The organism is Streptomyces sp. CAU 1734, assembly GCF_039888735.1.
Lineage (GTDB): Bacteria > Actinomycetota > Actinomycetes > Streptomycetales > Streptomycetaceae > Streptomyces.
In genome coordinates this window covers 227,312-283,034 of the sequence record NZ_JBDQQP010000002.1, presented here as the reverse complement: position 1 = coordinate 283,034, position 55,723 = coordinate 227,312, and the positions used below count along the sequence as shown (strand labels likewise).

General features: G+C 71.7%; 51 protein-coding genes, 1 other RNA gene and 2 pseudogenes (2 of these 54 cut by a window edge). 19 read left to right on the top strand and 35 right to left on the bottom strand.

Going from position 1 to position 55,723, the window contains the following annotated elements:
* The 3 genes from AAFN69_RS04970 to AAFN69_RS04960 all read right to left on the bottom strand — a co-directional run.
* Nucleotides 1-620, bottom strand: the 5' portion of a protein-coding gene (locus AAFN69_RS04970; protein ID WP_347727032.1) for a hypothetical protein. It extends 205 nt beyond the left edge of the window; 620 of the gene's 825 nt are visible here — the first part of the coding sequence; the start codon lies at nucleotides 618-620; its stop codon lies beyond the left edge, outside the window.
* 211 nt (nucleotides 621-831) lie between these two features.
* A complete protein-coding gene (locus tag AAFN69_RS04965) occupies nucleotides 832-1,746 on the bottom strand; it encodes an N-acetylmuramoyl-L-alanine amidase (protein WP_347727272.1) in 915 nt (304 codons plus the stop codon).
* Between the two features lie 77 nt (nucleotides 1,747-1,823).
* Nucleotides 1,824-2,471 carry a class I SAM-dependent methyltransferase gene (locus AAFN69_RS04960; RefSeq protein ID WP_347727031.1) on the bottom strand — a complete coding sequence of 216 codons (648 nt, stop codon included), beginning with the start codon at nucleotides 2,469-2,471 and terminating at the stop codon, nucleotides 1,824-1,826.
* Nucleotides 2,472-2,949: 478 nt separating this feature from the next.
* On the opposite strand from AAFN69_RS04960, the gene AAFN69_RS04955 reads away from it, so the two are divergent.
* Both AAFN69_RS04955 and AAFN69_RS04950 read left to right on the top strand, forming a co-directional pair.
* Nucleotides 2,950-3,726, top strand: coding sequence for a class I SAM-dependent methyltransferase (locus tag AAFN69_RS04955; RefSeq protein ID WP_347727030.1), 777 nt, complete (start codon nucleotides 2,950-2,952; stop codon nucleotides 3,724-3,726).
* 156 nt (nucleotides 3,727-3,882) lie between these two features.
* Complete coding sequence (locus tag AAFN69_RS04950; protein ID WP_347727029.1) at nucleotides 3,883-5,313, top strand: MFS transporter; 1,431 nt, start codon at nucleotides 3,883-3,885, stop codon at nucleotides 5,311-5,313.
* Nucleotides 5,314-5,518: 205 nt separating this feature from the next.
* Here the strand turns inward: AAFN69_RS04950 and AAFN69_RS04945 are convergent.
* From AAFN69_RS04945 to AAFN69_RS04930, 4 genes and pseudogenes are all read right to left on the bottom strand, one after another.
* A pseudogene (locus AAFN69_RS04945) lies at nucleotides 5,519-5,965 on the bottom strand (response regulator); the annotation flags it as partial.
* 263 nt (nucleotides 5,966-6,228) lie between these two features.
* Nucleotides 6,229-6,735 carry a GNAT family N-acetyltransferase gene (locus AAFN69_RS04940; protein ID WP_347727028.1) on the bottom strand — a complete coding sequence of 169 codons (507 nt, stop codon included), beginning with the start codon at nucleotides 6,733-6,735 and terminating at the stop codon, nucleotides 6,229-6,231.
* A gap of 240 nt (nucleotides 6,736-6,975) precedes the next feature.
* The gene (locus AAFN69_RS04935; RefSeq protein WP_347727027.1) at nucleotides 6,976-7,140 is read right to left on the bottom strand and encodes a hypothetical protein; all 165 of its coding nucleotides are present in this window, start codon (nucleotides 7,138-7,140) and stop codon (nucleotides 6,976-6,978) included.
* Nucleotides 7,141-7,190: 50 nt separating this feature from the next.
* Entirely contained in the window at nucleotides 7,191-8,453 is a 1,263-nt protein-coding gene (locus AAFN69_RS04930; RefSeq protein WP_347727026.1) for a hypothetical protein, read from the bottom strand.
* Between the two features lie 467 nt (nucleotides 8,454-8,920).
* Here AAFN69_RS04930 and AAFN69_RS04925 point away from each other — a divergent pair, with 467 nt between their 5' ends.
* The 3 genes from AAFN69_RS04925 to AAFN69_RS04915 are packed head-to-tail and all read left to right on the top strand — an operon-like array spanning nucleotide 8,921 to nucleotide 11,747.
* Complete coding sequence (locus AAFN69_RS04925; protein WP_347727025.1) at nucleotides 8,921-9,769, top strand: Nif3-like dinuclear metal center hexameric protein; 849 nt, start codon at nucleotides 8,921-8,923, stop codon at nucleotides 9,767-9,769.
* A complete protein-coding gene (locus tag AAFN69_RS04920) occupies nucleotides 9,766-10,509 on the top strand; it encodes a C4-type zinc ribbon domain-containing protein (protein ID WP_347727271.1) in 744 nt (247 codons plus the stop codon). Before AAFN69_RS04925 ends, AAFN69_RS04920 begins: the two co-directional genes overlap by 4 nt.
* Entirely contained in the window at nucleotides 10,509-11,747 is a 1,239-nt protein-coding gene (locus tag AAFN69_RS04915) for a bifunctional RNase H/acid phosphatase (protein WP_347727024.1), read from the top strand. Before AAFN69_RS04920 ends, AAFN69_RS04915 begins: the two co-directional genes overlap by 1 nt.
* Before the next feature lie 118 nt (nucleotides 11,748-11,865).
* On the opposite strand, the gene AAFN69_RS04910 is transcribed toward AAFN69_RS04915, so the two are convergent.
* The gene (locus AAFN69_RS04910) at nucleotides 11,866-12,714 is read right to left on the bottom strand and encodes an ABC transporter permease (RefSeq protein WP_347727023.1); all 849 of its coding nucleotides are present in this window, start codon (nucleotides 12,712-12,714) and stop codon (nucleotides 11,866-11,868) included.
* Nucleotides 12,711-13,625 carry an ABC transporter ATP-binding protein gene (locus tag AAFN69_RS04905; RefSeq protein WP_347727022.1) on the bottom strand — a complete coding sequence of 305 codons (915 nt, stop codon included), beginning with the start codon at nucleotides 13,623-13,625 and terminating at the stop codon, nucleotides 12,711-12,713. Before AAFN69_RS04905 ends, AAFN69_RS04910 begins: the two co-directional genes overlap by 4 nt.
* A gap of 238 nt (nucleotides 13,626-13,863) precedes the next feature.
* Here AAFN69_RS04905 and AAFN69_RS04900 point away from each other — a divergent pair, with 238 nt between their 5' ends.
* Nucleotides 13,864-14,832, top strand: a complete 969-nt coding sequence (locus AAFN69_RS04900) for a MarR family transcriptional regulator (protein WP_347727021.1) — start codon at nucleotides 13,864-13,866, stop codon at nucleotides 14,830-14,832.
* A gap of 92 nt (nucleotides 14,833-14,924) precedes the next feature.
* Here AAFN69_RS04900 and eda read toward each other — a convergent pair whose 3' ends face one another.
* Both eda and yaaA read right to left on the bottom strand, forming a co-directional pair.
* The gene (eda, locus tag AAFN69_RS04895; protein WP_347727020.1) at nucleotides 14,925-15,539 is read right to left on the bottom strand and encodes a bifunctional 4-hydroxy-2-oxoglutarate aldolase/2-dehydro-3-deoxy-phosphogluconate aldolase; all 615 of its coding nucleotides are present in this window, start codon (nucleotides 15,537-15,539) and stop codon (nucleotides 14,925-14,927) included.
* 61 nt (nucleotides 15,540-15,600) lie between these two features.
* A complete protein-coding gene (gene yaaA, locus AAFN69_RS04890; RefSeq protein WP_347727019.1) occupies nucleotides 15,601-16,401 on the bottom strand; it encodes a peroxide stress protein YaaA in 801 nt (266 codons plus the stop codon).
* 227 nt (nucleotides 16,402-16,628) lie between these two features.
* Here yaaA and AAFN69_RS04885 point away from each other — a divergent pair, with 227 nt between their 5' ends.
* Entirely contained in the window at nucleotides 16,629-18,077 is a 1,449-nt protein-coding gene (locus AAFN69_RS04885; RefSeq protein WP_347727018.1) for an RNB domain-containing ribonuclease, read from the top strand.
* 10 nt (nucleotides 18,078-18,087) lie between these two features.
* On the opposite strand, the gene AAFN69_RS04880 is transcribed toward AAFN69_RS04885, so the two are convergent.
* Nucleotides 18,088-18,858, bottom strand: coding sequence for a MerR family transcriptional regulator (locus tag AAFN69_RS04880; protein WP_347727017.1), 771 nt, complete (start codon nucleotides 18,856-18,858; stop codon nucleotides 18,088-18,090).
* Nucleotides 18,859-18,936: 78 nt separating this feature from the next.
* On the opposite strand from AAFN69_RS04880, the gene rnpB reads away from it, so the two are divergent.
* Nucleotides 18,937-19,335: RNase P RNA component class A (gene rnpB / locus AAFN69_RS04875), an RNA gene on the top strand.
* Between the two features lie 147 nt (nucleotides 19,336-19,482).
* Here the strand turns inward: rnpB and AAFN69_RS04870 are convergent.
* Nucleotides 19,483-20,430: a WYL domain-containing protein gene (locus AAFN69_RS04870; protein ID WP_347727016.1), complete on the bottom strand. Its 948-nt coding sequence runs from the start codon at nucleotides 20,428-20,430 to the stop codon at nucleotides 19,483-19,485.
* A 187-nt stretch (nucleotides 20,431-20,617) separates the two neighbouring features.
* Here AAFN69_RS04870 and AAFN69_RS04865 point away from each other — a divergent pair, with 187 nt between their 5' ends.
* Nucleotides 20,618-21,559: an alpha/beta hydrolase gene (locus AAFN69_RS04865; RefSeq protein ID WP_347727015.1), complete on the top strand. Its 942-nt coding sequence runs from the start codon at nucleotides 20,618-20,620 to the stop codon at nucleotides 21,557-21,559.
* Between the two features lie 197 nt (nucleotides 21,560-21,756).
* Here AAFN69_RS04865 and AAFN69_RS04860 read toward each other — a convergent pair whose 3' ends face one another.
* The 12 genes from AAFN69_RS04860 to AAFN69_RS04805 form a co-directional block, all read right to left on the bottom strand.
* Complete coding sequence (locus tag AAFN69_RS04860; protein WP_347727014.1) at nucleotides 21,757-22,533, bottom strand: peptidase S1; 777 nt, start codon at nucleotides 22,531-22,533, stop codon at nucleotides 21,757-21,759.
* A 527-nt stretch (nucleotides 22,534-23,060) separates the two neighbouring features.
* A complete protein-coding gene (locus AAFN69_RS04855) occupies nucleotides 23,061-23,258 on the bottom strand; it encodes a hypothetical protein (RefSeq protein ID WP_347727013.1) in 198 nt (65 codons plus the stop codon).
* A gap of 17 nt (nucleotides 23,259-23,275) precedes the next feature.
* Complete coding sequence (locus tag AAFN69_RS04850; RefSeq protein WP_347727012.1) at nucleotides 23,276-25,135, bottom strand: SUMF1/EgtB/PvdO family nonheme iron enzyme; 1,860 nt, start codon at nucleotides 25,133-25,135, stop codon at nucleotides 23,276-23,278.
* A gap of 2 nt (nucleotides 25,136-25,137) precedes the next feature.
* Nucleotides 25,138-25,548, bottom strand: coding sequence for a hypothetical protein (locus AAFN69_RS04845; protein WP_347727011.1), 411 nt, complete (start codon nucleotides 25,546-25,548; stop codon nucleotides 25,138-25,140).
* A gap of 89 nt (nucleotides 25,549-25,637) precedes the next feature.
* The gene (locus tag AAFN69_RS04840) at nucleotides 25,638-26,012 is read right to left on the bottom strand and encodes a hypothetical protein (RefSeq protein ID WP_347727010.1); all 375 of its coding nucleotides are present in this window, start codon (nucleotides 26,010-26,012) and stop codon (nucleotides 25,638-25,640) included.
* 168 nt (nucleotides 26,013-26,180) lie between these two features.
* The gene (locus AAFN69_RS04835; protein WP_347727009.1) at nucleotides 26,181-26,969 is read right to left on the bottom strand and encodes a helix-turn-helix transcriptional regulator; all 789 of its coding nucleotides are present in this window, start codon (nucleotides 26,967-26,969) and stop codon (nucleotides 26,181-26,183) included.
* 557 nt (nucleotides 26,970-27,526) lie between these two features.
* Nucleotides 27,527-28,603: an amidinotransferase gene (locus AAFN69_RS04830; RefSeq protein ID WP_347727008.1), complete on the bottom strand. Its 1,077-nt coding sequence runs from the start codon at nucleotides 28,601-28,603 to the stop codon at nucleotides 27,527-27,529.
* 225 nt (nucleotides 28,604-28,828) lie between these two features.
* Nucleotides 28,829-30,187 carry a diaminobutyrate--2-oxoglutarate transaminase family protein gene (locus AAFN69_RS04825; RefSeq protein WP_347727007.1) on the bottom strand — a complete coding sequence of 453 codons (1,359 nt, stop codon included), beginning with the start codon at nucleotides 30,185-30,187 and terminating at the stop codon, nucleotides 28,829-28,831.
* Nucleotides 30,171-31,553: a SidA/IucD/PvdA family monooxygenase gene (locus tag AAFN69_RS04820; RefSeq protein WP_347727006.1), complete on the bottom strand. Its 1,383-nt coding sequence runs from the start codon at nucleotides 31,551-31,553 to the stop codon at nucleotides 30,171-30,173. Before AAFN69_RS04820 ends, AAFN69_RS04825 begins: the two co-directional genes overlap by 17 nt.
* Nucleotides 31,531-32,748: an FAD-dependent oxidoreductase gene (locus tag AAFN69_RS04815; RefSeq protein ID WP_347727005.1), complete on the bottom strand. Its 1,218-nt coding sequence runs from the start codon at nucleotides 32,746-32,748 to the stop codon at nucleotides 31,531-31,533. The genes AAFN69_RS04820 and AAFN69_RS04815 overlap by 23 nt, the downstream gene beginning before the upstream one ends.
* Nucleotides 32,745-35,084: a class I tRNA ligase family protein gene (locus AAFN69_RS04810; protein WP_347727004.1), complete on the bottom strand. Its 2,340-nt coding sequence runs from the start codon at nucleotides 35,082-35,084 to the stop codon at nucleotides 32,745-32,747. Before AAFN69_RS04810 ends, AAFN69_RS04815 begins: the two co-directional genes overlap by 4 nt.
* 437 nt (nucleotides 35,085-35,521) lie before the next feature.
* Nucleotides 35,522-36,682 (bottom strand): type III PLP-dependent enzyme, encoded by a 1,161-nt coding sequence (locus AAFN69_RS04805; protein ID WP_347727003.1) that lies wholly within the window; start codon nucleotides 36,680-36,682, stop codon nucleotides 35,522-35,524.
* 609 nt (nucleotides 36,683-37,291) lie between these two features.
* On the opposite strand from AAFN69_RS04805, the gene AAFN69_RS04800 reads away from it, so the two are divergent.
* Nucleotides 37,292-39,145: an ABC transporter substrate-binding protein gene (locus AAFN69_RS04800; RefSeq protein WP_347727002.1), complete on the top strand. Its 1,854-nt coding sequence runs from the start codon at nucleotides 37,292-37,294 to the stop codon at nucleotides 39,143-39,145.
* A gap of 25 nt (nucleotides 39,146-39,170) precedes the next feature.
* Here the strand turns inward: AAFN69_RS04800 and AAFN69_RS04795 are convergent, their stop codons facing one another.
* Genes AAFN69_RS04795 through AAFN69_RS04780 form a run of 4 tightly spaced genes read right to left on the bottom strand, consistent with a single transcriptional unit; the run spans nucleotide 39,171 to nucleotide 42,689 of the window.
* Complete coding sequence (locus tag AAFN69_RS04795; protein ID WP_347727001.1) at nucleotides 39,171-40,325, bottom strand: C45 family peptidase; 1,155 nt, start codon at nucleotides 40,323-40,325, stop codon at nucleotides 39,171-39,173.
* Entirely contained in the window at nucleotides 40,322-41,074 is a 753-nt protein-coding gene (locus AAFN69_RS04790; protein ID WP_347727000.1) for an SDR family NAD(P)-dependent oxidoreductase, read from the bottom strand. The genes AAFN69_RS04795 and AAFN69_RS04790 overlap by 4 nt, the downstream gene beginning before the upstream one ends.
* Nucleotides 41,071-41,859, bottom strand: coding sequence for an SDR family NAD(P)-dependent oxidoreductase (locus AAFN69_RS04785; protein WP_347726999.1), 789 nt, complete (start codon nucleotides 41,857-41,859; stop codon nucleotides 41,071-41,073). The genes AAFN69_RS04790 and AAFN69_RS04785 overlap by 4 nt, the downstream gene beginning before the upstream one ends.
* Nucleotides 41,856-42,689 carry a polysaccharide deacetylase gene (locus tag AAFN69_RS04780; RefSeq protein WP_347726998.1) on the bottom strand — a complete coding sequence of 278 codons (834 nt, stop codon included), beginning with the start codon at nucleotides 42,687-42,689 and terminating at the stop codon, nucleotides 41,856-41,858. Before AAFN69_RS04780 ends, AAFN69_RS04785 begins: the two co-directional genes overlap by 4 nt.
* Nucleotides 42,690-42,946: 257 nt before the next feature.
* On the opposite strand from AAFN69_RS04780, the gene AAFN69_RS04775 reads away from it, so the two are divergent.
* On the top strand, nucleotides 42,947-44,368 hold the full coding sequence (locus AAFN69_RS04775; RefSeq protein ID WP_347726997.1) for an APC family permease: 1,422 nt from the start codon (nucleotides 42,947-42,949) through the stop codon (nucleotides 44,366-44,368).
* Between the two features lie 84 nt (nucleotides 44,369-44,452).
* On the opposite strand, the gene AAFN69_RS04770 is transcribed toward AAFN69_RS04775, so the two are convergent.
* The 3 genes from AAFN69_RS04770 to AAFN69_RS04760 form a co-directional block, all read right to left on the bottom strand.
* Nucleotides 44,453-44,887, bottom strand: coding sequence for a VOC family protein (locus AAFN69_RS04770; protein ID WP_347726996.1), 435 nt, complete (start codon nucleotides 44,885-44,887; stop codon nucleotides 44,453-44,455).
* 720 nt (nucleotides 44,888-45,607) lie between these two features.
* Nucleotides 45,608-48,355, bottom strand: a complete 2,748-nt coding sequence (locus AAFN69_RS04765; protein WP_347726995.1) for a hypothetical protein — start codon at nucleotides 48,353-48,355, stop codon at nucleotides 45,608-45,610.
* Nucleotides 48,356-48,533: 178 nt separating this feature from the next.
* Nucleotides 48,534-49,163 (bottom strand): TIGR03086 family metal-binding protein, encoded by a 630-nt coding sequence (locus AAFN69_RS04760; RefSeq protein ID WP_347726994.1) that lies wholly within the window; start codon nucleotides 49,161-49,163, stop codon nucleotides 48,534-48,536.
* A 269-nt stretch (nucleotides 49,164-49,432) separates the two neighbouring features.
* On the opposite strand from AAFN69_RS04760, the gene AAFN69_RS04755 reads away from it, so the two are divergent.
* Both AAFN69_RS04755 and AAFN69_RS04750 read left to right on the top strand, forming a co-directional pair.
* On the top strand, nucleotides 49,433-50,047 hold the full coding sequence (locus AAFN69_RS04755) for an RNA polymerase sigma factor (protein ID WP_347726993.1): 615 nt from the start codon (nucleotides 49,433-49,435) through the stop codon (nucleotides 50,045-50,047).
* Nucleotides 50,044-50,961 (top strand): hypothetical protein, encoded by a 918-nt coding sequence (locus tag AAFN69_RS04750; RefSeq protein ID WP_347726992.1) that lies wholly within the window; start codon nucleotides 50,044-50,046, stop codon nucleotides 50,959-50,961. The genes AAFN69_RS04755 and AAFN69_RS04750 overlap by 4 nt, the downstream gene beginning before the upstream one ends.
* Before the next feature lie 169 nt (nucleotides 50,962-51,130).
* Here the strand turns inward: AAFN69_RS04750 and AAFN69_RS04745 are convergent, their stop codons facing one another.
* Entirely contained in the window at nucleotides 51,131-51,667 is a 537-nt protein-coding gene (locus AAFN69_RS04745) for an NUDIX hydrolase (RefSeq protein ID WP_347726991.1), read from the bottom strand.
* Between the two features lie 44 nt (nucleotides 51,668-51,711).
* The gene (locus AAFN69_RS04740; protein ID WP_347726990.1) at nucleotides 51,712-52,092 is read right to left on the bottom strand and encodes an ATP-binding protein; all 381 of its coding nucleotides are present in this window, start codon (nucleotides 52,090-52,092) and stop codon (nucleotides 51,712-51,714) included.
* Nucleotides 52,093-52,498: 406 nt separating this feature from the next.
* On the opposite strand from AAFN69_RS04740, the gene AAFN69_RS04735 reads away from it, so the two are divergent.
* From AAFN69_RS04735 to AAFN69_RS04725, 3 genes and pseudogenes are all read left to right on the top strand, one after another.
* Entirely contained in the window at nucleotides 52,499-53,398 is a 900-nt protein-coding gene (locus AAFN69_RS04735) for a helix-turn-helix transcriptional regulator (protein ID WP_347726989.1), read from the top strand.
* A pseudogene (locus tag AAFN69_RS04730) lies at nucleotides 53,379-53,474 on the top strand (DUF397 domain-containing protein); the annotation flags it as partial. The gene AAFN69_RS04735 and the pseudogene AAFN69_RS04730, both read left to right, overlap by 20 nt.
* Before the next feature lie 3 nt (nucleotides 53,475-53,477).
* Entirely contained in the window at nucleotides 53,478-53,675 is a 198-nt protein-coding gene (locus AAFN69_RS04725) for a DUF397 domain-containing protein (protein ID WP_347727270.1), read from the top strand.
* Nucleotides 53,676-53,699: 24 nt separating this feature from the next.
* Here the strand turns inward: AAFN69_RS04725 and AAFN69_RS04720 are convergent, their stop codons facing one another.
* The gene (locus AAFN69_RS04720) at nucleotides 53,700-54,380 is read right to left on the bottom strand and encodes a hypothetical protein (protein ID WP_347726988.1); all 681 of its coding nucleotides are present in this window, start codon (nucleotides 54,378-54,380) and stop codon (nucleotides 53,700-53,702) included.
* Nucleotides 54,381-54,641: 261 nt separating this feature from the next.
* Between AAFN69_RS04720 and AAFN69_RS04715 the strand changes: the two genes are divergently transcribed.
* The 3 genes in view from AAFN69_RS04715 to AAFN69_RS04705 are tightly spaced (at most 11 nt apart) and all read left to right on the top strand, a layout consistent with a single transcriptional unit that may run on beyond the window.
* Entirely contained in the window at nucleotides 54,642-54,920 is a 279-nt protein-coding gene (locus AAFN69_RS04715; protein ID WP_347726987.1) for a hypothetical protein, read from the top strand.
* Nucleotides 54,874-55,419, top strand: a complete 546-nt coding sequence (locus AAFN69_RS04710; protein ID WP_347726986.1) for a DUF6879 family protein — start codon at nucleotides 54,874-54,876, stop codon at nucleotides 55,417-55,419. Before AAFN69_RS04715 ends, AAFN69_RS04710 begins: the two co-directional genes overlap by 47 nt.
* An 11-nt stretch (nucleotides 55,420-55,430) precedes the next feature.
* A protein-coding gene (locus AAFN69_RS04705) for a helix-turn-helix transcriptional regulator (protein ID WP_347726985.1) crosses the window boundary here: on the top strand, nucleotides 55,431-55,723 show its 5' end (the start). Its footprint extends 556 nt past the window's final position; the window shows 293 of its 849 coding nt (coding positions 1-293); its start codon is at nucleotides 55,431-55,433; the stop codon falls past the right edge of the window.

Sequence of the window (55,723 nt, the reverse complement as noted above, 5' to 3'; positions counted from 1 at the left end):
CCGCCCTGCGGCTGTCCCCCGGGTGCCGGCTGCCCCTGGGGCTGGCCGCCGTACGAGGGCTGCGACGGTCCCGGCTGGCCGCCGTACGGCTGCTGCTGCGCGCCGGCGCCCGGGTAGCCGTAGCCGCCCTGGGGCTGGCCGCCGTAGGGAGCGGGCGTCGCGGCCGGGCGCGGGGCGCCGATCAGCGGTGCCTTCAGCGCGGGCACGAGGAGCGAGCCGACCGCGCCGGCGGCGAGGACGAGCGCGGCGATGAAGCCGAGGATCATGCCGGTGCCGGCGTCGGGGCTGAAGTTGCCGATGTTCGCCGGTCCGGCCGGGTCGAAGATGCCGCCGATCGCGGTCCACGCGGAGAAGACGGCCAGCGCGAGACCGAGGTGGCCCAGCTCGATGCCCAGCACCTTCGGCGGGCGGGGCAGCAGATGCGCGAGGGCGATCAGGACGGCGCTGACGACACCGGCCAGATACACACCCATGAACAGCGCACCGTTGTCCCAGGCGTTCGGCGCGTCCTCACAGTTGGGTCCGGAGCAGTCGATGGTTTCCAGGAACGAGGCGATGAACAGCAGTACCGCTGCTCCGATCACCACGCCATCGCCTCGAGTGAGGGAGCGGATGTTCACGTAGAAAGTCCTTTGTGGGTCGTCTCATCGGGGGCGGTGGTCGCCGCCGCCGGGGCGCTGGGCACGGAGCGGAGCCTGGGGGTGACCCCTGTCGTAGGGAGGAATCTATCGTCTGCCCGGCGCCGACGTCTGCCCGGTATCGGGAGTCGTCCCGGTGCGGCGGCGTGTTCGGGGCGGCCTTCCCGGGTGTGATCGGCATGCCTCGCGGCGGTTACCGGAGAAGGAAGCCGTGCACTCCCTCGGCGATTCCCAGCGCTGCTTTCTGCCGCCACTCCGGGCTTTTCAGCAGAGCGGCGTCCCGGGAGTCTCGCATATTGCCGCATTCGATGAACACTTTGGGGACGGTGGAGAGATTCAGTCCGCCGAGATCCTTGCGCACATCCAGTGCGGTACCGCCGCCGACGTAGTTCGCCGGGGCGCTGCCGGTGGCCCGGACAAAGCGTCCGGCGATTCTCTCCCCGAGCTCCCGGGAAGGGCCGACAATCGGGCCGGTGTCCGCCCCGCCCGCGCGGACCGCGCCGGGGAGAATGACATGGAAACCGCGGTTGCCCTGCGCGGACCCGTCGGCATGCACGGAAATGGCGGCATCGGCTCCGGCGCTGTTCCCGATACGGGCCCGTTCGTCGACACAGGGGCCGAACGGCCGGTCATTGTCATGAGTGAATTCCACCCTCGCGCCCTGCTTCTCCAGCAGGGTGCGAAGACGTTGTGAAACATCCCGGGTGAATGCGGCCTCGGTGTAACCGTCGTTGGTGGAGGTACCCGTTGTGTCGCATTCCTTGCGATTGGTTCCGATGTCCACCTTGCGATTGATCTCCGCGGTGTGCTGGAAATTGCCGGGATTGTGGCCGGGGTCGATGACCACGGTCCGCCCGGAGAGCGGGCCGGGGCGCGGCCGGGCCCGCTCCGGGGCGGAGGGCTTCCCGGTCCCGTTCTCCGGGGTACGCGTGCCCGTCTCCGGCCGCGTGGAATTCTTCGGGTCCGGGGTGCCGGGATCCGTGCGCGCCGGGGCCGCGCCGGACGGCCCCGGGCGGGCCCCCGCCGGCCCCTCCCCGTCCGTCCCGCCGGCCGACTGCCAGGCCAGCCACCCCGCGAGGGCGGCCGGGAGGAGTACGGCCGCGGTGATCGCGGCCCGGCGGGGCCCGCGGCGGCGGGGCGGGTGGAACTCGTCGTACGACACCTGCGCGATGCTAACCGGACGGTTCAGATTCCCGGCCCCGTACGCCGCAGCACCCGCAGCGAGTCGGTCACGGAGACCTCGGTGAAGGCGCCGGATCCCAGGGCGCGCAGATAGACGTGATAGGGCGGCCGGCCGCCGTCCGCCGGGTCCGGGAAGACATCGTGGATCACCAGCAGGCCGCCCTCGGCGACATGGGGCGCCCACCCCTCGTAGTCGCCGTTCGCATGCTCCTCGGTGTGCCCGCCGTCGATGAAGACCAGGCCGAGCGGGGTGTTCCAGAGCCGGGCGACCTGCGGTGACCGTCCGACGACGGCCACCACGTGCTCCTCCAGGCCGGCCCGGTGCAGGGTCCGCCGGAAGGTGGGCAGCGTGTCCATCCGGCCCACCTCGGGGTCGACCACGGAGGGGTCGTGGTACTCCCAGCCCTCCTGCTGCTCCTCGCTGCCGCGGTGGTGGTCGACGGTGACGGCGGTCGTGCCGGCGGCGCGGGCGGCGGCGGCGAGCAGGATGGCCGACCGCCCGCAGTAGGTCCCCACCTCCAGCAGGGGCAGCCCGAGCGCGCCCGCCGCGACGGCCGCGGCATGGAGGGCGAGTCCTTCGGCGCGGGGCATGAATCCCTTGGCGCTCTCGAACGCTGCCAGTACGTCCGGCTCGGGGATGACGGCGGTCATGTGCGGGGCTCCTCCAGGCGGGTGCGGGCCGCGCCGCCGCCGGAGCGGCCGGCGCGGCGGGGTGCGGGGGTGTGCCGGCCGCCGCCGGGGCGGTGGCCGGGCGATCCATCTTCGCCGGTGGGGGTGCGTGTGCGGTCACCCGCGGTCGATTCCGGACCCCGGGGGAGGGCGGCCGGCGGGCCGGGAGGCCGGGCGGGGCCGGGCGGACCGCCCCATCGATGGCCTGTGAACAGAGCCTTGTCGTGGCCCGCCTCATGCGCCACGGTGGTGCCGACCGGCCGGACGCGTCCTCCGGTCCGGCCCCGGACTTGTCCCCGATCCGGGGCCGGACCCGCTCCGACCCGGCTCCGAAATGTCCCGAGCTCTCCCTGCGCAGCGCATCCCCACCTTCTATACACCGCATCTATACATCCTGTGTATACAGCATGTGTATAGTTCGGGCCGAGGCATCCCCTCTCGTGATGGAGACGAAGCACGCATGGCCACCAAGAAGAACCTTGTCGCCAACCGGTCCTCCCTTGTCCACAAGGTCCGGTACGCCGCCGCCAATCCGGCGCGCGTCGGTCCCTATGTGAAGCGGGCCGCCCGTGACCGCTGGCTGGCCTTCAAGCACCGCGACCATGTCAGCTACTACCGCGCGGTGATGGCCTCGGACACCCGCCGCAACCCGGAGGCGGCGGTCGGCAGCCGGACCCACGACCGCTGGCTCGCGCTGGGGAAGATGCAGTTCGACTATCTGCGCGGGCACGACCTCGCCCCCGAGGACCGGATGCTCGACATCGGCTGCGGCAACCTCAGGGCCGGCTGGCACTTCATCGACTATCTGAACCCGGGCAACTACTACGGCATAGACATCTCGCCCGACATCCTGATGTCCGCGAAGGAGACCCTGACCGGGCGCGGTCTCCAGGACAAGGTTCCGCATCTGACCATCACGCAGAATCTGACGCTGGACTTCCTCCCGGACGCCTACTTCGACGTGGTCCACGCCCACAGCGTGTTCTCGCACTCGCCGCTCGGTGTCATCGAGGAGTGCTTCGCCCATGTGGGCCGGGTGCTGGCCCCCGGCGGCCACTTCGACTTCACCTTCGACCGCACCACGGGCACGGAGCACCAGGTGCTGCGCGAGGACTTCTACTACCGGACCGAGACCCTGATCACCCTCGCCGCCGAATACGGCCTCAAGGGGACCTTCATGGACGACTGGGAGAAGCTCGGCCACGGCCAGTCCAAGATCCGTCTCGTCGCCGGCTGAGAGGGTCCGGCCGGGGCGGTCCGGGCCGCTCGCGGCGGCCCGGACGCGCGGCGGCCGTCACTCCGCCGCCGCCCCCGGCCGGCCCCGGTGCCGCGCCGTTCTCATACGGCAATATCGTGATACCGGATCACGGCCCCGCCTGAGACCATGACAGCCATGGTCCAAGCCCTCCCGGATGCCCGGAAGCCCCGTACGTCCCCTGCCGCCAACCGCCCCGCACGCCCCTGGATCGCGATTCTCGCCGCGTGCGCCGGCACCTTCCTCGTCGTGCTCGACGTGTCCGTCGTCAATGTCGCGCTCCCCTCCATGCGCGCCGACCTCGGACTCTCCACCACTGGCCTCCAGTGGGTGCTCAACGCCTACTCCATCGCGTTCGCCGGCTTCATGCTCTTCGGCGGCCGGGCGGCGGACATCTTCGGGCGGAAGCGGACCTTCATATTCGGACTCGCGCTCTTCACCGCCGCGTCCCTCGCGGGCGGTCTCGCGCAGGAGGGCTGGCAACTGCTCGCCGCCCGGGCGGTGCAGGGACTCGGCGCGGCGGTGCTCGCCCCGGCCACACTCACCATCGTCACCTCCGCCATACCCGCGGGGCCCGCGCGGACCCGGGCGATCGGGACCTGGTCGGCGGTGGGCGCGGCGGGCGGCGCGGCCGGCGGATTCGTCGGCGGTGTCCTCACCGATCTGCTCTCCTGGCGCTGGGTGCTGCTGATCAATGTGCCGGTCGGGGTGCTGGTTCTGATCGGCGCGGCCATCTGGCTCACCGAGAGCCGGGAGAACGCGGGCCGCAAGCTGGATCTCCCCGGGGCACTCCTGGTCACCGGCGGCCTCGCGGCGGTCGCCTACGGCGTGGTCCAGACCGAGGAGTCCGGCTGGACCGCCCCGGCCACCCTGCTCACCCTGCTCGGCGGGGTGCTGCTGCTCGGCCTCTTCGTCCTGGTCGAGTCGCGGACGAAGAGCCCGCTGATGCCGCTGAAGCTCTTCCGCTCCCGGTCGGTCACCGCGGCCAATGTGACGATGATGCTCTGCGGTTCGGCCTCGTTCGCCATGTGGTTCTTCATGACGGTGTACGCCCAGAATGTGCTCGGCTACACCCCGATGGAGGCCGGTCTCGCGCTGATCCCCAGCTCCGTCAGCATTGTCGTCGGATCCAAGCTGGCACCCCGGCTGATGGCGCGGGCCGGGGCGAAACCGATCGCCGTCGCGGGCGCCCTCTTCGCCGCCGCCGGGTTCGGCTGGCAGTCCCTGATGACCTCCGACGGCACCTTCGTCACCACGATCCTGGGCCCCGGCATCCTGATGATGTTCGGTATCGGCCTGGCCACGACCCCGCTCGCCGCGCTGGCGACCGAGGGCGCGGATCCGGGGGACGCGGGGCTGGTCTCGGGTCTCATCAACACCTCGCGCACGATGGGCGGCGCGCTGGGACTCGCCGTCCTGTCCACGGTCGCGGCCTCCCGCACCGCCGGCAGCACGGCCCCGGAGGATCTGGCGGCGGGATACGCCCAGGCGTTCCAGGTGTGCGCCGGACTGCTGCTGACCTGCGCGGTGCTGATTCTGGTCTGGCTGCCGCGCCGCGCGGAGCACTGACGGGACGGGGACGGGGGCGCGGGAGCCGTTCCGCCGGGGGTACGCGTCCCTCCGCCCGGGCCGCTCCGTGCACCCGGTTCCGTACGCCCCCGGCTCATGTCCCCGGTCCCGTGCGTCCGTGCCCGCGCGCCTCTCAGCCCGCCGCCGGGGTGCAGGCCGGCCCGGTGGTGCCCGTCGTGCCCGTGCCCTGCCCCGGCGCGCCGCCGCCCGCCGCGGCCTCCGCCGCCGCGAGTGCGGGATCGATGACGGTCTCCCCGGTCAGCACCTGCCGGATGGCCCCGATCAGTTCCTCCACGGGCCCGTCCTTGACCAGCAGCCCCGCCACTCCGGCCGCCAGCGCCCGGCCCGGCACCCCGGGCCGGGCGGACGGGGTCAGGACGATCACCCGGCACTCCGGCACCTCCGCCCGCAGCTCCACCGCCGCCTCCAGTGCGTCGCGGCCCGGCACCCCGATGTCCAGCAGGGCGATGTCCGGCCGCGCGGCGAGTGCCGCGGGGGCGATGTCCTCGCCCCGCTCCACCCGGGCGACGACCTCGATCTCGGCCGCCATTCCGAGCAGCAGGGCCAGGGCGCCATGGGGTGTGCCGGGGTCCTCGGCCAGCAGGACGCGTACGGACTTCGCGGGGCGATGATCGCGCGGCATTTCTTCCACCCCGGCAGCGTAGTCATGAAAGCCCGTCCGACCTGGGATGATGCCCCGCCCGGGCCGGTCGCGCCCGCCCGCCGCCCCCTGTGCGGCCCGGAACCGGCGGCTCATATGACTGCGTGTCAGATTTCTGTCCGACGCGGCGTCAGGAGCCCTCCCGGGAGCCGGGCCGGGCAGGGAGCCCGGCCGGTCCCCGGCATCTCCCGGAACCGGCGGAGGCGTTGGGCCGGAAGCGGGGCCGCACCGGGGCGGAACTCTCCGAAGCGGTCTCAGGAAGCCTTGCTCAGGGTGAGGACACGGGTGGTGGAGCCGTCGTCCTCGGCGATGTCCCGGACATGGACGAAACCGAGCCGCTCCAGCAGATTGAGCGACGCCCGGTTCGGTTCGGCGACCGTGGCATGGATCTCGGTCAGTCCGAGGGTGCCGAAACCATGGGCGATGAGCGCCTCCGCGATCTCGGTGCCCAGCCCGGATCCCCATGCGGAGGGGGCGAGCGCGTAGATGATCTCGTACCCCCGGACCTCGTCGGTCCGCTTGATCTCGGCATGTCCGGCCAGCACGCCGTCCCGGCGCACGGCCCAGACGTCGAAGAGGTTCCGGGCGTACACCTTGGTGAAGATCCGCCCGAAGAGCGCGCGATCCTCCTCCTCCGACCCGGGGCCGTCGCCCATCCAGCGGGAGACCTCGGTGTCCTGGAAGAGGGCGACGAAATCGTCCTCGTCGGACCGGATGTAGGGGGTCAGGACGAGGCGCTGGGTGCGGAGGGTGGGAGTCACGCGCGGTGACGCTACCCAGGCCCTCCGGGCACGGCAAACGTTTTTCGGCGGTACGGGCGGGTGTGTACGGCCCCGGCCCCCGTGCCCCCGGGGCCGGGGCGGGGATCTCCCCGCCCCGGCCGGGCCGGCGGGTGGTCTCAGCCCGCCGGCGGATCCGGCGGAGGACCCGCCGGCCGGTGCGGCGACGGACGCGCCGGCCGATCCGGCGGTGAGTCCGCCCGGCCAGCGCCCGCGCCCGCGTCACGCATGTGCGCCCGAGGACACTTTCCGGTGCTTGCCGTGCGGCTCCTGCGCCGACTCCTCGGCCGCCGCGACTCCCCTGTGCTTACCGGCACCTTCGGCCTCCGCCGTCCCGTCCGCCTCCTGCGGAAGGGCTTCGGTGGTGGCGGTTGCTGCTTCAGACATGTGGGAACTGCCCCCGTCGTAATCGCTGATTGATTCGCAGGGAGCAAAGTTTAGCCAGGCCCCATCCGCCCCATGAGAGGTGCCTGCTGCAAGGGAATCGGCTTGTAGACCGTCATCGAACCGGTGCCGCCGTCGACCGGAAACCCCATCAGTTCCCGGGTGCCGAAGCCCTCCCGGCCCACCGGTCCGCCGCCGAGCGGACCGGGCCCGCCGGCGCGCGCGACCGGTGCGCGCCGGACCCGGGTCTCCCGGACCGCGGCCCGCGACTCCCGCTTCGTCCGCAGCTCCCGCTCCTCCCGGGCGAAGATGTCAGCCGTCTCCACCCGGGCCACCCCGCACCGCTCCGCCCCCGTGACACAGGGCAGCCGCAGCACCCCCTCCGGGCTCCACAGACCCGTACCCGTCAGCCAGCCGTCCGGCGCGCCGAGCTGGTGGATCCGCCCGCCCGACGGCCGCCAGACCGCCGGCCTGCTGCCGTCCGGTCCGTCGATCCGCAGGGCCACCCCACAGCTCTCCGGCATCAGCACCTGCCCCGGCTGCACCGCGAAGGGGGTGACCGCGCACTCCGCCATCCGCAGCGACTCCGGGAACCGCACCGGCCGCAGACTGCCGAGCACCCCCCAGCCCAGCCGCTGGTGTCCCGGCGCGTCCGAGCTGATCAGCAGCAGCCCGCTGTCGGGGTCGGCCATCAGCAGCCGGTCATTGCTGTCCTCGGTGATCTGGAGCAGCTCGCTCACCTCGCCGCCGCGCTCCAGATCCACCACCACGGTCTTCACCGGGCCGCCACCGCTCCACCCCCGGTCGAGCGCGAGCAGCCGGCCCGTACGGTCCAGCCAGGCGCCGCCGGAACAGACCCCCGGCACCTCGGCCACATGCTCCGGCCCGAAGGCACCCCCGGCCACCAGCCAGACCGAGGTGGAACGCGGGCCGGGGGCGATGGCGTACGCCCGGTTCCCGTCCGGCGAGGGCGGCAGCAGCCGCAGCTCCCGGCATTCGACACCGCCGAGCGGCAGCTCGGCCGTGCCGGGTCCGGCCGGGTAGAGCAGCGAGAACAGATGGCGTCCGGCCACCCCCCGCCGGATCAGTACCCGGCCGTCGGCGAGCGGCACCAGGTCGGTGTCCCGCTCCTCCGGCTGTCCCAGCGGCAGCGGCACGGCGTACGGCTCGGGCCCGGCGAGCGTCCACCGCTCCGGGAACAGGGCCTCTCCCTCCCCCGCGAGCCGGGCCGCGTACGAGCCGTCCGCGGCGATCGTGAAACCCCCGCCGCTGATGGATCCCAATTCTGTGGCGGCCTCGATGGCACAGGCTGTCATCGGTTCGTCACCTCCGGCCATGAAAGCTAGGTTTCGCACTTCCTGCCGAACAACACGAGACACGCCTGTTCACACATAAGGGTGGCCAAGTCGGGATTTCGCTGAGAGAAACGCTCCGGCTGTGCTGCGGAGGGTGCCGGAACGGGCCCCGCGCCCGGCCCTCCGGACCCCGTCCGCCCCCTGTTCCGGACCGCGCTCCGGGGCCGCCCGGAGCCCGTTCCGGGTCCGTTTCAGGCCGTACCGCGAGGCCGGATTCCGGCTCGGCGCCGGGCTCCGGCCGCCCCGCGCCACGGACGGAGCGGCATCCGGCCGCCGGGCCGGGCCGCAGGTCAGGCCGGAAAAGCCCGGCCCCGGGCCGCCGCGGACCCCGCCCGCACCCGGTCCCGGGCGGCCCGGGACCCCCGCGCACCGCGACCCCGGCCGGAGGCCCAGCCCAAGGGGGCGCGGAGCGCGGGTAACCTGTTTGCGTGCCCCAGCTGTCTGAAGTCATCGCCGCCCTCGACGCCCTCTGGCCACCCGAGTGGGCGGAGCAGTGGGACGCGGTCGGCACGGTCTGCGGAGATCCGGAAGCCGATGTCCGGCGGGTGCTCTTCGCCGTCGACCCCGTCCAGGAGATCGCCGAGGAGGCGATCGGGCTGGGCGCCCAGCTGATCGTCTCGCACCATCCCCTCTATCTGCGGGGGACGACCACGGTCGCGGCCGGTCATTTCAAGGGCCGCGTCGTGCACACCCTGATCAAGAACGACATCGCGCTCCATGTCGCCCACACCAATGCCGACAAGGCCGACCCCGGGGTCTCCGACGCCCTCGCGGGCGCGCTCGGCCTGCGGGTCGTCCGTCCGCTGCTGCCCGAATCCCCCGATCCCGCCACCCCGGAGGGCCGCCGCGGACTGGGCCGCGTCTGTGAGCTCGACCACCCTGTCACCCTCGCCGAATTCGCCGCCCGCGCGGCGAAGCTGCTCCCCGCCACCGCCCAGGGCATCCGCCTCGCCGGCGACCCGGACGCGATGGTCCGCACCGTCGTGGTGAGCGGCGGCTCCGGCGACAGCCTCTTCGGCGCGGTGCGCGCCTCGGGCGCCGACGCCTTCCTCACCGCGGACCTCCGTCACCACCCGGTCTCCGAGGCCACCCAGCACTCCCCGCTCGGGCTGGTGGACGCCGCGCACTGGGCCACCGAATGGCCCTGGTGCGAGCTGGCGGCCGCCCAGCTCGACGAGATTTCCGACCGGCGCGGCTGGGACCTCAGGGTCCATGTCTCGCGCACGGTCACCGATCCCTGGTCTTCCCGATTCTCTTCTCCTGGAGCCCCCAACTGAACGCCGCGCCCGCCGACCAGATCCGACTCCTCGACGTCCAGGCCCTCGACGTACGCCTGTCCCAGCTCGCCCACAAGAGCAATACGCTGCCCGAGCACGCCGAGATCGACTCGCTCACCAAGGACCTCACCCAGCTCCGGGATCTGCTGGTCGCCGCGCAGACCGAGGAGAGCGACCTCGCCCGCGAGCAGACCAAGGCGGAGCAGGACGTGGACCAGGTGCGCCAGCGCGCCGTGCGCGACCAGCAGCGCCTGGACTCCGGTGCGATCAATTCGCCCAAGGACCTGGAGAACCTCCAGCGCGAGATCGTCTCGCTGGCCAAGCGCCAGGGCGATCTGGAGGACGTCGTCCTCGATGTGATGGAGCGCCGCGAGTCCACTCAGGAGCGCGTCAACGAACTGACCGAGCGGGTATCCGCCGTACAGGCCAAGGTTGACGACGCCACGGCCCGCCGGGACACCGCGCTGGAGTCGCTGAACGCCGAAATCGCGACCGTCACCAAGGAGCGGGAGACCGTCTCCGCCGTCATCCCGGCCGATCTGCTGAAGCTGTACGAGAAGCTCCGCGTCCAGCAGGGCGGCGTCGGTGCCGCCAAGCTCTACCAGCGCCGCTGCGAGGGCTGCCGGCTGGAGCTGAACATCACCGAGGTCAACGATGTGCGCGCCGCCTCGGCCGACACGGTGCTGCGCTGCGAGAACTGCCACCGCATCCTCGTCCGTACCGCCGAGTCCGGCGTCTGATGCCGAAGTTCGTCGTCGAGGCGGACGGCGGCTCGCGGGGCAACCCGGGCCCCGCGGGCTACGGCGCCGTGGTGAGCGACGCGGCCACCGGCGAGACCCTCGCCGAGGCCGCCGAGTACATCGGTGTCGCGACGAACAATGTCGCCGAGTACAAGGGCCTGATCGCCGGGCTGAAGGCGGCGTACGCCCTGGACCCCGGGGCATCGGTCCTGGTCAGGATGGACTCCAAGCTCGTCGTCGAGCAGATGTCCGGCCGCTGGAAGATCAAGCACCCGGACATGAAGCCGCTCGCGGCGGCGGCCGGGCGGATCTACCCCGCCTCGTCGGTGACCTACGAGTGGATCCCGCGCGAGAGGAACAAGCACGCGGACCGGCTCGCCAATGAGGCGATGGACGCGGGCAAGCAGGGCAGGCAGTGGGAGCCCGGGCGCTCCGCGGCCGAGCTCGGCGCCCGCGAGCCCGCGGCGGCCCGGGTGGCCGGTGACGCGGCGGCGGGTGCGGCGAAGGCCCGCGCGGCTCTCGCGGCCACCTCCGCCTCCGCCGCCGTCCCGGGGGAGGCCACCGCCACCTCGGCCGCGCCTCCCGTCGGCTGGGCCGCGCCCGCCGATCTCGGGGCGCCGGCCACCTTCGTACTGCTGCGCCACGGCGAGACGGCCCTCACCCCCGAGAAGCGTTTCTCGGGCAGCGGCGGCAGCGACCCCGTCCTCTCGGCGGTGGGCCGCCGCCAGGCCGAGGCGACCGCGGCGGCACTCGCCGCGCGCGGCACGGTCCAGGAGATCGTCAGCTCGCCGCTGAAGCGCTGCCGGGAGACGGCCGAGACGGTGGCCGCGCGCCTCGGTCTCGATGTCCGGATCGAGGACGGACTGCGCGAGACGGACTTCGGCGCCTGGGAGGGCCTGACCTTCGCCGAGGTCCAGGAGCGGTACGCCGACGATCTGCACACCTGGCTGACCTCGGCCAAGGCGGCCCCCACCGGCGGCGGCGAGAGCTTCGCCGCGGTCGCCCGCCGGGTCGCGGCGGCCCGGGACCGGCTGCTGGCCGGGGCGGCGGGCCGTACGGTCCTGCTGGTCACCCATGTCACCCCGATCAAGACCCTGGTGCGGCTGGCACTCGGCGCACCGCCGGAGTCGCTCTTCCGCATGGAGCTGTCGGCGGCGTCGGTGTCGGCGGTGGCGTACTACGCCGACGGGAACGCCTCGGTCCGGCTGCTCAACGACACCTCTCACCTCCGGGCCTGACCCGGCCCGGCCGGCGGCGGAGCACCCTCTCGGGCTCCGCCGCCGTTCCCGTGTCTCCGCGGCCCCGTGTCCGCGGCGGCCCTGCGTCCGCGGCGGCCCTGTGTCTTCCGGGGGCTGCTCACCCCACCCACCGGAGCGCCCGCTCCCGCCGCGCCGCCATCCCCGAGCCCGATTCGCGCCGTGCCGCCCGGCGCAGTACGACGGGTGCCAGCAGCAGTCCGATCACCGCCCAGAGCCCCAGCACCCCGGCCGTCTCCCACTGCCGCCAGGATTCGCCGATCTCGACGGTGACCGCCGCGTCCGGCAGCAGCGCCGACCGCATGCCGAGGCCGAGCCAGTAGACCGGGGTCAGCTGGGCGATCCACTGCACCCACTCCGGCAGCGCGGTGACCGGGTAGAAGATGCCGGAGACCGCGATCATGCCCAGGACCGGCAGCTGGATCAGCCCCTGCGCCCGCGCACTGGTGAAGAGCGAGCCGAGGACCGCGCCGATGGGCAGGGTCGCGAGCATGCCGAGGACCAGGACCCACGCGACGGTGAGCCAGGAGCCCGGGGTGCCGGTCGCCAGGCCGTCGATCAGCAGCAGTCCGGGGATCAGCAGAATCGCCAGATCGGCGAGGAGACCGCCGGAGACGGAGACGACCTTGCCGATCAGGTGGGCCGGCATGCCGTGCGGTGTCGCCTTGGCGCGCAGCAGGGTCCCGTCCTCGCGGTCGGCGGTCAGCACCTGGCTCATGGCGACCATGCCGAGCGCGGCGTTCATGCCGAGGATGCCCGGCAGCACCAGAGTGCCGAGCGGGAAGGGGCCGTCCCCGTAACCGGTGTCCCGCAGAAAGTACAGAACGGTCAGCATCAGTACCGGCCACAGCAGATGGGAGACGATGTCCCCGGCGTTGGTGAAGGACTGCCGCAGCTCGATCAGCCCCCGGGACCAGCCGGCCCGCAGCGCCGCGGCGGCCGGATTCACCGCTCACCCCGGGCCGGGGCCGCCGCGGGTGCCTCGCCGTGCTCCCGGAGCAGGGCGATATAGGTGTCCTCCAGCGAGGCGCGGCGGACTTCGAGTTCGCCGATCTCCGCGCCGTACCGGCCGAACAGCTCGCGCACGAATGCGGTGGAGTCTGCGGGGGAGGCGGTGAAGGGCCTCCCGGCCCGCTTCCAGCGCACCTCGTCCGGGGCCGCCGCCCGCCGGGCCAGCTCACCGGCCGGACCGTCCGCGATGATCCGGCCGCCGGCCAGGATCAGCACGCGGTCGGCGAGGCGTTCGGCCTCGTCCAGATCGTGGGTGGTGAGCAGGATCGTCGTCGCGTGATCCGCGGCGAGCCGCTGGACGAGCTCATGGAAGTCCTGCCGGGCCTCCGGGTCGAAACCGGTGGTCGGCTCGTCCAGGAAGAGCACCTCGGGGCGGCCCACGATGCCGATCGCCACATCGAGCCTGCGCCGCTGCCCGCCGGAGAGCGTCCTGATCTTCCGGTCCGCGTGTTCGGTGAGCCCGACCGTCTCGATCAGTCTCCCGGGATCCCAGGGCCGGCGGGCGGCGGGGGAGGAGTAGGGGGCGTAATACCCGCCGAGGTGGGCGAGCAGCTCCCGTACCCGCCATTTCCCGTGATCGCGCCAGGACTGGAGCACGATCCCGAGCCGGGCCCGCCACCGTTCGTCGCCGCGGGCCGGATCGGTGCCGAGTACGGAGACCCGGCCCGCGGAGCGCATGCGGAACCCCTCCAGGATCTCGATGGTGGTGCTCTTCCCGGCGCCGTTCGGTCCGAGGAGCGCCACGACCTCGCCGTGTTCCGCCCGGAAGCTCACCCCGCGCAGCACATCGGCCGTGCCGTACCGCATGCGCAGCCCCTCGGCCTCGATCACCGGACCCGTCATTCCCATGGCGGCCATCCCTCCGTACCGTCACATCCGCTTGAACAAGCCCGAAAGCTACGTTGCGTTCAGAAAGTGGTCAATGCAAAACCCGCCCATTTGCTCTGCTGAACAGGGCTCAACAGGGCTTTCATTGCAATGGAATTGACGGTGAACGCAATCAGCCCCGCATGCGCCGTTGCAATGAGCTGATCGCGAACGCACAATGGACCGACACTCGCGCACGCGGGGGAGAGGGGCGGTACGGATGCCCGGAGACAGACTCGGCCATGAGGACCGGCGCCGGATCGGCGCCTGGCTGGCCGAGGGGTTCGGATACGCGGAGATCGCCCGGCGCCTCGGCCGGCCGACCTCGACCGTCAGCCGGGAGGTGGCCCGCAACGGCGGCCCCGGCGGCTACCGCCCCGACCACGCCCATCTGGCCACCGAGCGGCGCGCCCGCAGACACCGGCCGGTGCCCGACGCGGAGCCCGAGGCCCTGACGGGGGCGTACGGACGTGACCCCGGGGCGGTGCGCGCCTTCACCGAGGCGTTCGCGGCGCTGATGGTCCGGACCGGACTGCCGAGGATGGCGGCCCGGGTCTTCGCCTGCCTGGTGACCACCGACTCCGGTGTCCTGACCGCCGCCGAGCTGGTCCGGCGGCTGCGGGTCAGCCCCGCCTCGGTCTCCAAGGCGATCGGCTATCTGGAGACCCTGGAGGTGGTCCGCCGGGAGCGCGACCCCCGGCACCGGCGCGAGCGCTACATCATCGACGACGACATCTGGCTCCGGTCCTGGCTCACCAGCGCCCGCTCGAACGCCGGCTGGGCCGAGACGGCCCGGCGGGGCGCCGAGCTCTTCCACGCCGCGACCCCGGCGGGGGCCCGGCTGGCGGAGATGGCCCGGTTCTTCGCCGGTCTGAGCGAGGACATGGCCGGCGGCGGTCCCGCCACGGGGGCGGCGGACGACGCGCGCACCGTACTCGCCGCGCTGGTCCACGCGGGCGGGGCGCTGACCCCGGCCGAGCTGTGCGCCGCGCTGGAGTGGTCACCGGAGCGCACCGCCGCCGCACTGCACACCGCCGGGACCTTCCCGTCCCTGACGGGCCCGGTGGTCCTGCGCCGTACGGGGCGGGGCGGATACCGGGCCGCCGCCGCGCCGGAGCGTCTGACCCCCGGTCAGCTCGCGGCGCTGACGGGGGCGGTGGCGGGGACGGACGGGCCGGTACGCGGCTGACGGGCGCCGGCGCGGCGCGGTCCGGGCGGGCCCGGGGGGCCGGCGACCAGGGTCCGCCCGGCGCCCGCCGCGCGCCGCCCGCCCGCCAGTTGTCAGCGGAGTCCGGCCGCCTCCGCCGCCAGGGACTCGACCCGGCCCCAGTCCTTCGCCGCCAGCGCGTCCGCCGGAAGCATCCACGTACCGCCGACACAGCCCACATTCGGCAGCGCCAGATACGCGGGCGCGGAAGCCGCCGAGACACCGCCGGTCGGGCAGAACCTGGCCTGCGGCAGCGGACCGGCGAGGGACTTCAGATAAGGGATGCCGCCCGCCGCCTCCGCCGGGAAGAACTTCATCTCGGTCACCCCGCGCTCCAGCAGCGCGACCACCTCGGAGGTGGTCGAGACACCCGGCAGGAAGGGCTCGCCCGACTCCCGCATGGCGTCCAGCAGCCGGTCCGTCCAGCCGGGGCTCACCAGGAAGCGCGCCCCGGCCGTCACGGCGGAGGCGACATTCCCGGGGGAGATCACGGTGCCCGCGCCGATGACCGCCTCGGGCACCTCGGCGGCGATGGCGCGGATCGCGTCCAGCGCGGCGGGCGTCCGCAGCGTCACCTCGATCGCGGGCAGCCCGCCCGCGACGAGCGCCCGCGCGAGCGGTACGGCATCGTCCGCATCCTCGATGACGACAACGGGAACGACGGGCGCGAGATCCAGCACGGAGGTCATGGGCCCATCCTGCCGTGCCGCCCGCATCCCGCGCAATGAACGTTGCGCAGGGTGCAATATCTCAGTGGATCCGGGTGACCACCACATCGAGCGCCCAGGGGCGCCCCTTCCGCGCCGGAGCCTCGGCCTCCACCACATGCCCCAGCTCGCGCAGCGCCTCCACCAGCTCCGCCGGATCCTTCGGGCGCACCCCCGAGACCAGCAGATCACGCACGATCCGGCCCTTGGTCGCCTTGTTGAAGTGGCTGACCACCGACCGCTTCTCCACCCCGTCGACGAGCTGCGAGTGCAGCACCCGCACCGTCGCCGTCCGCTCCGCGACCCCGCCCTTCGGCTTCCACGCGGCGGCATACGCCGACGACCGCAGATCGAGCACCAGCCCGCTCCCCGCCGCCTCCGGGAGCGCGCTCTCCATCGGCCCCCGCCAGTACGCGCCCAGCGCCCCCGCCCGGGGCAGCCTCACCCCCATCGAGCAGCGGTACGGCGGAATCCGGTCGCCCACCCGCACCGCGCCCCACAGCCCCGAGAAGACCAGCAGCGACGCGCGCGCCCGGCGGCGGGCGTCCGCGTCCAGGGTGGCGAGCCCGAGGGCGTCGTAGAGCACCCCCGTATAGATCTCCCCGGCCGGCCGGGCACCCGCCGTCCGCAGCTCCGTGTTCTTCGCGATCTCGCCGCGCAGCCCCTCGCTCAGCCCGAGGATCCCGCGCGCCCGCTCCTCGTCGGAGAGACAGAGCTCCACCAGCTCGTCCAGGAGCGCGGCGCGCGCCCCGGCGAGGGCGGGCAGGGACAGCGACTCGGGCTTGAGCGGCGCCCCGCGCCCGGAAGCGGCCTTACCCTCCGACGGCGGAAGCAGCACGAGCACGGTGGACTCCTTGAGATCACATACAGCCGGGAACAGGGGGGTGGCCGGGCCACCGGGCCCCGCGCCAGGGTACGCGCCCGGAGCCCGCCCGATCCGCCCCCGCCCCGCCCGTGCGCCGCGCGCCCCGCCACGGCGCGGTACACCGCCGCCTCCCGCTCCCGCCCCCCGTACGCGCCCCCGCCCCCGCCCGGAGTGCCGACCACCCCCTCCCGCCATACGCTCGACCCATGCCCCGCCGCCTGATGCACACCGCCGGCGCGGCCGGCGCCCCGCTGCGGACCGCGCTGCGCGAACTGAGGACCACCCTCGGCATCCCGGCCGGCTTCCCGCCCGCCGTACTCGCCGAGGCCGAAGCCGCGGCCACCGCCCCGCGCCCGCCCGGCGCCGCGGAGCTCACCGACGCGACCGATGTCCCCTTCTTCACCATCGACCCGCCCGGCTCGGCCGACCTGGACCAGGCGATGCATCTCGCCCGCCACGGCCACGGCTACCGCGTCCGGTACGCCATCGCCGATGTCGCCGCCTTCGTCACCCCGGGCGGCGCGCTCGACGCCGAGGCGCACCGCCGCGTACAGACGCTGTACTTCCCCGACGGCCGGACCCCGCTCCATCCGCCGGTGCTCTCCGAGGGCGCCGCCGGCCTGCTCCCCGGCCGCACCGTCCCCGCCCTCCTGTGGCGGATCGACCTCGACGCGGAGGGACGCACCACCGCCGCCGAGGTGCACCGGGCCCTCGTCCGCAGCCATGCGCGGCTCGACTACGCCACCGCCCAGCGGCGCATCGACGACGCCACCGCCGAGGAGCCCCTCGCCCTGCTGCGCGTCGTCGGCACCCTCCGCGAAGCCCGGGAGCGCGCCCGGGGCGGGATCTCCCTCAACGTCCCGGAACAGGAGATCGCCGAGGCGTCCGGCCGCTACCGCACCGAATACCGCGCCCCGCTCCCCGCCAACGGCTGGAACGCCCAGATCTCCCTGCTCACGGGCATGGCCGCCGCCGAGATCATGACGACCGCCGGCACCGGCATCCTCCGCGCCCTCCCCACCGCCCCGGACGGCGAGGTCGCGAAACTCCGCCGCTCCGCACGGGCCCTCGGCATCGACTGGCCGCACCATGTCTCGTACGCGGAACTCATCCGCTCCCTCGACCCGCGCGACCCCCGCCACGCGGCCTTCCTCCAGGACTGCACCGCCCTGCTGCGCGGCGCCGGCTACACCGTCTTCACCGGCGGCAGACTCCCCTCGCCCGCGATCCACGCCGCGGTGGCCGCCGAGTACACCCACTGCACCGCACCGCTGCGCCGGCTGATCGACCGCTACACCGGCGAACTCTGCCTCGCGGCCTGCGCGGGCCAGGGCGTACCGGAGTGGGTGCTCACCGCGCTGGACGCGCTCCCCCGGGAGATGGCGGCGGGCGCGCGGCTCGCCCACACGGTCGAACGCGCGTGCGTGGACATCGTGGAGGCGGCGCTGCTGCGCGAGCGGGTCGGGGAGATCTTCGACGGCTTCGTGGTGGACGTCCGCGACCGGCGGCCCACCGAGGGCACGGTCCAGCTCGCCGACCCGGCGGTGGTGGGCCCGGTCGTCTCGGACCGGGCGCTGCCGCTGGGGGAACGCCTGCGCGTCCGTCTCACCCGCGCCGACCCGGCGACGGCGGAGATCCTCTTCGCCCCGGCCTGACCGCCGCCGCTCACACCGTCTCGCGTGTCCGGGCGGTCACCAGGGCGATCATCCGCCGTACGACAGCGGCCTGCGCGGGACTGAAATCGGCGAGGAACGCCTCCCCGAAGGCGCTGTCCATCGCCGCGGACCCGTCCCCGGTGAACCGCAGCAGCTCATCGGGGACCGCGGCGGCCAGCTCATCGGCGAGCGGCCCGATCCTGGGGTCGGAGAGGTCCGCGCCGGCCACCGCGTCGAGCCGCTCGTACAGCGCCGACAGCCGCCGCCACTCCTCGCCCGAGGCGAGCGGGGCGAGGGCCTCGAACAGCCGGGCCCGCTCGCCGGGCGACAGCAGGCCGTCGATCAGCGCCAGATGCTCACGGTCCTTCGCGGCCACCGGGGAGTCGGTGGCGGGCAGCCCGCCGAGCAGATCGGCCAGCTCCGCCGAGACGGGCCCCTCGGCGGGCAGCTTGCCCGCCCGGGCCCTCCCGATCAGCTCCCCGAGCCGGGCACGCCGCCGGCCGATCGCCGCCTCCTGCCGGGCCAGATCGGCGTCCAGCTCCTCCAGCACCTCGGCGAGCTCCCGCCCGGCGTCGTCGGCGAGCACATCCCGCACCTCGGCGAGCCCGACCCCCAGCTCGGCGAGGCGCCGGATCCGGGTGAGCGCGACCGCATGCCCCAGCCGGTAGTCGCGGTACCCATTGGCGAGCCGGCCGGGTTCCGGCAACAGCGCGAGCTGGTGGTAGTGACGGACGGTGCGCGGGGTGACCCCGGCGAGCGCGGCGACCTCTCCGATTCTCATGACACCAGGGAAAACCATGACGCCGCGTCAGGGTCAACCCCCGCCCGCCCCGCCGGGTAGCATGGTCGGCACGGCAGACGAGCCGGGCGGGCGGCCGCGTGAGGATCTCCGGATCCTCCCGAGGAACGTCCGGGCTCCACAGGGCAGGGTGGTGGGTAACGCCCACCCGGGGTGACCCGCGGGACAGTGCCACAGAAAACAGACCGCCGGGGATTTCGGTCCCCGGTAAGGGTGAAACGGTGGTGTAAGAGACCACCAGCGCCTGAGGTGACTCAGGCGGCTAGGTAAACCCCACCTGGAGCAAGGTCAAGAGGAAGCACTCCGGTGCTTCTGCGCGAACGTCCGAGGGCTGCCCGCCCGAGTTCGCGGGTAGACCGCACGAGGCCGGCGGCAACGCCGGTCCCAGATGGATGGCCGTCACCCCGACGACCGCGAGGTCCCGGGGGACAGAACCCGGCGTACAGCCCGGCTCGTCTGCCACTGAGAGCCTCCGACCCGGCAATCCCGCGGGTCGGAGACTTTCTCGTGCATCGGCGGGCAGCTGCGCCCCGGGGCGTGGCGGATGTCCCGGCACCACCCCCGCCGACCTCCGCCCGCCGCGGTGATCCGGCACCCGGGGCGGCCTCAGCCGTACCGCTCGGCGAGTGCGCCGCCGATCGCGGCCAGGTGGTTCCGCACCCCCGGAGGGCCGGTCACCTCCAGCCATTCGACCAGCCCCGCCAGTTCGCCGGCGAGCAGGTACTCGCCGGCGCCGCGGATCACGACCTCGACGCGGCCGTCGGCCGTGGGACCTCCGACCTCCAGCCGGCTGCCCAGGGCCATCCGGAGCACGTCCATTCCGTGCGGCACACACACCGCCCGGATCTCCAGCGGGGTTCGTCTGCGGTCGATCTCGTCGGCGATCTCGCGCCAGCTCTCGGCGAGGTCGAAGTCCTCGGGGCGGTGCACGGGATCGCCGGTCGGGGCGGCGGATGACACCCGGTCGATCCGGAAGGTCCGCCGGCCGGCCTCGGTGTGGGAGACGAGGTACCACGACGGACCCTTGGCGACGATGCCCAGCGGGTGGACGGTTCTCTCGGTCTCGGCGCCTTCGCGGTCGACGTAGCCGAGCCGCACCTGGACGCCGCGGATCACCGCGTCCTGGAGTTCGCCGAGGAAGCGGGGCGGGGGGTGCCCGATCGGGCTCGTGCCCCACTGTCGCGGGTCCGTGAGCAGCGATGACGCCGCCGCCTCGGCCTGTGGCCGGAAGGGCTCCGGCAGGGCGTGGACGAGCTTGCGCAGGGCCGCTCGCACGGCCGGTATCGCGGCCGAGGCCGGGCCGGCGGCCAGGAAGAGGGCGCGGGCCTCGCTCGCGGTCAGGCCGGACAGGTCGGTGCGGGCGCCGCCCACGAGGCGCCAGCCGCCGCCCCGGCCCCGCAGGGAGTACACGGGTACCCCGGCCATGGCCAGGGCGTCGAGGTCGCGGCGGGCGGTGCGCTCCGAGATCTCCAGCTCTCGGGCCACCTCCGCCGCTGTCACCCGCTCGCGCCGTTGCAGCAGGAGCAGGACGGCCACCAGCCGGTCGGATCGCATGCCGGCAACGCTTTCACGGAAACCGGTCATGGGGTGACCGGTTTCGGTCGGCAGGATGGCGGCATGGCCTCACCGGGGATTCCCGCGGCCCGCGGCCGTATCGGCCCCCGGCCCGCCGGGGGTGTGCCGGTGCTTTCCCCGGGAATCCCCGGCGCCGGTCGCCCCGAAAACGCAGAGAGAGAATGCGATGTTCAATCCAGGTGATTTTCCCGAGCCCACCCTTGTTCCGGTCAACGGTGTGGAGCTCGAAGTCTTCGAAGCGGGCCGGCGGAATGCCGGAAAGCCCATAGTGCTCTGTCACGGCTGGCCGGAGCATGCCTTCTCCTGGCGCCATCAGATGCCCGCCCTCGCCGCCGCGGGCTACCACGTCATCGTCCCGAACCAGCGGGGTTACGGAAATTCATCCCGCCCGGCCGAAGTGACGGACTACGACATCGGACACCTGTCGGGTGATCTCGTCGCACTTCTCGATCACTACGGATACGACGACGCCGCCTTCGTCGGTCACGACTGGGGTGCGATGGTCGTCTGGGGGCTGACCCTGCTGCATCCGGGCCGGGTCAGCAGAGTGATCAACCTCAGCCTGCCCTACCAGGAGCGCGGCGGGAGGCCCTGGGTCGAGGCCATGGAGGACGCGCTCGGCGGCGACTTCTATTTCGTCCACTTCAATCGGCGGCCGGGCGTCGCGGACGCCGTTTTCGAGGAGAACACCTTCCGGTTCCTCCGCAACCTGTACCGGAAGAACGAGCCCCCCGGGGAGCCCCGGCCGGGTATGGCGCTGATCGATCTCGCCCGGGCGGAGAAGCCGCTCGGTGATCCCGTCATGAGCGACAGCGAACTGGCCGTTTTCGTCTCGGCCTTCGAATCGTCCGGGTTCACGGGCAGTGTGAACTGGTACAGGAATCTCGACCGCAACTGGCATCTGCTGGCGGACGCGGACCCGGTCATTCGGCAGCCCGCGCTCATGATCCACGGCGACCGGGATGTGATCCGGAGGTCCGGGAATCCGGCGGAGTTCGTGCCCCATGTGGAAGTGGTCGGTCTGGATTGCGGTCACTGGATCCAGCAGGAGATGCCGGAGGAGACGAACCGCGTGATGACCAGATGGCTGGCACAGCAGGATGCCTAGCCGCTCGTGATCCGGTTCGGGCCGCCTGAAGCTCTCCGCGTCCGCGACCGCCGGCGGTACGGAGAGCCGTCGGCGGTACGGAGAGCCGTGGGGCCGGCTCGCGGGGGAGCGGCGCGGCGGAACGGGTGCCGGGCATCCGGCCCCTGGCCGGGAATTCACCCGGCCAGGGGCCGTTCAAGCGGGCGGTGCTCAGATCGTCAGGACAGGGACAGCTCCGTCACCCGGTCCGCCTGCTGGACCCAGGCGGCGCTCAGGCCGCCTTCCTTGACCAGGGCGATGCCATTGCCGTGCAGCAGGCCGATGCGGTTGCCGGAGAGGGCGATCCGGTGGGCATTGTCGTGCTGCTTCACCCAGTTGGTGCTGAGGCCGCCTTCCTTCACCCATGCCTCGCCACTCGTCTGGACGATGCCGATTCTGTTGGAGGACAGTTCCAGCTGGATCACGTTGTCTGCCTCCTTGACCCAGTTGGTGCTGAGGCCGCCCTCCTTCACCCATGCCTCGCCGGTGCCCTGGAAGATGCCGATGCGGTTGCCCGCCAGGTCGATGTCCACCACGCTGTCGGCCTCGTGCACCCAGGCGGCGCTCAGGCCGCCCTCCTTGACCAGGGCGGTGCCATTGCCCCGGACGATGCCGATGCGGTTGCCGGAGAGTTCCAGTTCCTTGACGTTGTTGTGCTCCACGACCCAGCTCGCGCTGAGGCCGCCCTCCTTGACCAGGGCCTCGCCGTTGTCGCGCAGTACCCCGATGCGGTTGCCGGAGAGCGCGAGCTGCTTGACGTTGGTGTGCTCCAGGACCCAGCTCGCGCTGAGGCCGCCCTCCTTCACCCGCGATTCGCCGTTGCCCTGGACGATGCCGATGCGGTTGCCGCCGTCACCGGACACGGTCTTGGGCGCGGCGCCCGCCGATCCGCTCAGAGTGAGTCCCATGAGGGATGCGGCCACGGCCACGGCCAGCGCTTTCCAGTTGCTGTTCAACGTTCAACCTCCGATGGAGAATGAGTGTCTCCGGCTGCCCGTACGGCGCGGAGAAGACGCCGGGACAGCCCTGGTGGCCGGGGTGGTGGAGCGCGGAAGGCATGGACCGCACACCCCCTGACAGCGGGGTGACGGACGGGCCGAGCATTGTGCCGAGCCGAGACGCAGCGGAATCGCGGCGCCCGTTCACAGAGATCGGGCGCACTCGCCCGTCGGATGAGACCGGCTGATCAGAGGAGCTGTGTGCTGTTCTGTGCACTTCCGCTGCGGAGAATATGCTCCGGGGCGGACCGCGGGGGAGTGGGAATTTCGGTCAGCGGCTCTCCGGATCTCCCGCCGGCGCCCCGCGGCCGGTGCCCGCGTCCCGCCGCCGTCCGCCCGGTGCCCCTGTGCTCGCGATACGTCCCGGGCCGTTGCCCGCGCGGGGGCGGACCGTGCCGGGACCGCCGTCCCGCAGGATGGCCGGATCGCATCGGCCGTCCGGCGCGGCCGATTGCCGCCGCATTGCGGCGGTGTTGCCGTCGCGCTCAGCCGTCCGCCGTGGTGCGGCCCGCCCGGGTCCGGCGGCCGGCGCGGACCCGGAGGACGACCTCCGCCAGAAGACCGGTGCCGACAAGGGTCGCCGCGGTGGCCGGGAAAGGGTGCTCGATCATTCCGAGCGCGGTCACCGCGAGCAGGGCCAGTCCGGCCGCGCACCGCAGGGCGAGGAGTGGGGTGGTGGTCATGGGGCATTGTCCCGCTCTCACTCCGGCACGTTCACCACACAGCGGAATCCGTCGTGGAAGGTGCGGAAGAGCGGATGAGCGAAGTCCCGCGCGGCCGTGCGGGCGAGTTCCGGGCCGTGGTGGAAGGCGCCGCCCCGCAGGACGTGGTACTTGCGGCCGTAGTGCTCGGAGGAGTCCCAGCCGTCCGGGTAGCGGTCGTACCAGTCCGAGGTGCGTTCGCAGACGTTTCCGGCGCAGTCGAGCAGGCCGTACGGGCTGGCGCCGTCCGGGAAGCTGCCGACGGGTGTGGTCAGCGGGGCGTCCCGCAACTGGTCGAAGGTCTGCCACCAGTCGGTACGGGGCGCGCCGGGGCCGCCCAGCCGGGCGGCGTGGAAGGCGGAGACATTGCAGACGCCCTCCCGCCAGGTGTCGCCCCAGGGCCAGAGCCGGCCCCCGGTGCCCCGGGCCGCCTTCTCCCACTGGGCCTCGGTGGGGAGTTGCTTGCCCGCCCAGGCGGCGTAGGCGGCGACATCGGGCCAGGCCAGCAGGGTGACCGGGTGGTCCGGGAGGTCGCGCCAGGTGGAGCCGGGGCCCGCCGGGTGGGCCCAGTCCACTCCGGGCACCTCGGTCACCTGGCCGCCGCCCCGGGTCTTCACATGGCCGCTGCCCTCGATCTCGCAGACCGTGCGGTATCCGGTGGCCCGGACGAACGCATCGAACTCGGCATTGGTGACCGGTGTCCGGTCGATGAAGTAGGAGGGGAGGCTCACCCGGCGCTCGGGGCTCTCGCTGTACGTCCAGGCGCCCTCGAGACCGAGCTGGGCGCGGAGCATCGCCCGGCCCCGGTCGCTGGTGCCCATGACGAAGTCGCCCGCCGGGATGCGGATCATCCCGAACTCGGCGGGGTCGCCGAGCTGGAGGAAGGCGTTCCGCGCAGACCGCCTGACCTCGTGGTCCAGGTCGTCACGGATGCTGCTGTCCAGCGCGGTGAGTACGGCCTCCTCGCGGTTGTCGAGGCGGGCGAGCGCTTCGGCGGCCCGCCGCCGGGCCGCCGGATCCTCGGCGAACAGCTCGGTGAGGAGCGCACGGGTCACCTCCGCGACACCGGTGTCGACCTGGAGGAAGGAGTGCGCGGCGCGGTGGAGGTCCAGTACGGCGGGGTGGGCCTGGTTGTGTACGAGGGAGAGCCGCCCGGCGGTGTTCCGGTCGCGCTTCTGCGGGAGCGGGCGGGAGCTCTCCCGCATTCTGCCCAGTACCTGGTTGTAGATGGCGTCCAGATTGAGCATCTCGCTCTCGCCCGGGATACCGGTCCGGAGGGTGTCCAGAAAGGCCCCGGTGAAGGCGGTGAAGGGCTCGCCCGGCGGGGCCAGGGCGATTTTGTTCTCCGCGGCGGCGGCCAGGATGTAGGTGCCCTCGGCGCTGGCCTCGTTGACGACGGTGGTCGCGGGATCGGCCATGGTGCCCAGGGCCCGTCCGCTGTAGCAGCAGTCGAGGATCACGATCCGGCGGGCCGCCCGGCTGTCCAGGACGATGTCCCGGACATTGCTGTACGGCACGGCGGTGTAGATGCGCCGGGTGTCGGTCGTGGTGAGCGTCAGATGGAGGTCGCCGTGTTTGGAGTCGACCAGGCCGTGCCCCGCGTAGTAGAGGATCAGGGTGTCGGTGGCCTGCTGGGCCGCGGCGACGATCGGATCGAGCAGTTCGATATTGGTCGACGGGTCCGGTACGACGACACAGTGATCGCGGGGGAGTCCCCAGACACGCTCGGACCGCAGCGCCTCGGCCAGCGCCGAGAGGTTGTTGCGGATCGCGGAGATGTCCGGGAGCTCCGGCCGCTCGAAGGTGCCCGTGCCCAGCAGCACCGCCCGGGAGGTGTGCGGATCGGGTAGCGCCGGCACGGTTACTCCCCGGCTGCGGGATGGCGCGGCGACTCACCGGAACCGTCGGCCGGTCCCGTACCACCGCTCCCGGCGCCGGGGCCGGGAGCCGCGGGGCCGGTGCCGGGATCCGCGGCGGCGGGTGACGGCAGGGCTATGGAGTCGCCGTCACGCCGCACACTGATGTCCCCGGGGTTGCGCCGGGTGGCCCGCCACGCGGCATAGGCGAGAGCGAGGCTCGCCAGCTGGAACGACGAGTCGATGACGAGCTGGATCACTTCCAGCGGTGCGCCGAGCCCGCCGGGCACGGGTGCGCCCGTCTCCAGGGTGACACTCGCATGGCGGCGGATGTCCGGCTCGTCCCTGAGCCAGGCGCAGAACGACCGGAGATCGTCCTCCGCGTCGTCCCCGCCGAGCCGTACCTCGATCAACACAACGTTCTCCCCTGACGCGGACCACCGGATCCCGGCCCGGTCGCGATGCCGCGGCCCGCTGATCCCCGGCGGTGGTGGTTGACGGCCGGTCAGCCCACCCGGGTGCCGTTGGGCACCGGCTTCTCGGGCAGGGCCAGGACCGGGGTCACCTTGTCGGCGTACCCGATGTCGAACAGCATCCCCTCGGAGAGCACGCCCATCATCTTGCGCGGTTCGAGATTGACCACGAAAAGGGCCTGGAGCCCGACGATCTCCGCCGGGTTCTCCCGCTCCTGCTTCATCCCCACCACGATGGTCCGGTGGTGATCGCCGAAGTTCACCGTCAGTTTGACCAGCTTGTCCGACTTCGGCATGTCCTCGACGCTCTCGATCAGACCGACCCGGATATCGATCTTCGCGAGATCCTCATATGACGCGGTCGCCTTGACCGGCGCCGCCGCGAAAACATCCTCATTGCTTGCCATGTCGTGCTCCACTCAACCGAGTTGGCGGTCTCTTCTTGAACGCGTAGACCGTATCAGCGCCCGGAGTTGTGTTCTCGCGGGTTGGCCCGGTCCGTGATTCCGGGATTCGGCCCGGCGGCGTATGCGCCGAGGTTCAACGGCATATGTGCCGGTGTGCCGGATTCTCCGCTACACCCCGGTCAGCCAGCCGCGGGCCATCGCCCGCGCACCCGCCTGAAATCGCGAGGTCGCGTCGAGCTTCTTCATGATTTCGGTGATCAGCCGGCGCACCGTGCGGGTGGACACACCGAATATCCGTGCGATGGCATCGTCTTTCACTCCCTGCGTCAGCAGACGCAATATCGAACGCTCCCGCTGATCGAGCAGATCGTCCGGGTCGATGCCCGTGAAGCCGGGCTCCTCCTCGGTCGGCGCCGTCGCCCAGTGCACCCAGCTGTACTCGAACAGCTCCGTCAGAATCGGCACCAGCTCCGGATCCCGGATCTCCAGCGCGCTCGATCCGCCCTGTCCGGCGAAGGGGAAGACATAGGCGAGCAGACCGTCGACCACCAGGATGCCGAAGGGCAGCACCGTGGCCGCTCTGACCATGACGTCGATGTCGGCCAGCTCCCGCAGCCTGGTGTGCACGCCGGGCGGCTGTTTCGCGGCGCTCGCGTGGATGAGCCGTACGGTCACGCCGCGGGCCGGCAGCCGCTCCTCGCGGAGCAGGGTCTCCACCGTCTCCCAGAGCGGGGACGAGGCGGTGTGCATGAACTCGACGGTGTGGTGCGCCCGCGGCACCGCCGAGCGCACGGCCGTCGCCTGGCCGTCCGCACCGACCAGCGGATTGCCCCGGCCGGTGCCGCCCTTGACCGATTGCAGAAGCAGCAGATTGGAGCTGAGCGAGGAAAGGCTGGAAAGGAACTTCTGGAGTTCCTCGATCCATCTGCGGGCCGCCTGTTCCTCCTTCTCGATCAACTCGGCGAGTATCACGTCGGGCGGGACCCCGAGAAGGCGTCCGATATCCGAGCCGGGCTCGGGAGGCAGGCCGCCGGGCGAGTTCGGAAGTGGCGGTATCGGTTGATCTTCGGTCAGTGTGCGCTGCTTCCTCGGCTGATCCGAGGCCCATAAGTGTCGCATCGCCAACTGTCGTAACAGGCTGCCGACATCGTCGGGCGCGGAATCCGCCACCATCCCCCCAGAGTTTGTTTTTGTTCAATATAGGATGATCGATTTTTCTGTCAATGGGATCGTGATCGAGGGTATCCGCGAGGTGTCCGTTTCCCGGGGGGACGGGGGGAGGGACGGTACTCCCGGAGGCCGGAAGTGTGCGGTGGCGGCGGGCCGGGCAACCGGCCCGCGCGGGGTGTGTTCACCGGGGCCGGGCCGTGCCTCCCGATGGCGGCACCCGGTACGGTCGGCCGCCCCGTACCGGGTGTCCACACACCGTCTCGCCCAACGAGTGGACGGGAAGATCAGCCCGGCTGCGAAGAGCGGTCCCGCTCTCCGGCGGCCCGTTGGCCGGATGGGATACGTCAGTCGAAGTAGGACTCCAGCCCGCCCCGCCGCCGCACATCGAGCGTCGCGCAGTGGAAGGACCCGCCGAAGTAGGTGTAGTCCTCGAAGGAGCACGGCACCGGATCGAAGCCCCAGCCCTCAAGCGCCTTGATCAGACCCGGCTGATTCCGCTCCACCACCACATGGGTCTCGTCCAGCGACAGCAGATTGATCGCGCTCCACTTGCTCATCACCCCCTGCGCGGTCTTCTCGGTGACCACCGGTTCGGGCGCTATCAGCAGATCCCACTTCGACAGCGGCTCGGGCAGATCGTCCGGGTCCAGGAATTCCGGATTGACCAGTGCCTTCCCCGGCGCCAGCAGCACCAGCGAGGTGTCGATGTGCATCTGCCGCCGATAGCGCGGGCGCACCTCGTGCACCCGGTACTCCGACCCCAGATGCCGGCGCAGCCAGGCGATCCCGGCGGCATTGGTGACCTGGCTCTGCTCGATGAAGATGTCCCGGCCGCAGCGGAGCGCGTCCGCCGCGTCGAAGACCGGCTCGAAGTCGGTGAGGCCCCATTGCACCGGGTCGTCGGGGCCGGGCGCCCGGTAGCCGGGCCGGTAGAGCTCGTCGAGGAGCTGCGGCTTGGGCGCGGAGACCCAGCGCGCGCCCGCCCGGGAGTACTCCTTGAGCAGTTCGCGGTAGGCCCACACCTCGTAGTGGCGGCCCCGGTCCGGCATCGGCGCCTCGATGATCTCGTCGCCGATCACCAGCAGCACATCGCGGGGGTTGGCGGACGACCAGCCGTGCCCGGTCTCCCACGCCGGGGTCCCGAACGGCGCCGTGAAGTCCGGCGGCGAGGGGCGGCGCACCGTGGCCCCGGCGTCCTTGAGGATGCCGATCAGCTCGTCGAGACTGCGCTCGGCGGCCTCCACCAGCCGGGGCGGATACGGGGTCCCCGGCCGGCCGATCACATCGTCCAGCGATTCGGACCCCGGGGGTACGGTGGTGTCCTCGATGGTGGTCCAGGACGGGATCATCGCGCCCGCCGGATCGCCGACGACGACTTCTTCGAGTGGCTGCCATTCGGAGTGGGAGTTCACAACCGCCATGTACGGGCTCCTCGTTTCTGTTCGGCCTGCTCTTCGATTCCTGTCCGGCTTCCGGTTCCTGTCCGGCTTCGGTCTTCGTCCGGAAGCCGGGTTCTTCCGGCGTCCGGCCTCCGGGGCCTGTCCGGGGCGCGAACGGCCATCCGCGCCGCCCCGCCCCGCCCCGTGTCCATGCCGCCCCGTGTCCATGCCGCGCCGTGTCCATGCCGCGCCGCGTCCGCCCGCGTCTCAGACGAAGGACGGGTCCGCCGCCCCGAAGGCGCGTTCCAGCAGGTCGGCGCCCTTCTCCACCTGCTCCTCGGTGATCGTCAGCGGCGGCAGCAGCCGCAGTACGCAGCCGTCCCGCCCGCCGACCTCCAGAATCAGGCCCAGCCGCAGCGCCGCCGCCTGGATCGCGCGGGCGAGTTCGGTCGCATGGGCCCCGGTGGCCGGGTCCGCGAGTTCGATGGACTGCATCAGCCCGAGCCCCCGGGTGTCCGCCACCCACGCGCTCCGCTCGCCGATCTTCCGCAGCCGTCCCGCCAGTTGTTCGCCGCGCTCGGCCACCTTCGCCAGGATGCCGTCCCGGCGGATGATCTCGATGGCCTTCGCACCGCCGGCGAAGGCGAGCTGATTCCCCCGGAAGGTGCCGATGTGCGCACCCGGTGCCCAGGTGTCGAGCACCTTGTCGTAGAGGATGATCGCGGTCGGCAGCCCGATCCCGGAGAGCGCCTTGGACGCCACGATCACATCCGGCTCGATCCCGTACTGCTCGAAGGCGTACCAGGTGCCCGTCCTGCCGCACCCCGTCTGCACCTCGTCCAGGATCAGCGGCACCCCCGCCCGCCGGGTGATCTCGCGGATCCGGCGCAGGAATTCGGGGCTCGCGGGAATCCCGCCGCCCTCGCCCTGGACCACCTCCACCAGGACCGCCGCCGGGGTGGGCACCCCGCCGTTGGGATCCGCCAGCACGCGTTCCAGATAGGTGGCGCAGTTGGTGGCGCAGGTGTCGGGCGTCAGCCCGAGCGGGCACCGGGCGCAGTGGGAGAACGGGAAGAAGTGGACCCCCGGCATTCCGTTCGGAACCTTGGCCTTCGGGTGGAGATCGCCGGTGACCGCCATCGCCCCGGCCGTACTGCCGTGGAATCCGCCGTGGAAGGCGAAGATGTCGCCCCGGCCGGTGGCGAGCTTGCACAGCTTGATCGCCGCCTCGATGGCATTGGCGCCGGTGGGCCCGCAGAAGTGGACCACGAACCGGTCCCGCATCGGCGCCGGCAGCATCTCCAGCTGAAGCTCGGTGAAGCGGTCCTTCGCCGGGGTGGGCAGATCCAGCCCGTGCACCAGGGTGCCCAGCTGTTCCCGCACCGCGGCGATGATCTCCGGGTGGCCGTGCCCGAGCGAGAGCACCCCCGCCCCGGCCAGGAAGTCCAGGAACACATTCCCGTCGACGTCCTCGATCAGCGCGCCCTCGGCCCGCCGCACCGCGATCGGCAGCCGGCGCGGATAGCTGCGGGCGCTGGATTCGCGCGATTCCTGCCGGGCCAGATACTCCCTGCTGGCCGGGCCGGGCAGTTCGGTCCGCACCAGGGGTTCATCCAGTGTGGTCATGGCCGTCCTTCCGAGAGGTGCGGGCGGCGCCGTTCTCCGCGCCGGTGCCGGCCGGCACCGGCGGGCGCGGCAGTTTCAGCAGGCGCTCACAGATCGCCGCCGCCCGCAGCGAGAGCAGACTGAACGACCCGGCGTCACCGATGCCGTGACTGGTCTCGCAGAGCCCGTTGAGGAAGAGCGGCGGCACCCCGTCGCCGACCGTCCGCACCCGGTAGGCGGGATCGATCCCGAGATAGCCGTCGGTGTCGAAGCCGAAGGTGTGCGCTATCCCGCCCAGCAGCGCCGGATAGCGCTCCTGGCGCTCCCCGGGCCCCAGATCGCGGAATCCGGTCGCCAGGACCACCAGATCGGCGGCGAACTCCTCCCGTTCACCGGTGTGCACCTCCTCCACGCCCAGGGTCAGCGCGTCCGTCCCGGGCGTCACCGAGGTCACCAGCTGATTGCCCGTCACGAACACCCGCTGGTCGCCGTCGAGCCGCTGCTCGTAGACGAGGAGATAGAGCTCGTGCAGGACGTCCTCGTCGGTGCTGGAGTAGTTCGTCGGCCGCATATAGGCGTCGAGTTCGCGCTTGCCCGCCCGGGAGGCCCGGTAGTAGTAGTCGGTGAACCGCGGGAAGAAGCCCTCCTCGCTGAAGGGGCTGGTGTCCTTGAGCCGCAGTCCGAACGAGCGCATCGAGAGCTGGATCCGGGCCTGCGGATAGCGCTTCGCCAGATCGAGGGTGATCTCCACCGCGCTCTGGCTGCCGCCGATGACCACCACATTCCGCGGTGGCGCGGTCAGCCGCCCGATCCTGGGCAGATACTCGGTGAGATGGATGATCCGGTCGTCGGGCACGGCCGCCGCCGCCGAGGCGAACGGCTCCGGAATGTAGGGGGTGCGGCCCGTTCCGACGACCAGCGCCCGCCCGCGCCGGCGCACCCCGCTCCCGGTGACCACCTCGTACACCGGCTCCCCGGCGGCCTCCGCCGTCGTCACGGACGCCACCCGCTCCCCGTAGTCCACGAGATGATCGAAGTGGCGGCGCACCCATTCGATGTACCGGGCGTACTCCTTCCGCAGCGGGAACTCCTGCGGCAGATTGAGGTGTTCGAGTAATCGCCCGGCCTCGTGGAGGTAGTTGATGAAGGTGTAGCGGCTGCGCGGATTGCGCAGGGTGACCAGGTCGCGCACCGGATTGTTCTGGATGTTGGAGCCGTTCAGTATCATGCCGCCCTGCCAGAGCGGATGGGGATCCGCTTCGAGGAACCGCAGGGTGGGGGCCGGACCCCCGCCCTCCCCGGCGGTCTCCTCCACCGCGGCGGCGAGTGCCATGTTGGCGGGGCCGAATCCGATGCCGAGCACGTCATAGCAGATTGGTTCTTGCATCCGTCCCTCTTCCCGGGCCCGCGGGGAGCGGTGCGGCGGAGGGCGTGGACAGCAGCTGATCCGCGATCAGCCTGCCCAGTTCGGGCGCCACCCTCACCCCGCCTCCGCTTCCCGCGCGGGCGAGCCAGACCTTGGGCAAGCGTGTGGGCGTCAGCGGGCCTCCGGCCGCGCCCCAGCCGTCGAACGAGCGCACCATCCGTACTGTCTCGGCCCGGTCGATCCAGGCCAGATGGGGACGTACCGCCTCCAGTGTGCGCCGGTGGTGCGCGGGATCGGCGGGCGGTACGGAGCCGGCCTCACCGCCCCAGACCAGCAGCGGCAGCCCGATCAGCGTGTCCCGGCCGCCGGCCGGCTTGGCGTAACAGCCGGAGCGCAGATCGATGAAGGAGGCATGGGCCGGGACTCCGGGAGGGCGGCGCACCACGGAGACCTGGATCGCGCGGATCCGTACGGCGGAGGCGGGCGACGGGGGCGGCGCGAGCCCGGCCGGCTGCCGCGCCGCCCATGCCCCGGTCGCGAGGACGACGGCCCGGCCGACCCGTACGGTCCCGGCGGAGGTCGTCATCACGACCGGCCCGCCGTCACCGTCACCGTCGACCGAGCCCGGTCCGGCCCCTGATCCCGGGCCCCGGCCGGTGTCGCCGCCGAGTGCCGTGACCCGTACGCCCGTCACCAGCCGGGCCCCGTACCGCACCGCCTCGCGCAGATACTCCGCCGTCACCCGTACGGGATCCACCCACCCGGCCCCCGGTTCGACCAGCGCCGCCGACCCCGCCCGCTGAACACCCAGCACCTCGGGGACGGCCTCCCCGCTGACGACCCGGACTCCGCCGGCGGCCGTGCCGCGCAGCTCCTCCGCCGCCTTCCGCAGCCGTCCCGCGTCCGCCGCCGGGGCGAGGGTGACGGCCCCGGTGCGGTGCAGCGGGGCCACCCCCGTGTGCCAGGCGCCCGGATCGGCGTAGACCGCGAGTGAGGCGGAGGCGAGTGCGGCGACGACCGGATCGGGGTCGTAGCAGCGGACCATCCCGCCCGAGGAACCGGTGGACCCGCCCGCCGCCGCACCCGCCTCCACGATCAGCGGCGCCGCCCCGCGCCGGGCCAGCCGGGCGGCGACGGCCGCACCGGTGATCCCGGCGCCGATCACGGCGTACTCCACCCGCGCGGGCGGCCCGCCGGCCCCGAGCGCGTCCGTCATCGGCGCGCACCGTCCCCGATCGGCCGGGCCCACAGCGCGGGCGGAACGGTCAGCCGGGTGGTGTGACCGGACGGGATGAAGGTCCAGTCGGCCTCGCGGCGCGGCTCGCCGGGCAGCCCGAGCCCGGCCCACAGCGCCGCCCCGAGCGAGGGCATCACGGGATGGACCAGGGCGGCGAACGCCTTGGCCGCCAGATATTCGAGCGCCACACTCGTCCGGGACTCCTCCCGGGCCGATGCGAGGCCCCGCTTGGCCCGCTCCGCGGCCCGGAACCGCAGCGCGTCGCGGACCAGCGACTCCAGCGCCTCCACATAGGCGACGCTGCTGAAGGCGTCCACGATGAGCAGCCGGTCGAGCTGCTGGGTCGTCAGATTGACCAGCCGGTAGAACTCCCGGTGCGCGGGCGACCAGGCACCCGTCCCCGGCACGGTCCCCCCGCCCGGCAGCCCGGCGAAGCCCGCCAGCCACTCACGGACCGGTCCGAGCAGCGGATCGTCGAGCAGCCCGGCCAGCTCGTCCCCGGTCACATCGACCACGGCCTCCTCCGGGCAGCGGCGCAGCACACCCAGCCGCAGCGGATCGGCCGATCCCCCGCCGGGCAGCAGATCGTCGGCCCAGACGGCGTGACCCCGGCTGGTGGAGAACTTCGCCCCGTCGAGATGGAGGAAGCGGTTGGAGACATATCCCTTGGGCAGCGCCGCCGCGCGCCCGGTCGCCAGCGCGATGGCGGACATCAGGATCGCGTAGAAGTAGCTGTTGTCGTAGCCGAGGAAGGTCACCAGACCGGTGGCGGAGAGATCCGCGGCGCCGCGCTCGGTCTCCTCCAGCTGGGTCAGGGCGAGTTCCACCCAGGGGTCGACGACCTGCCCCGGCAGCCCGCTCGCGTCGAGCGGCAGACCCCAGCCGGAGGTACGGGTGAGGCGGTAGCGGCCCAGTCCCTCCTCGATCAGCCGCGCGGCCAGCTCCCGGAGCTGACCGCTCCCCTCCAGCCGGGCGAGATACTCGCGCAGGGCGGGGGCGTGGTGGTCCAGATCGAGCAACAGGGCCGATTCCCGGCGGAATGCGGGCGGGGTCCCGCAGAGTCCGCAGACCAGGCCGACCAGCTCGCGGGCGTGGTTGGGCCTGCCGCATGCCTCGCAGATCTCGCCGTCCGTGGCCTCGCCGCAGCTCGGGCACTCCCCGGCGGCGAAACACTGCTGAAGGGAGTGGTCGCACCCGGCGCACCAGGGCGTCTCCACGGTCTCCCGGACGACCCCGGGCGCCGACGCCAGGGCGGTGAAACGCTCCCGTATGACCGGCTGGTGTCCGGCCTCCTTCAGCGGCCGGTACACCCGGTCGAAGCCGACCCCGGCCCTGGCGAGAGTGGCGATGATGCGGTCGCCGGTGGTCACGGCCAGTTCGGCGGGGTCCGCGCCGGTGCGCCGGGCGACCACCGACACATGGGACTGGTTGTCGTCCAGCCCGGTGATGAGCCGGGCGCTCCGGCCGAGGGTCCGCAGCGCGCGCACATACATGTCCGCCCGGACATAGGGGCCGGCCAGATGACCGATGTGGACACCGCCGTTGGGGGTCGGCGGGGGGCAGAAGACCAGGGTCTCGGCGGGGACGTACCGGCGCGGATGCCGTGCGCCCAGCTCGGTGACGGCCTGCGCGATGTCCTCCCAGTACATGGAGGCGAGCTTCAGCGGGGCGTCCGAGCCGTTCCGGATGCGGTGGAAGTGGAAGGCGGGCAGATGGACCAGGTCGCCCGCGCCGACCCGGCGGGACTCCTGCTCGACCACGATGTCGGCGGTGCCCTCCAGGATGAGGAAGATCTCGCCGTCCTGATGGCAGTGGAGCTTGGAGTCGGTGTGCGCGGGCACCTCGCCGAACACCGAGCCGAAGGGCAGATCCGGGATGTCGGCGGCGTCGTAGAGGTGTTGCAGGAACATCTCGTAGGACCAGGACATGTACCGGTCGCTGAGGGTGCGCACCGGCGCGGTGGCGGGGTCCGGGCCGGTCGCGGGGTCCGGGTCGCCGTCCCAGCGGGCGCAGGCGTAGTCGAGCGGGCTGTCCGGGCCCGCGGTGAGCGTGTGGCCGGTGAGTGCGGCGGTGTGCACGGCGGTGCCGGGTGAGAGGGCCACCGCTTCCCCGGACTCCCGGAGGAGGGTGCCGGTGCCGGAGAAGACGTACAGCACCTCGGCCGCCGCCCCGTTGCCGCTCTCGGCCGAGGTGCCCGCCGGGACGCTGCCGTAGGTGAGACGGAAGGGCATTCCGTCGATGTCGTCGCGGGTGAGGCCGGGGCTGGAGCCCTTGACGTCGGCGGTGTCGCGGGCGAAGGAGCGTACGAGTATCACTCTTGACCTTTCCGGCGATCTCGGACAGGTACGTCGGCGCGCGGGCCCTCCCGGGGCATGCGGGCCCTCCGGGCGGCCGGCCGCGCCGCCGGCGGGAGATGCCGCCCGGCCCGCCCGGGGCCGCGAGGTGCCGGGATGCGATGCCGAGGCGCGGTACGGGCCGTTCCGGGCGTGGCTCCGCCCAGTGTTGTCCAGGCTCCGGGGCCGGTCCATGGGGTACGCGTGTCCACAAAGCGACCTGTCCGACCTGGACACGGGCCGGGGGTGGCGCGTGCCGGGCGCACGCGTGGGGCCGGGGGTGCGGACGGACCGGGATGCGGGCGGACCGCGATACGACCGGACCGGGATACGGACGGGCCGGGGGTACGAGCGGGGAGCACCCGCCCGTACCCCCGGCCCGGTCCTCCGTACCCCGGCCCGGTCGTCCGCCGGTGTGCTCAGCCGCCGCCGGGGGAGTCCGGCCGCGCGTCCGGCCCGCCGAAGCAGTGGGTCGCCAGCGGCGGGAATCCATTGAAGCCGACCGATGAATAGGTCGCGGTATAGGCCCCGGCGTTCAGGAAATCGACATAGTCGTCGACGGCGAGATCCAGCGGAAAGTACCGGGGCGTCTCCTCGTACATGATGTCGACGCTGTCGCAGGTGGGCCCGGCGAGAACGACCGGACCGCGCTCACCGCCCCCGGCGGGGCCGCCGGACGTGCCGGTGCCGACCGGAATCGCCGTTTCGCCCCGGCGCACCGAGAGCGGATAGACAATGGCTTCGTTCTCCGTCTCGGCGAGCCCGCCGAATCGCCCCACGTCCAGATACACCCAGCGCTGGGATTCGGTGTAGGACTTCCGGGAGATGAGCAGCACCTGTGAGCGCAGTACTCCGGCGTCCCCGACCAGGAACCGGCCCGGTTCGGCGATGAGTTCCGGTACGGAGTCCCCGAATTCCTCCTCCAGCACGGTGCGAATGGATTTGGCGTAGTTCTCGATACTGGGCACCCCGGAGTCGTAGCGGGCCGGGAAGCCGCCGCCGAGATTCAGCACGGTCAGCTCGATGCCCGAGCCGCGCAGCTCCCGGAAGATCTCCGCGCTCAGGCCGACCCCCTCCCGCCACCGGGTCGGGTCGAGCTGCTGCGAGCCGACATGGAAGGAGAGCCCGCACGGCCTGAGCCCGAGCTCCCGGGCGAGCCGCAGCAGGTCCAGCGCCATGTCCGGCTCACAGCCGAACTTCCGGCTCAGCGGCCACTGCGCCCCCGAACCGCTGACCAGTACCCGGCAGAAGACCGAGGCCCCCGGCGCGTTGGCGGCGAGCTTGCGGAGCTCTCCCTCGCTGTCGAAGGCGAAGAGCCCGACGCCGCGCGCATGGGCGTAGGCGATGTCCCGGGCCCGCTTGATGGTGTTCCCGTAGGAGATCGAGCCGGGGTCCACACCCAGGTCGAGACAGAGGTCCAGCTCGGCTCGGCTGGCTATGTCGAAGGACGAGCCGAGGCCGATGAGCGTGGTCAGCACATCGCGGTGCGGATTCGCCTTCACGGCGTAGAAGATGCGGGCCGCAGGAATCGCACCGCGCAGTTCCCGGTAGCGGAGGCTCACCACATCGAGGTCGATCATCAGGCACGGAGTGGGCGGTGAATTCCGCTCGAAGAATTCCTGGTGCCGTAGGCTTGCGACGTCCGGAAGTGCACTTTCCAGCATTTCGCCATCCCTGTATGGAATTAATCCGGCCTGCCCCGCCCGACTGGATCGATCAGGCGATACGGGGTCCCCGAGGCTTCTCCGGAGTGAAGCGCATTCGATGAGCGGCGGTCCGGCGTGAATGCTGATGGATTCATGCCGGGAAAAGGGCTCCGGATGGGAGTGTCCTGTACTGCCGTTCTCGACCGGATGTGTGTTCGAAGTGCTTCAGGTTATTGTTCCGGTCATCCGAGTGTCAACCATCCGGTACGGGGCGTGACGGTCCCCTCGCATTGCCCCGGCGGCGGGGGAATTCATCGGGTCCGGGCCGGTGGTGCGGGAGTGGCGGCGGGCCGCTTCCGTGACGCGAGGGCCCGCCGGCGGTCCCGGTGGTTCCGTCCGCATCCGGCATCATCTGGATGATTTCAGGCCATGGCCGGTATAGCCCCATACGGGTCGCGCGGTCTATCGTGCATGGGGCGGGGGTTCCGTCGCGCGGGCGGGTCAGTGTGTGGCCGTCCCGACGAGACGAATGGAGGAGTCGCCTTGCGGTCGCTTCAGCCCCTCGACGCGGAGACCGGCGCACACCCCGGCAGCCCGGTCACCACCGGCACCACCGGCACCACCGGCACCGGCCCGGAGCCCACCGGGCGGGAGTCCCGGGACACCGGCTGGGAGATCACCCTCACCCCCGGCGGTCCGGCCCCTCTCCGGATGGCCCCCTCCGCGCCTCCCGGGGCCCCCGGCGCCGCCCTGCTGCTCCGTGTCGCGGCCTTCGGGGAGTCGGATCTGCGCTCGGCGGAATTCCTCTGGTGCGAGGACGGCCAGTGGTCCCGCTGCCGGCTGGAACAGCCCCCGCCGCACACCGCCCCGCCGGGCCCCGCGACCACCGTCCTCCTCACCGTGAGCCCGCTCGACGGCCCGCCCTCCGGGCTGACCGCCCGCGAGATCGACATCATCTCGCTGGTCGCCCTCGGCCTCTCCAACCGGGAGATATCCAGCCGGCTGGGCACCAGCATCCGCACCGTCACCACCCAGGTCGAACGGCTTCTCAGAAAGCTCGGCCAGGACTCCAGGGCCGGGCTCAGCGCACTCGCCGTGGACCGTGATCTCATCCGGCTGCCGCTGCCCGGCGGGGTGGAGCAGCGCTCCGGCATCCGGGTGCTGGACATCGAGCGCCACACCACGGCCGCCGCCGGGGCCGGCACCGCCATCGCCGTACGCCCCCGTCCCCGTACCCCCGGCCGGACTCCGGGCGGCGGGGCGCGGCGGGCCACCGTCCGTATCGGCACCATCGCCGTCTCCGGGCCTTTCGCCGCCGACGGCCGCGAGACCGCCCAGGGCGCGGCCCTCGCGGTCCGCGACATCAACACCCTGCGCGAGGGCACCGGCAGCCGGGCGATCGACCATGTCGTGGTCGAGATCGACCCGCTCGACGACAGCTCCGTGCGCGACGGTCTCGCCGCCCTGGCCGAGGCCGATGTCGACGCCATCACCAGCAGCTACGCCAGCGCGCTGAGCCCCGAGGTCTTCGACTTCGCCGCCGAGTACGGCCGGGTCTTCCTCCACACCAACACCTGGACGCGGAGCGTGGACGCCGTCCGCGACGATCCGCGCCGGTACGGGCACATCTTCCAGACCTGCCCCTCCGAGACCGCCTACCAGTCGGCGCTCCTCGCCTTCCTCCGCACCCACCCGGGCACCCACCCCGCCGCCCCGGGCCGCCCGCCCCGGCTCGCCGTGGTCGAACTCGACGGCTACGGCTGCGCGGTCACCGACGACACCTTCGCCGCCCGGGTGGCCGAGGTCGGCTGGACGGTCGCCTCCACCCACCGGGTCGGGCTCACCGTCGACCGGGTGGACGAGCTGATCCAGGGCGTACTCGGCGACCGCCCCGACATCGTGGTCGTCTCCCACCTCAGTGTGGACACGGCGGCGGCGCTCCAGAACGCGATCACCCGGCACAGCCCGCACCAGCTGACGTACCACATCTACACCCCGTCGGTGCCGGGCTTCGCCCGCCGGATCGAGCACGGCGGCGGCCAGGTCATCTGGTCCACCGTCACCGGCCGCCCGGACGACCCGCTCGGCCGGCGCTTCTCGGCGGCGTACGCGGACGCCTTCGGCACGCCGCCGGGACGCAGCCAGGCCAGCGCCGCCCACGACCAGATCCGGATGCTCTACACGGCCTTCTCGCTCACCGGGTCCTTCCGCCCGGCCGCGGTCGGCGGCTGCCTCCGCGACTCCGCGCACCGGGGCGTGAACGGCACCTATCTCTTCGCGGAACCGGGGCAGTCGGTGCGCGGCTACCCGTACGACACGGGGGACCGGAGCCTGTCCCAGCCCACCCTCACCTACCGCCTCTCGGGCGCGGGCCAGGAGATCCTCACCGTCGCCTGACGGGGCCGCCCCCCCCGGCCCCCGCTCAGGCCCCGGCGAAGAACTCCCGGTAGTCATGGGTCACCCGGGGCACCGCACACGGATGCCCCAGCACCAGATGCATCGTCCGCCGCTCCGGCTCGATCACCGCGCTGGCCACCGTGGTGCCCTGCTCCAGCTCGGCGTCCTTCTCATCGGGGTGGCAGCAGAGCGCGTCGGGGAAGTTGGCGTGGTCGCTGAGGACCTCGTGCCATCCCGCCACCGAGGGCTGCGGCATCAGTTCCGCCAGCGCGACCGCCCGGTCGTAACGGAAGAGTGTGTCCGGCATGACCCTCGGCCCGTGGTCGGTGGCGCCGCCCGCGAACGCCGCGTCGCGGCCGCCGCTGAAGTGATTGGCGTGGACGAGACAGCCGCCCCGCTCCACCGGCTGCCGGTTCAGCTCCCCGGCCGACCCCGGCCGTGCCTCCACATTCACCCCCCGGCCGTCGCCGACCAGCAGATAGTTGGCGGAGGACGAGCGGTGCGCGGAGCGCAGCACCTCCTCGGCCGCGTCCACCGACTCCGATTCGAGCAGCGCCCGCAGCAGCAGGTGGTACGGCACCCCCGGCGCGCCCACGTCCAGCGAGGTCACCAGGGCGTTGGTCAGTACGGTCACCCCGGCCGAGTTCATCCCGAACTTCGCCAGCAGCCCGGCCTCCACGACCGAGACCCAGCGCGGCCCGGCCGACGGCGCGCACTCCAGCACGACCACGGTGTCGTGCGAGAAGGGGATCCAGTCCCAGTTCTGCCCCACGATCGGCTCGGGCCCGCGCAGATCGCAGAAGGCGGTGCACTCCCCGGGCGTGCGCGGCGGTTCCGCCCCCGCCGCCCCCTCGGCTATGCGGCGCGCCTTGCCCGAGAAGAGGATCTCGGTCCGCAGGTTGAGCGCCAGAACGTCCTCGAAGGACACCCCCGCGCCGTCCGCGATCCCGCGCATCTCCTCTGGATGGGCCGGGTTGAAATCCTCGATCACCGGGAGGAAGGTCTCCGCCAGCGCGGTCGCCGCGTCCCAGCGCAGCCCGGCGAAGGTCTCGTACACCCGCGCGTAGTTCTCCAGCGACAGCAGGACCCGCTCGCGTGCGGCGGTTCCGTACTGCCGGCCGCGCTCATACGGTCCGCCGGTGGTGCGCACGATCAGGGGCGGGGGAGTGGTGGTGCTCATGATGCGCTCTGCCCTCCATCGACGGAGATGACGGTTCCGCTGACATATGCCGACTGCTCGGAGGCGAGGAAGAGGCAGACCCGGGCGACCTCCTCGGCCGTCCCCAGCCGCCGGGCAGGGATGCGCCGGAGCACCTCCTCGAAGACCTCGGGCGTTCCCGAAACGGTGGTCATCGGGGTGTCGATCACCCCGGGCGCCACCACATTGACCCGTACCCCGGACGGCCCCCATTCCACCGCGAGCTGGCGGGCGAGCGAGACCACCGCACCCTTGCTGGCGCTGTACGCCGCACTGGGCTCGGCGGCGTCGCCGCGCACCGCCGCGATGGAGGAGAGCAGCACCACGCTCCCGCCCTCCGCGCCCGTCATCCGCCGCGCCGCCGCGGCCGAGACCAGCAGCGATCCCCGGGCGTTGATGTTCACCACCGAGTCCCACTCGGCGGCGGTCGTCTCGGTCGCGGGCTTGAAGCGGTAGACCCCGGCACAGTGGACGAGCGCATGCGGCGCGCGGCCCTCCCACGCCGTGTCGATCCACTCGAAGGCGTCGTGCACGGACCGCTCGTCGGTGATGTCGCAGGGGAAGGTGACCGGCGCACCGGAGCCGCCCTCCCCGGCGGTCAGATCCAGCCCGATGACATCCCAGCCGAGCGAGGCGGCGGCCACGGCGGTGGCCCGCCCGATTCCCGATCCGGCCCCGGTGACCACCAGCCGCCGCGCTTCCCCCTCGGTACCGCCCATGACGTCCTTCATGAGGTCAGCACCCCTCCGTTCACATTGATGGTCTGCCCGGTCACGTAATCGGCGCCGGAGAGCAGATAGTGCACCGCGTCGGCCACATCCGCGCCGCTGCCGTGCCGCTTGAGCGGCACCTCGGCGGCCAGCCGGTCCCGCACCTCGGTGAAGGAGCACCCGCCGCGCCGGGCGCGCGAGTCCAGCTCCTCCCGGTGCATCTCGGTCATCACATAGCCGGGGGCGACGGCGTTCACCGTGCATCCCGGGGCCAGCTCCAGCGCGAGGGTGCGCATCAGCGCGGCGACGGCCGCCTTGGAGGCGCTGTAGGCGCCCGCGCCGGGGACCGGCTGCTGGGCGAAGAGCGACCCCATGACCACGATCCGCCCCGGCCGGCCGTTCCGCCCCATCAGCGGGAGCACCGCCTGTATGCCGCGCAGCACCCCGAAGAAGTTGATGTCGAGGACCCGCCGGATCTCGTCCTCGGGGGTGTCCAGCAGGGGTGTCTCGGGACCGCCCACGGCCGCGTTCGCCACCAGCGCGTCCACACCGCCGAAGAGGTCACCGGCCGCCTCGGCCATCCGCGCCGCGTCGCGCGCCAGACAGACATCGGCGACCAGCCCGGCCGCCCGGATCCCCTCGCCCGCACCCCGGCCCCGCGCCGGATCCAGCCGCCGGGCCGCCTCGGTCACCCCGCCGTCCACATCGGTGAGCAGCACATTCCACCCCTCGTGGACCAGCCGCCCGGCGACCGCGTACCCGATCCCGCGCGCCGCGCCGGTGACCACCGCCGTACGCCGGGTCATGACCGCGCCTCCGAACCGACCGAGCGCAGCGCCGTCTTCCGTGCCGGTTGCCGCACCGCCCGGGCGATCTCCCCGCAGCGCGCGAACCAGATGTCGTCCCGCTTCCGCACCCCGGCGAGGAAGTCCTCCAGCATCCGCAGCCGCCCCGGCCGCCCGATGATCTGCGGATGGACGGTGAGGGTCACCAGCCCGCCGGCCGCGTGGATCGCCGAGGTCTCCTCGCCCCACAGCTCGGCCACCTCCCGCGAGGACCGCATCGTCCGGTCCCAGCTGCTGGCGTCGAACCAGAAGTGCGGGGCGTCGTCCAGCGACCAGTGCACCGGGATCTCCACCAGGTCATGGCCCGGATGGACATACGGCACCACCGCGTCCATCAGATTCGACGAGTAGTCGAAACCGTGCTCCGTCAGCAGATCGAGCGTGTTGGCGCTGAGGTCCCAGGACGGCGACCGGTAGCCGGACACCCGGTCCGTGAACCGCCACAGCGCGGCCAGCCCGCTCGCCAGCTCCGCCTCCTCCTCGTCCCGCTCCATGAGATGCGGTGACCGGTGGGTGAAACCATGGTGCCCGATCTCATGCCCCCGCCCGGCCACGGACTCCAGAATCGAGGGATAGCGTTCCGCGTCCCCGCCGCACACGAAGAAGGTGGCCGGAATTTCCAGCCGGTCCAGCATGTCGAGAATCTGCGGCACGGCGACTTCCGCCCCGTACCGCGCCTGGGAAAGGACACCGGGCCGGACCGCGTTCGCGGGGTCCTCGGCGAGCCACAGCTCCTCGGCGTCGAAGTCGACGGTCAGCGCCAAAGCCGCGCCATAGCCTGCTGGCCACATACGTGGTCCTCTCTCCATTGCGGGGATCGGGGAACACGTTACGGACCGGTCCGAAATAGCGAACTCCGTAAGATTACGTATGGCCCGTGCCCGGGATCACCCCCACCGCGCCCGCGGACGTGCCACACCGCGTCGTAGGTTGGAAACCTCGCGTCCGTACGTAGAGATGCGTATGTCGGTCCCCGCCGGTGTTTGCCACTCTTCGGGCATCGATGGAACCCCCGTTGAACAGACGGGCGCGGAGAGGAATCACGCCGGTGTCCAGTACAGAAACCGAGAAAGCGCCGCAGCTGACAAGAGTGCTGCGCCTGCCCGCGATCGTCCTGTTCGGCCTCACCTATATGTCACCGGTGGCGGTCTTCACGACCTACGGGATCGTCAATGACGAGACCGCCGGACATCTGCCGGCCGCTTATGTGCTCGCGCTGGGTGTCATGCTGCTCACCGCCCACAGCTATGGCCGGATGGTGAAGAGCTTCCCGGCGGCGGGCTCCGCGTACAAATACTCGCGGCGGGTCTTCGGCGGCCATGTCGGTTTCCTCACCGGCTGGACCCTGATGCTGGACTATCTCTTTCTCCCGATGGTCTCCTTCCTCCTCGCCGGAATCTATCTCCACGCCCAGTTCCCCGGTGTTCCCCAGGGTGTGTGGAGCGTGCTCGTCCTCCTGGTCGTCCTGGTCTTCAATGTCCTCGGCGTCAAATTCGTCAGCAAGGTCACCGCGGTCATCATGGGCGTCACCGCCCTGCTGCTGATCACCTTTGTCACGCTCGGCGCGGTCAACGCCGAGGTACCGGCCGCCGACGCCTTCCAGTCCTTCATCCCGGCCTCCGACCAGTGGGGCCTCCTCGCCGGGGGCGCGGCGATCCTCGCCCTCAGCTTCCTCGGCTTCGACGCCGTCTCCACCCTCGCGGAGGAGGCGCACGACCCGCGCCGGACCATCCCCCGGGGCATCATGCTGACCACCGCGATCGGCGGCGGCCTCTTCATCCTGGTCGCCTGGGTCGGCTCGCTGGTCCGCCCGGACAACGACTTCGCCGACCCCGACGCGGCCGGCGCCGAGCTGATGGAGACCATCGGCGGCTCCGCGCTCAGCGGCGCCTTCACGGCGGTGTACGTGCTCGGCTGCTTCGGCTCCGCGATGGTCTCGCAGGCCAGCGTCTCCCGGATCATCTTCTCCATGGGCCGGGACGGCCTGCTCCCCAAGCGGCTCTTCGGCCGCCTCAACCCGAGGTTCGGCACCCCCGTCGGCGCGCTGGTCACGGTCTCGGCGGTGGCCCTGCTCTCCACCGTCCTCACCCTCGACCAGGCCGTCGTCATGATCAACTTCGGTGCGCTGGCCGCCTTCTCCATGGTCAACCTGAGCGTGATCAAGCACTACCTCTTCGGCGCCGGCCGCACCCTGGGCGCACGATCCCTCCTGGTCAACGGTCTGCTCCCGGGCCTCGGCTTCGCCAGCACGGTCTGGCTCTGGACCAGCCTCACCGGTGACACCTTCACGGTGGGCCTGCTCTGGATGGCCGCGGGAGTCGTCCTTCTGGCCATCTCCACCCGCTTCTTCACCCGGCAGCCCCCGGAACTCCACATGGACGAGGGCGACCGCACGGACCTCCCGGTGCCGGGCGGCCCCGAGGAGCTTCCCCCGGCGGAGAAGACCACCCCGGCGGCGCCCTCCGCGTAACGGACTCCGCCGGCCCGTACAACAGCGGTGCCCCGCACCCGGCGATCGGGGGCGGGGCACCGCTGCCGCACGGGGCGGGCGCTGTCAGTCGAGACAGAATTCGTTGCCCTCGACGTCCTGCATCGGAATACAGGACTCGTTCTCCTCGTCGGCGTACAGCGTCCGCACATGCACCGCGCCGAGCGCGACCAGCCGCGCGCATTCGGCCTCGAGCTTCGCCAGGCGCTCCGCACCCACGAGCCCGGTGCCGACCCGCACATCGAGATGCACCCGGTTCTTGACGACCCGGCCCTCGGGAACACGCTGGAAGTACAGCCGAGGTCCCACACCCGAGGGATCGCTCGCCGAGAACCAGGCGCCCCGCTTCTCCGGCGGCAGAGTCCGGTGGTAATCGTCCCAAGTGTCGAACCCCTCCGGGGGTGAGGGTGCGGTGTACCCCAGAACCTCGCACCAGAAACGCGCGACGCGCTCGGGGTCCGCACAGTCGAAGGTGACTTGGAATTGCATGACCGATGACATCCGACCACCGTAACAGGCGTACTCCGTAACGCATTTCCGGCGACCGCGTCCCGCGAGTCCGATTCAGCCTCTCGACCGGTATGTCTCGGCGGCCCGGCCGTGGAAGCGGCGTATTCTGTCCTTCTCGGTGGAGGGCCCGGAAGCGATCGGAAGATGGAGCCGGCCGTCAATGTCCAGTACACGGTTGAGAACGAACAGCTCCACCCCTTTCCCGTCCACCCGGGCGTACTCGCCGCTCGCCCCCGGTGTTCGCCGACTTCCACGGACCTGAGACGGGCGGCAGTGGACCGGGACGAGTCACGGCAGGGCCGCAGTTCGCGCTCCACATCCCGCTGATGGGCCAGTAATGCGGCGCCGCTGTCACCGGGCGCCGCGTCCCGCCCGGGAACCACGATCAGTTCGCAATCGCCGCTGGTGTACACATCCTGGGCATCGCTGTTCCGTTCGTGGCGCCGCCACTTCACGGGAATCTCCACCTCGAACGCGTCCTCCCGCACGCGCTCGTGGGAGCGGACGGCCTTCGGGGGGTCTTGGGTGAGCTCTTGGGGGATGCCCTCGGTGTGGCACTCGCCGAGGCGGACGGCCCGGGCGGTGTGTCGTCCCCGAACCGCTCCACCACCGGAGGGACGGCCACGGTGAGGCCCTCGCCCCCGGCCTCCCCGCGCACCGGTGCCGGGCCCGCCCGCACGCGGCCCCGGCACCCGGGCGCCGGCCGCGGGACTACCCCTCGGCCGCCCGCCGTACCTCCGCGCGGAGCGCGTCCGCCTGCCGGCGGATCCCCGCCTGCACCGGACGCGGGGCGCCCTGGTCGCGGAAGTGGCCGACCAGGGAATTCAGCACCCCCTCCGCCCGCTGGAGGTCACCGGCCTTGGCATGGACCCGGGCCAGCCGCCGCATCGCCGCGTTCAGGGTGAGATTGTCCAGACCGGTCTCCCGATCGGTGCGGGAGACCGCGATGGCGCTGGTGAGCTGGGTGACGGCCTCCTTGATGTCGGGCTCCCGGACCTCGATCCGGCCGTTCTCGATGTGCTGGAAGTGCCGCCCGGCGTTCGCGCCCCTGGCCAGCCGGGCGTGGACGGCCAGCGGGTGCCGGCCATGGCGGTCGATGATCTCCTGGAGCGCGTCATTGCCCGCCGCCAGCCGGGGTGAGTCGGAGCCCAGCAGCGCGAGCAGGGCACCCTGGTCGTCGCCGATCAGCAGCTCGCCCACCTCCTGGTCGGCGCGGTCCAGCGGCGTACGGACGCGGATGGCGCGGGTGGGGGACACGATGCGGGAACCGTCGACGCTGTGGTGGACGGCGGTGATCCGGTAGAGCCCGGGCTCCGCGAAGTACAACCCCTCGCCGCCGTAGCCGAGATAGGCGCTCGCGTACACGGCGGGCCGCTGCTCATCGAGGGTGACCGTGGACTCCGCCGGCCCGTGCCCGCCGCAGATCCGGGCCAGCGGCCGGAAGACCCGCGTCCGGCCGTACGGGTCGGTGATCGCGAAGGAGGTGCGCTCGCTCTGTCCGCCGATCTCCTCGGCCACCGTCACCTCGCCGCGCCGCCCGGTGAGGGTCAGCCGCACCTCGGCCGTCACCGGCTCGCCGTAGGCGAAGCTGTCCTTGCCCCCGAGGGTGAGGGCGAGCCCCGATTCATCGGCGACCGAGGCCGCGAACGCCTCCGCGCCGAAGTCCTCCTCGGTGACGGCGGCCGAGTGCACCACGAAGTTGTCGCCGCCGGGAACGATGTAGCGGTAGAAGCCGTGCCGCAGATGACGCAGCTCGTCGTCGCTGAAGCGGAACGGGAAGTCCTGCCAGAAGTGCGCGTCCCCCGCCCGGCTGCCGCCGTCGTCGTAATTCTGCGGGTAGTTCATCCAGGACAGCTCGCCGTAGCCGCTGTTGGGACCGAGCGGGGCGGGCGGCTGGGCCAGGCCCTTCTGCCAGGCGTGCAGCAGATTGAAGGCGTGTCCCACCTCGTGCACATAGGTGTGCAGTTCATGCGCGCTGCCGACGAGACCGTAGCGGTTCAGCTCGCCGTGGAAGACGGCCATGCCCTGCCGCTGGCTGCCGATCTGGTCGAACATGATCCCGATGACACCCGACGTGGTGTGGCGGGTGGCGACAAAGGTCCACAGCTTCCACTGGGTGACATTCCGGTGGAGGCTGAAATTGCCGGTCATCGCGGCATGCAGCTCCGCCTCCGACCAGCGCAGATCCCAGCCCGAGCTGTCGGTGACCGTATTGGCGGTGCCCGCGCCGGCGATCTCGACGCCCGCCTCGGCATAGGCGGAGGCGAGGGTCAGCACCCGGTTGCGATAGCCGGGCGGGGTCGCGCCCCGGGAGGTGTCGTACTGCCCGAAGACGGCCGTGCCCGCCATCGAGTCGGTCTCCATCTCCACCGAGCGGAGCGCCGCGCCGTCGTACGCACAGCTGAAGACCCTGCTCTGGACGCCGTCGGCGGACTCCAGCCGCAGCGTCGCCCGCTGGGCCGGGGCATCGGCCCCCACCCGGGGAATCGTCAGATGCAGCCTGGTCAGCGGCGAGTTGTTGGCCCACTGCATTCCGCCGCCGGTGACGAGGTACTGATCCGCCCCCTGATCCACGGCCGGGGCGGTCGCGCGGAAGGAGTTGCTGTACGAGGTGGTCGCCCCCGAGACGGTGAAGAGGTCACCGCTGATGGTCGAGAGCGAACGCTCGCCCTCCAGATCGACCCGGAGTTCGACCCGCTGATCGGCCCCGGTCTCGCTCCAGCGGCCGGTGACGGGCCGGTAGGGAGCGCGGTACGGGTCCGGCAGCGCGGCGAGCCCGGGGACCCCGAGCGCGTTCAGCGCCCCCGAGGCCACCACACCGGTGTTCCAGTTGAGGATCAGCCCCCGCGTCCCCTTGATCAGCAGACTCTGTCTGGTCCCGTCGGCGGCGGGCCGATACGCCACCACATGGTCGAAGTCCCCCCGGAAGTCGGCCGGCAGCCGCGCCCAGCCGGCGCTCCCGGTCGCGTCCGGGCCCTCGGTGATCAGGCTCTCGCGCACCACACCGGTGCGCCAGTGCAGGGTCAGGACCCGGGGCCCCTTGAAGAAGTACGTCTGCCAGTGCCCGTCCGCCCCGTCCGGGGCCTGGAGCAGCGCGTCGATCTGCGACCGGTACCCGGCGGGCAGCGCGGTCCCCCAGTTGTCCAGCCCGGTCCACGGGCCCTCGCTCTGGATGCCACGGTCCCAGTGGTACGACTCGTAGCGGTCCCCCCGGAAGAAGAGGGTGATCCACGATCCGCCGGAGACGGGCAGCATCAGCGCACCGTCGCTGTAGCGCTGGTAGCCCTCGCTGCGGCCGGCGAGCTTGGCGTCGATCTGCGTCAGCGGCCCCGAGGCGACGAGCGACTCCCGACTCACCAGCGCGCCGTTCACCCCCCGCCCGAACAGTGCTTTCCACTCACCCGCCGGGTAGGCGAACGCCCAGCTGAACCCGGTTGTCTTGTAGCGCATGAATGCCATGTGGTGCGCCTCCTCGGGACCGCGGAGCCCGGTGGCTCCGTCGGCTCGGGAGTCTTGCGCGGTGCGGGGCGCGAAGGTTGCGAATCGGGGGAAAGTTGGCTCGATGGGGGTAATGCGCCCGAATTCCCTGGCCAGGGGATGTGGGGTGTGCTGGGCAGCCCCCTGATCCGCGCGGGTGCTACGGCCCCGCCGGGGTCCAGTCGGGGGAACGGCCACTGAGACCGATGACCCGGTCCAGCAGCGGCGCGCGGGCCGCGACCGGGACGGCCGGGCCGAAGTTGGTCCCGCGCACCGAGTCGTCGTCCCCGGCCTCCGCCAGCAGTCCGTACGCGCCCCGCAGGGTCGCCTCCGGCAGCGCGTACGGCTGACCGGTGGCCCGGGCCAGATCCCAGCCGTGGACGACCAGTTCGTTCAGGGCGACCTGCCCGGCGACCGGGGCGGGCAGATCGACGCCCCCGGCGCGGGTCACACCCTCCCACGCCTCCGGCCCGGCCCAGACCGCCGCCAGCTCCCCGAGCCGCTTCGGCAGCACCGTCCGCCAGTCGTCGTCCAGCACCGGCAGGGCACTGTCCGGCGGGGTGTCCGTGGTGGGCCCCAGCCTCTTCAGCCCGGTGTCCCGGAAGGCCGCGGCCAGCCCGTTCAGATGGCCGAGCAGCTCCCGTACCGTGTAGCCCGGGCAGGGCGTCGGCGCCCCGAGCCGCCCGTCCGCCACCCCGTCGAGCAGGCCGGCCACGGCGTCGGCGGCGGGCCGGAGATCGTACGGGGGGCGCGGAGAGTCCGGCGACTGGTTCTGTGCGGTCGGTTCCATGGACCGATGGCTTCCCGGCCGGTCGGGCCCATCACGGGGAACGCGTCCGTATGGTCCGTTCGGTGGTACCCGTACCCGTCGCGGCGGCGGCCGGACTCCGGAGTGAGCCGCCGCCCGCCGGCGTATGCGGCCCTCCTCCGCGAACAACCCGCCCCCGGACCCGGTCGGCACCGCTCCGGCGGCGGCCCGGCGGCGCCCCGCGAACGCTCGCGCGCGGCACGACAAGTAGGGGTTGAGACCGCCGTCGGGCGGTCGGAGACGGAGAATCCGTGGAACGGGACCACCCACACCACCCCGGCGGCGCCGACGACGACAGCGACGACCTGCTGAGCCGCGCCGCGGCCGACCCGGCGGCGTTCACCCCGCTGGTGGAGCGGCTGTCGCCCGCCCTGCACGCGTACTTCGCCCGCCGCGCCCCCGGTGCCGCCGACGATCTGCTCGCCGAGGCATGGCTCCAGGCGTTCACGGCCCGCCGCACCTTCGACGCCGCACGCGGCCCGGCCCGCGCCTGGCTCTTCGGGGTGGCCCGCAATGTCCTGGCCGGCCACCTCCGGCGGGCCGGGCGGACGACCCCCGCCGCCCGCCCCGCCGAGGTCGACCCCTGGCAGGCGGTCGACCAGCGGCTGGACGCCGCCGCCCTGGCACCCGAACTGCGCCGTGCGCTGGCCGTACTCCCCGCCGAGGAACGGGAGCTGCTGCTCCTGGTCTCCTGGGAGGAACTGACCCCGACGGAGGCCGCCGGCGTGGTCGGCATCCCCGCCGGTACGGCCCGCTCCCGCCTCCATCGCGCACGCTCCCGGCTGCGCGCCCGCCTCACCCCGATCAGCCACCTGATCACGGCACCCGCCATACCCGCACAGCCCAACCGGAGGGAACCGGCATGACCCGCCGACAGGAAAACCTCGACTTCCCCGGTGCCGGCGCGCTCCGGGACGCGGGCCGCGTCGCCCCCCCGGACCCGGCGGCCGTCGCCCGCGCGCTGGCGGTGGTCCGCGCCGCCGCCGAAGCGGAGACACCCGTGGCGGCGGCCCCCGCCGCCCGGCGTCCGCTCTCCCTCGGCCGCCGCGTCCTGGCCACCTCGGTGGCGCTGGCCGCCGTCGCGGCGGGCGTGCTCGCGTACGGCGCGACGGACGCCGCCGACGCCGGCGACCGTCCCGCGCACCGGGCGGAGGCGGTGGGTCTCACCACCTTTCTGGAGAACACCGCGAATGTGGCCGCCTCCCGGCCGGTCGCCGACGCCAAGTACTGGAAGGTGCGGACGAAGACCAGCTCCGAGGGGGCGAAGCCGACCTCGGTGGCCGACACCTACTTCGCCCGCTCCATGGATGCCGTGTACATCGTCGTCGGTGGCAAGACGCACAAGAAGCCGGGGAAGTTCAACTGGGGCCTCGGGCCCAGGAAGCTGTACGGCTGGGACGATCTGAACCGGCTGCCCACCGACCCGGCGAAGCTGGTCGCCCTGATGAACAGTGACAAGGAGTACGCCGGTCAGTCCGCCTTCCTCGGGGCCGGCACACTCCTCGGCGCGACCCCAGCCAGGCCCGCACTGCGCGCGGGGCTGTACCGGGCCCTCGGCCGCCTCCCGGGCGTCAAGCTCGTCGGCACGGTGAAGGACAGCACCGGCCGCAGCGGTACGGAACTGGTCTTCAGCGGCAAGCAGAGCACCGACTACCTGGTGATCGACCCCGGCACCAGTGTCCTGCTGGAAGCCAGACAGGTCAGCAACATCGGCAGCGACCGAGGCCAGGTCGTCCGCACCACCTATCTGCTCAGCGCCCCCGCCGACACGATCGGCTGACGCTCCCGCCACCTGCCCGAACCGGCGCCCCGGGGCACTCGACTCCCCGGGGCGCCGGCCTGTCCGGGGCCGCGCCCGCCGCCTCAGCCGCCGCTGAGCACCGCCCAGGCCAGGCTTCCCGTCAGCGCCAGTACGGAGAGCACGGTCGCGATCTGCTCGGCCCTCGGGCTCATGGCCGCACCACCAGCCATCCGCGCAGCCGGCCCGCCAGCCGCTCCTCGATCTCCGCGAGCGGCACCCAGCGGAGCTCGGCGCTCCCGGCCCGCCCCGAGGCCACCACCCGGGAGTGGCACCGGAAGAGATACCGGAACCCCACCGACAGCCGCGCCCCGTCCGGCCCGGCCTCCCGCCGCGCCTCCACGACGACCGGCTCCTCGGCCCCCGGCACGTCCCACACCTCCCGTATCCCGCCGTGCTCCCGCAGCGCGCGGAGCGCGGTGGCGTGGAGCGTACGGTCCCGGCCGTGCGGCTCGCTCTCGGCGAGCCCCCACCCCGCGCCGTCCCGGAAGGCGAGCACCCGCTCCTCCTCGTCCACCACCAGCGCCCCGGCCCGCACCACCGGGCAGGCGCCGCGATGCGGACAATCGCCGAGCACGGAGTGATCGCGCAGGGCGTGGTAGAGCGGCATTAATTGCTCGCTCTCGGAGGGGTGGTGGTAAATGTAGGCCGTGAGTTCCTTCACGATGTCGCTGCCCGAAACAGCCATGTCCTTCTTTCTGTTCCTGTACTTCTGATGACGGGATTCTGCGATCAGGCGGCGATTCCCCGCCGACTCGGCACGGTGCACCAGGTGCAGCTGCCTTTCCGTCCCCAGGAGCGGGCGAGCAGCGCGACGATCTGCATTCCCCGTCCGCTTTCCTCATCGGGCCCCGGATATCTCACTTCCGGCACACCGCCCGGGGTGTGGTCGTCCACTTCGATACGGACCTCGCCCAGCGGGTCGAGCGCGAGCCGGAAGGTCACGTCACCGCCGCCCCCGTGGGCGATGGCATTGGTCACGATCTCGCTGACGAGCAGCTCCACGGTGTCGATGGCGGTGGCATCCCGTAGCCCGCTCCGGTGGAGGACGGCGGAGCTGAGCTGTCGCAGCCGTGCGACACAGACGGCCTCCGGGAGGAATGAGACCTCCATTCGGTGAATACGAATCAAGCCATCAGCCGGGCGCGTCGGTGAATCCGCGCGGAGTGGCGGACGCACCTCCTTGTGCATGATCGCGTGGGGGGAAATGGACATGGCGAATCCTTTTTCCGGTGGGCTCGTTGGGCTCCGTGAAGGGGATCGGTCACGGAGGATCCGTGGGGTTCACGCAAAGCGTTCGAATGGCAGCGGTGCGTGAGAATCTGACGCTAGAGTGACATCGAAAGCACTACGGTGGAACCGATTTCTGGGCACTCCCGAAATCAAAGTTCTGCGTGAACTGCCGCTGTCTCGCGGTAATTCTGCGCGGCAGCGAAACGTTCTGCTGTGGCGCAGAACGTTTCTTGCACGGGCGGAACCCTCGCCGACACACTGGTACGCGCGCAGGAAGGAACAGCAGATGATCACGGACATCGAGTCGGCCACGCCCGCTCTGTGCCGTCTGCACCTCGGCAGTGAACTACGCCAACTCCGCCATGAGGCCCGCCTGAAGGCGAGCCAGGTGGTGCGCCGGCTCCTCTGGAGCCCGTCGAAGCTCACCCGGCTGGAGACGGGGGAGAACGCGATGGTGGAGCCGTCCGACGTGATAGCGCTCTGCGACATGTACGGCGCGGACGAGGAGAAGCGCGCCCAGCTGGTGGGGTACGCGGCGGTGACGAAGACGAAGAAGGACTGGTGGCAGACGGCGGAGTACCGGCCGGCCGTGAGTCCGACGTTCAAGGCGTACTTGGGGCTGGAGGCGACTGCCGCCGCGAAGCACGAGTACGCGTCTGAGTTTGTGCCAGGGCTGCTTCAAACCGAGGAATATGTCCGGGCGATCTACCAAGTCTCGGACTTGGCGCGGGATGCCAACGAAGTCAACCGCTACGTAGCGGTCCGCATGGCACGTCAGGAGGCGCTGGGGCGGATGGACAGCCCGCTTCGCTTCGCTGCCGTCATTAACGAGTCCGTACTGCGCCGCCGGATCGGCGGCTCAGGAGTGATGTGCGCCCAGCTGGCACACATCGTCACGATGGCGACCACGCTTCCGCAGGTTCGGGTCCAGGTGATCCCCTTCAGTAGCGGTGTCCACGAGGGCATGAATGGGGCCTTCACTCTGCTGCGCTTCCGGGACGGCGGTTCACTGAAACCCATCACCTACTTGGAGAACTACGCGGATGCACAGGTTGTCCGCAGTGGAGAAATCGTCGACCAATACGAGATTGCCTTCGCGGACCTGCAAGCCGATGCACTGGGGCCGAAGGAGTCCTTGGGCATGATCCGAGCAGCGATTGAGGAGCATGGAGCACATGGGCAATGACCTTCTGAAAAATGCTCGTTGGTACACATCCAGTCACAGCAACGACGAGGGTGGTCAATGTGTAGAAGTTGCACAGCTGGTGGATGCCTACTGGTTCACCTCCAGTTACAGCAACAACCAGGGCGGTGATTGCGTCGAGGCGGCCCTCCTCCCCGAAGCCATAGCCGTCCGCGACTCCAAGAACCCCGAGGGCCCCGCCTTCGTCTTCCCGGCCGCCGCCTGGACCGGGTTCGTCACCTCCCTGACATCCGGCGGCCTCGGCGTCGATCCCGCGTAGCCGGGCCGCGCCACGCCACCCGGGTCACCCCCTTCCGTACAAGAAGAAGGGGGTGGCCCCGGGCGCATCGGCACGCAGTGGTGACTTCCCCGCCCGGATGAGGTCGGCCATCGCCCGCGAGTCCACATGGTCCAGGCCCCAGTCCCCGCCGGACTCGCCGGAGGCATCGCCTTCGATGGCGAGCACTTCCGGTACAAGCAGCTTGACGAGAGACGGGTCGGTCTCGGCGACGAACGTGAATCCGCACGGTGACTCGATGCGTCGATGGTCACCGGCGATCAGCGGCGCGAGGACCCGGCCGCCCACTTCGACATGATGGTATTTGGTGAAGATCAGCCCTGCGGTGAGGTCACCGGCGACATGGGCGCTGCACTCGTTGTCCGTGAAGAGCGCGCAGCCGTCGACCGTGACGTTTCCCCGGACCTCCAGCCACCCCTCGGTGATGAGATTCCCGGCCCGCAGATCCCCGCTGACGACGATCAGTGACTCCGGATCCAGGCAGTCCTCCAGCAGCCCTTGGACGGCCAGGTTCCCGTGAACGAGGAGCATGCCGGTCCATGGCTCGACCCCGGTGCGGAGATCGCCGCTGATCTCCAGGTTGCCGTCATGGAACAGAACATCGACGCCATGATGGGGGTCCCGGAGCCCGGCCTTCCACGCGTCGGCCACCGCCATCGCCCGGCGGCGAACGTCCGGGTCTTGCACATGGGTGTGACCAGCTCTTCCATCCGGCCCGCGCTGAGCGTGCCCCGGAGCGCGCTCCGGGGCGGTCCTCGTCGGCGAGTACCCTCGCGCGAGTCGGCTCGGCGAGAGCCTGCCGCGTCCTCAGGGGGCAACGGCGACGCATGTCCTGGCCGAAAGCAGATCCCTTTCCGGCCGCTCGACACTTGCATCGTTGACATCATCGTGGCCACACATCCAAGCTCATGCACGCTGGCGCAAGCCAACTCGACACCGGAGGCAGCCATGGCACTACGGTTCATCGGGATTGACCCTGACACGGGACAGCAGGGTTCTCCCACAGTGTGGGTGGACGAGGAGCACATGGAGCTGGTGTTCCAGGGGTGGAAGCCGGACGGACGAGTGGAGGCGGAGTGCGCGGCGTTCGAGGCTCCCGGACATGCGTCTGGAATCCCTCCGCACGAGGCTTTGGTGCGGATGCCAGTGCGTATGGTGCCAATGCTCAGGGAGGCGTGTGATGTCGCAGAGCGAGCATGGATTTCACGATCTGCTGGCGAGAGCTGAAGTATCGGCTGTTCATCTGGAGATGCGTGACTCGTACGGTGTTGGTGATGAAGTCGAAGACTTCGAGATCTGGCGCCGCACCGGGAAACGTGATGTGAACCCGGAGTCCGCGTACTGGGCGCCATGGGTGGACCTGATTCGAGGGACGGTCAGCCGGGGTGTTGTTGTCCGTCGCGCACGAATCGTCTCGGAGCCGGTCACTGAGTACATTCAATACGAGCACGCTGGTACCGTCGTGAATATTCATGCTGGAGAGCAGGTCCGTTGGCTGCCCAGGCGGCAGGCGTCGGATATTGCCCTGCCCGGCAATGACTGCTGGATTTTCGATGGGAAGATCGTGCTCTTCAATCACTTCACAGGGAATGGTGACTGGTCCGAGCCGGGCTGGGAGGTCCGCTCGGAGGCCGGCGTTGCCACGTTTGTGTCAGCCGCCTTCGAGTCCGTGTGGGAGCGCGGCGTTCCCCATGATGAGTACTCGGTCGGTACCGGCAGCAACTGAGATCTGAACGAGTGTCTGTATCCCCTTCGTCAAGAGCGCAGGCTGCCAGGGAACGCCTGGCAGCGCGACTCGGTGATCTCCGCCGTGAGGCGGAGATCACCGGGTACGAATTGGGGTTGCGGTGCGGATGGAGCGCGGCCAAGTCCTCGCGGATTGAGAACGCCAGGACGCCGCCTTCCGATGCTGACATTCGCGCATGGTGCAAGGCGTGTGGTGCTCTGGACGCAGTTGCTGATCTCGTCGCTGAGAATCGCCATGTCGACCAGATGTACGTCCAGTGGAAGAAGCTGCACCGTCACGGAAT

Excerpts from the sequence above, each read along its gene's own strand:
- AAFN69_RS04870 (WP_347727016.1), bottom strand. The coding sequence starts at position 20,430 with ATGCGATCCGACCGGCTGGTGGCCGTCCTGCTCCTGCTGCAACGGCGC.
- AAFN69_RS04825 (WP_347727007.1), bottom strand. The coding sequence starts at position 30,187 with ATGACCACACTGGATGAACCCCTGGTGCGGACCGAACTGCCCGGCCCG.
- AAFN69_RS04830 (WP_347727008.1), bottom strand. The coding sequence starts at position 28,603 with ATGGCGGTTGTGAACTCCCACTCCGAATGGCAGCCACTCGAAGAAGTC.
- AAFN69_RS04820 (WP_347727006.1), bottom strand. The coding sequence starts at position 31,553 with ATGCAAGAACCAATCTGCTATGACGTGCTCGGCATCGGATTCGGCCCC.
- AAFN69_RS04715 (WP_347726987.1), top strand. The coding sequence starts at position 54,642 with ATGGCACTACGGTTCATCGGGATTGACCCTGACACGGGACAGCAGGGT.
- AAFN69_RS04790 (WP_347727000.1), bottom strand. The coding sequence starts at position 41,074 with ATGAAGGACGTCATGGGCGGTACCGAGGGGGAAGCGCGGCGGCTGGTG.
- AAFN69_RS04710 (WP_347726986.1), top strand. The coding sequence starts at position 54,874 with ATGTCGCAGAGCGAGCATGGATTTCACGATCTGCTGGCGAGAGCTGAA.
- eda (WP_347727020.1), bottom strand. The coding sequence starts at position 15,539 with ATGACCTCCGTGCTGGATCTCGCGCCCGTCGTTCCCGTTGTCGTCATC.
- AAFN69_RS04740 (WP_347726990.1), bottom strand. The coding sequence starts at position 52,092 with ATGGAGGTCTCATTCCTCCCGGAGGCCGTCTGTGTCGCACGGCTGCGA.
- AAFN69_RS04840 (WP_347727010.1), bottom strand. The coding sequence starts at position 26,012 with ATGGCAAGCAATGAGGATGTTTTCGCGGCGGCGCCGGTCAAGGCGACC.
- AAFN69_RS04955 (WP_347727030.1), top strand. The coding sequence starts at position 2,950 with ATGGCCACCAAGAAGAACCTTGTCGCCAACCGGTCCTCCCTTGTCCAC.
- AAFN69_RS04735 (WP_347726989.1), top strand. The coding sequence starts at position 52,499 with ATGATCACGGACATCGAGTCGGCCACGCCCGCTCTGTGCCGTCTGCAC.
- AAFN69_RS04745 (WP_347726991.1), bottom strand. The coding sequence starts at position 51,667 with ATGGCTGTTTCGGGCAGCGACATCGTGAAGGAACTCACGGCCTACATT.
- AAFN69_RS04905 (WP_347727022.1), bottom strand. The coding sequence starts at position 13,625 with ATGGGAATGACGGGTCCGGTGATCGAGGCCGAGGGGCTGCGCATGCGG.
- AAFN69_RS04795 (WP_347727001.1), bottom strand. The coding sequence starts at position 40,325 with ATGAGCACCACCACTCCCCCGCCCCTGATCGTGCGCACCACCGGCGGA.
- AAFN69_RS04750 (WP_347726992.1), top strand. The coding sequence starts at position 50,044 with ATGACCCGCCGACAGGAAAACCTCGACTTCCCCGGTGCCGGCGCGCTC.
- AAFN69_RS04900 (WP_347727021.1), top strand. The coding sequence starts at position 13,864 with ATGCCCGGAGACAGACTCGGCCATGAGGACCGGCGCCGGATCGGCGCC.
- AAFN69_RS04865 (WP_347727015.1), top strand. The coding sequence starts at position 20,618 with ATGTTCAATCCAGGTGATTTTCCCGAGCCCACCCTTGTTCCGGTCAAC.
- AAFN69_RS04960 (WP_347727031.1), bottom strand. The coding sequence starts at position 2,471 with ATGACCGCCGTCATCCCCGAGCCGGACGTACTGGCAGCGTTCGAGAGC.
- AAFN69_RS04765 (WP_347726995.1), bottom strand. The coding sequence starts at position 48,355 with ATGGCATTCATGCGCTACAAGACAACCGGGTTCAGCTGGGCGTTCGCC.
- AAFN69_RS04950 (WP_347727029.1), top strand. The coding sequence starts at position 3,883 with ATGGTCCAAGCCCTCCCGGATGCCCGGAAGCCCCGTACGTCCCCTGCC.
- AAFN69_RS04770 (WP_347726996.1), bottom strand. The coding sequence starts at position 44,887 with ATGTCATCGGTCATGCAATTCCAAGTCACCTTCGACTGTGCGGACCCC.
- AAFN69_RS04760 (WP_347726994.1), bottom strand. The coding sequence starts at position 49,163 with ATGGAACCGACCGCACAGAACCAGTCGCCGGACTCTCCGCGCCCCCCG.
- AAFN69_RS04935 (WP_347727027.1), bottom strand. The coding sequence starts at position 7,140 with ATGTCTGAAGCAGCAACCGCCACCACCGAAGCCCTTCCGCAGGAGGCG.
- AAFN69_RS04805 (WP_347727003.1), bottom strand. The coding sequence starts at position 36,682 with ATGATCGACCTCGATGTGGTGAGCCTCCGCTACCGGGAACTGCGCGGT.
- AAFN69_RS04855 (WP_347727013.1), bottom strand. The coding sequence starts at position 23,258 with ATGACCACCACCCCACTCCTCGCCCTGCGGTGCGCGGCCGGACTGGCC.
- AAFN69_RS04885 (WP_347727018.1), top strand. The coding sequence starts at position 16,629 with ATGCCCCGCCGCCTGATGCACACCGCCGGCGCGGCCGGCGCCCCGCTG.
- AAFN69_RS04915 (WP_347727024.1), top strand. The coding sequence starts at position 10,509 with ATGCCGAAGTTCGTCGTCGAGGCGGACGGCGGCTCGCGGGGCAACCCG.
- AAFN69_RS04930 (WP_347727026.1), bottom strand. The coding sequence starts at position 8,453 with ATGACAGCCTGTGCCATCGAGGCCGCCACAGAATTGGGATCCATCAGC.
- AAFN69_RS04780 (WP_347726998.1), bottom strand. The coding sequence starts at position 42,689 with ATGTGGCCAGCAGGCTATGGCGCGGCTTTGGCGCTGACCGTCGACTTC.
- AAFN69_RS04785 (WP_347726999.1), bottom strand. The coding sequence starts at position 41,859 with ATGACCCGGCGTACGGCGGTGGTCACCGGCGCGGCGCGCGGGATCGGG.
- AAFN69_RS04880 (WP_347727017.1), bottom strand. The coding sequence starts at position 18,858 with ATGAGAATCGGAGAGGTCGCCGCGCTCGCCGGGGTCACCCCGCGCACC.
- AAFN69_RS04815 (WP_347727005.1), bottom strand. The coding sequence starts at position 32,748 with ATGACGGACGCGCTCGGGGCCGGCGGGCCGCCCGCGCGGGTGGAGTAC.